This is a genomic window from Streptomyces sp. Z26 (assembly GCF_003665095.1).
Taxonomy (GTDB): domain Bacteria; phylum Actinomycetota; class Actinomycetes; order Streptomycetales; family Streptomycetaceae; genus Streptomyces; species Streptomyces phytohabitans.
Genome location: NZ_RCHV01000002.1, coordinates 990,960 through 1,047,916 on the forward strand (window position 1 = coordinate 990,960; position 56,957 = coordinate 1,047,916).

52 protein-coding genes (2 of these 52 cut by a window edge) are annotated in these 56,957 nt (G+C 73.3%); 14 read left to right on the plus strand and 38 right to left on the minus strand.

Going from position 1 to position 56,957, the window contains the following annotated elements:
- The 4 genes in view from D7M15_RS04325 to D7M15_RS04335 are tightly spaced (at most 8 nt apart) and all read right to left on the minus strand, a layout consistent with a single transcriptional unit that may run on beyond the window.
- A protein-coding gene (locus D7M15_RS04325; RefSeq protein ID WP_165906194.1) for an aminotransferase class I/II-fold pyridoxal phosphate-dependent enzyme crosses the window boundary here: on the minus strand, positions 1-527 show its 5' portion. 469 nt of this gene lie to the left of the window's left edge; the window shows 527 of its 996 coding nt (coding positions 1-527); its start codon is at positions 525-527; its stop codon lies off the left edge, out of view.
- 8 nt (positions 528-535) lie between these two features.
- Complete coding sequence (locus D7M15_RS28360; RefSeq protein WP_165906195.1) at positions 536-1,042, minus strand: hypothetical protein; 507 nt, start codon at positions 1,040-1,042, stop codon at positions 536-538.
- Complete coding sequence (locus D7M15_RS04330) at positions 1,039-2,028, minus strand: hypothetical protein (protein ID WP_121516271.1); 990 nt, start codon at positions 2,026-2,028, stop codon at positions 1,039-1,041. Before D7M15_RS04330 ends, D7M15_RS28360 begins: the two co-directional genes overlap by 4 nt.
- Complete coding sequence (locus tag D7M15_RS04335) at positions 2,025-3,422, minus strand: nucleotidyltransferase family protein (RefSeq protein WP_165906196.1); 1,398 nt, start codon at positions 3,420-3,422, stop codon at positions 2,025-2,027. Before D7M15_RS04335 ends, D7M15_RS04330 begins: the two co-directional genes overlap by 4 nt.
- A gap of 84 nt (positions 3,423-3,506) precedes the next feature.
- Between D7M15_RS04335 and D7M15_RS04340 the strand changes: the two genes are divergently transcribed.
- Entirely contained in the window at positions 3,507-4,838 is a 1,332-nt protein-coding gene (locus D7M15_RS04340) for an amidohydrolase family protein (protein ID WP_121520187.1), read from the plus strand.
- Here the strand turns inward: D7M15_RS04340 and D7M15_RS04345 are convergent.
- From D7M15_RS04345 to D7M15_RS04430, 18 genes are all read right to left on the minus strand, one after another.
- Complete coding sequence (locus D7M15_RS04345; protein ID WP_127201711.1) at positions 4,829-5,554, minus strand: hypothetical protein; 726 nt, start codon at positions 5,552-5,554, stop codon at positions 4,829-4,831. The genes D7M15_RS04340 and D7M15_RS04345 overlap by 10 nt on opposite strands.
- Positions 5,551-6,675, minus strand: coding sequence for an FAD-binding oxidoreductase (locus D7M15_RS04350; protein ID WP_121516274.1), 1,125 nt, complete (start codon positions 6,673-6,675; stop codon positions 5,551-5,553). The genes D7M15_RS04345 and D7M15_RS04350 overlap by 4 nt, the downstream gene beginning before the upstream one ends.
- Positions 6,669-7,493, minus strand: coding sequence for a bifunctional hydroxymethylpyrimidine kinase/phosphomethylpyrimidine kinase (thiD, locus tag D7M15_RS04355; protein WP_165906197.1), 825 nt, complete (start codon positions 7,491-7,493; stop codon positions 6,669-6,671). The genes D7M15_RS04350 and thiD overlap by 7 nt, the downstream gene beginning before the upstream one ends.
- Positions 7,490-7,990, minus strand: a complete 501-nt coding sequence (locus tag D7M15_RS04360) for a nucleoside 2-deoxyribosyltransferase (RefSeq protein ID WP_206337317.1) — start codon at positions 7,988-7,990, stop codon at positions 7,490-7,492. The genes thiD and D7M15_RS04360 overlap by 4 nt, the downstream gene beginning before the upstream one ends.
- Positions 7,977-8,993: a thymidylate synthase gene (locus D7M15_RS04365; RefSeq protein WP_121516276.1), complete on the minus strand. Its 1,017-nt coding sequence runs from the start codon at positions 8,991-8,993 to the stop codon at positions 7,977-7,979. Before D7M15_RS04365 ends, D7M15_RS04360 begins: the two co-directional genes overlap by 14 nt.
- Positions 8,990-9,820 carry a hypothetical protein gene (locus D7M15_RS04370; RefSeq protein ID WP_121516277.1) on the minus strand — a complete coding sequence of 277 codons (831 nt, stop codon included), beginning with the start codon at positions 9,818-9,820 and terminating at the stop codon, positions 8,990-8,992. Before D7M15_RS04370 ends, D7M15_RS04365 begins: the two co-directional genes overlap by 4 nt.
- Positions 9,817-10,869, minus strand: a complete 1,053-nt coding sequence (locus tag D7M15_RS04375) for a hypothetical protein (protein WP_121516278.1) — start codon at positions 10,867-10,869, stop codon at positions 9,817-9,819. The genes D7M15_RS04370 and D7M15_RS04375 overlap by 4 nt, the downstream gene beginning before the upstream one ends.
- Positions 10,866-11,777: a phosphotransferase gene (locus tag D7M15_RS04380; protein ID WP_121516279.1), complete on the minus strand. Its 912-nt coding sequence runs from the start codon at positions 11,775-11,777 to the stop codon at positions 10,866-10,868. Before D7M15_RS04380 ends, D7M15_RS04375 begins: the two co-directional genes overlap by 4 nt.
- On the minus strand, positions 11,774-13,030 hold the full coding sequence (locus tag D7M15_RS04385; protein WP_121520188.1) for a radical SAM protein: 1,257 nt from the start codon (positions 13,028-13,030) through the stop codon (positions 11,774-11,776). The genes D7M15_RS04380 and D7M15_RS04385 overlap by 4 nt, the downstream gene beginning before the upstream one ends.
- A 57-nt stretch (positions 13,031-13,087) precedes the next feature.
- Positions 13,088-14,680, minus strand: a complete 1,593-nt coding sequence (locus D7M15_RS04390) for a radical SAM protein (protein WP_240649125.1) — start codon at positions 14,678-14,680, stop codon at positions 13,088-13,090.
- Positions 14,681-14,878: 198 nt separating this feature from the next.
- Positions 14,879-15,208, minus strand: coding sequence for a metal-sulfur cluster assembly factor (locus D7M15_RS04395; RefSeq protein ID WP_121516280.1), 330 nt, complete (start codon positions 15,206-15,208; stop codon positions 14,879-14,881).
- The gene (gene sufU, locus D7M15_RS04400) at positions 15,205-15,672 is read right to left on the minus strand and encodes a Fe-S cluster assembly sulfur transfer protein SufU (RefSeq protein ID WP_121516281.1); all 468 of its coding nucleotides are present in this window, start codon (positions 15,670-15,672) and stop codon (positions 15,205-15,207) included. The genes D7M15_RS04395 and sufU overlap by 4 nt, the downstream gene beginning before the upstream one ends.
- 48 nt (positions 15,673-15,720) lie before the next feature.
- Positions 15,721-16,989 carry a cysteine desulfurase gene (locus D7M15_RS04405; RefSeq protein ID WP_121516282.1) on the minus strand — a complete coding sequence of 423 codons (1,269 nt, stop codon included), beginning with the start codon at positions 16,987-16,989 and terminating at the stop codon, positions 15,721-15,723.
- Positions 16,986-17,750: a Fe-S cluster assembly ATPase SufC gene (gene sufC / locus D7M15_RS04410; protein WP_121516283.1), complete on the minus strand. Its 765-nt coding sequence runs from the start codon at positions 17,748-17,750 to the stop codon at positions 16,986-16,988. The genes D7M15_RS04405 and sufC overlap by 4 nt, the downstream gene beginning before the upstream one ends.
- Positions 17,751-17,757: 7 nt before the next feature.
- The gene (locus D7M15_RS04415) at positions 17,758-18,099 is read right to left on the minus strand and encodes a non-heme iron oxygenase ferredoxin subunit (protein WP_121516284.1); all 342 of its coding nucleotides are present in this window, start codon (positions 18,097-18,099) and stop codon (positions 17,758-17,760) included.
- Entirely contained in the window at positions 18,096-19,274 is a 1,179-nt protein-coding gene (gene sufD / locus D7M15_RS04420) for a Fe-S cluster assembly protein SufD (RefSeq protein WP_121516285.1), read from the minus strand. Before sufD ends, D7M15_RS04415 begins: the two co-directional genes overlap by 4 nt.
- Positions 19,275-19,339: 65 nt before the next feature.
- Positions 19,340-20,761: a Fe-S cluster assembly protein SufB gene (sufB, locus tag D7M15_RS04425; protein ID WP_121516286.1), complete on the minus strand. Its 1,422-nt coding sequence runs from the start codon at positions 20,759-20,761 to the stop codon at positions 19,340-19,342.
- Positions 20,758-21,669, minus strand: a complete 912-nt coding sequence (locus D7M15_RS04430) for an ArsR family transcriptional regulator (protein ID WP_121516287.1) — start codon at positions 21,667-21,669, stop codon at positions 20,758-20,760. Before D7M15_RS04430 ends, sufB begins: the two co-directional genes overlap by 4 nt.
- A 147-nt stretch (positions 21,670-21,816) precedes the next feature.
- Here D7M15_RS04430 and D7M15_RS04435 point away from each other — a divergent pair, with 147 nt between their 5' ends.
- From D7M15_RS04435 to D7M15_RS04445, 3 genes are all read left to right on the plus strand, one after another.
- Positions 21,817-22,740: an ABC transporter ATP-binding protein gene (locus D7M15_RS04435; RefSeq protein ID WP_121516288.1), complete on the plus strand. Its 924-nt coding sequence runs from the start codon at positions 21,817-21,819 to the stop codon at positions 22,738-22,740.
- Positions 22,741-22,980: 240 nt separating this feature from the next.
- Positions 22,981-23,718 carry an ABC transporter permease gene (locus D7M15_RS04440; protein WP_121520192.1) on the plus strand — a complete coding sequence of 246 codons (738 nt, stop codon included), beginning with the start codon at positions 22,981-22,983 and terminating at the stop codon, positions 23,716-23,718.
- Between the two features lie 137 nt (positions 23,719-23,855).
- The gene (locus D7M15_RS04445) at positions 23,856-24,908 is read left to right on the plus strand and encodes a COX15/CtaA family protein (protein WP_121516289.1); all 1,053 of its coding nucleotides are present in this window, start codon (positions 23,856-23,858) and stop codon (positions 24,906-24,908) included.
- Here D7M15_RS04445 and D7M15_RS04450 read toward each other — a convergent pair.
- Positions 24,881-26,161, minus strand: coding sequence for an amidohydrolase (locus D7M15_RS04450; RefSeq protein ID WP_206337319.1), 1,281 nt, complete (start codon positions 26,159-26,161; stop codon positions 24,881-24,883). The genes D7M15_RS04445 and D7M15_RS04450 overlap by 28 nt on opposite strands.
- Positions 26,162-26,315: 154 nt before the next feature.
- On the opposite strand from D7M15_RS04450, the gene D7M15_RS04455 reads away from it, so the two are divergent.
- Entirely contained in the window at positions 26,316-26,735 is a 420-nt protein-coding gene (locus D7M15_RS04455; RefSeq protein ID WP_240649126.1) for a hypothetical protein, read from the plus strand.
- Between the two features lie 102 nt (positions 26,736-26,837).
- Here the strand turns inward: D7M15_RS04455 and D7M15_RS04460 are convergent, their stop codons facing one another.
- Positions 26,838-27,779, minus strand: a complete 942-nt coding sequence (locus D7M15_RS04460; protein ID WP_121520198.1) for a heme o synthase — start codon at positions 27,777-27,779, stop codon at positions 26,838-26,840.
- Positions 27,780-28,231: 452 nt separating this feature from the next.
- Here D7M15_RS04460 and tkt point away from each other — a divergent pair, with 452 nt between their 5' ends.
- From tkt to pgl, 5 genes are read left to right on the plus strand one after another with little or no spacing between them, the layout of a single operon-like run.
- Complete coding sequence (gene tkt / locus D7M15_RS04465; protein WP_121516290.1) at positions 28,232-30,307, plus strand: transketolase; 2,076 nt, start codon at positions 28,232-28,234, stop codon at positions 30,305-30,307.
- A gap of 33 nt (positions 30,308-30,340) precedes the next feature.
- Positions 30,341-31,459, plus strand: coding sequence for a transaldolase (tal, locus tag D7M15_RS04470; protein ID WP_121516291.1), 1,119 nt, complete (start codon positions 30,341-30,343; stop codon positions 31,457-31,459).
- Between the two features lie 6 nt (positions 31,460-31,465).
- On the plus strand, positions 31,466-32,992 hold the full coding sequence (gene zwf, locus D7M15_RS04475) for a glucose-6-phosphate dehydrogenase (RefSeq protein ID WP_121516292.1): 1,527 nt from the start codon (positions 31,466-31,468) through the stop codon (positions 32,990-32,992).
- Entirely contained in the window at positions 32,989-34,167 is a 1,179-nt protein-coding gene (gene opcA, locus D7M15_RS04480; protein WP_121516293.1) for a glucose-6-phosphate dehydrogenase assembly protein OpcA, read from the plus strand. The genes zwf and opcA overlap by 4 nt, the downstream gene beginning before the upstream one ends.
- Positions 34,164-34,943: a 6-phosphogluconolactonase gene (gene pgl, locus D7M15_RS04485; protein WP_121516294.1), complete on the plus strand. Its 780-nt coding sequence runs from the start codon at positions 34,164-34,166 to the stop codon at positions 34,941-34,943. Before opcA ends, pgl begins: the two co-directional genes overlap by 4 nt.
- Here pgl and D7M15_RS04490 read toward each other — a convergent pair.
- Positions 34,922-35,389: an ATP-binding protein gene (locus tag D7M15_RS04490; RefSeq protein ID WP_165906356.1), complete on the minus strand. Its 468-nt coding sequence runs from the start codon at positions 35,387-35,389 to the stop codon at positions 34,922-34,924. The two genes, pgl and D7M15_RS04490, sit on opposite strands and share 22 nt — an antisense overlap.
- 343 nt (positions 35,390-35,732) lie before the next feature.
- On the opposite strand from D7M15_RS04490, the gene D7M15_RS04495 reads away from it, so the two are divergent.
- Entirely contained in the window at positions 35,733-36,569 is an 837-nt protein-coding gene (locus D7M15_RS04495) for a helix-turn-helix transcriptional regulator (RefSeq protein ID WP_121520200.1), read from the plus strand.
- On the plus strand, positions 36,566-36,775 hold the full coding sequence (locus D7M15_RS04500; RefSeq protein WP_121516296.1) for a DUF397 domain-containing protein: 210 nt from the start codon (positions 36,566-36,568) through the stop codon (positions 36,773-36,775). Before D7M15_RS04495 ends, D7M15_RS04500 begins: the two co-directional genes overlap by 4 nt.
- Before the next feature lie 51 nt (positions 36,776-36,826).
- On the opposite strand, the gene D7M15_RS04505 is transcribed toward D7M15_RS04500, so the two are convergent.
- Entirely contained in the window at positions 36,827-38,278 is a 1,452-nt protein-coding gene (locus D7M15_RS04505) for an NCS2 family permease (protein ID WP_121516297.1), read from the minus strand.
- Positions 38,279-38,613: 335 nt separating this feature from the next.
- On the opposite strand from D7M15_RS04505, the gene D7M15_RS04510 reads away from it, so the two are divergent.
- A complete protein-coding gene (locus D7M15_RS04510; protein WP_240649127.1) occupies positions 38,614-39,291 on the plus strand; it encodes a helix-turn-helix transcriptional regulator in 678 nt (225 codons plus the stop codon).
- Between the two features lie 505 nt (positions 39,292-39,796).
- Here the strand turns inward: D7M15_RS04510 and D7M15_RS28365 are convergent.
- Complete coding sequence (locus D7M15_RS28365) at positions 39,797-40,150, minus strand: hypothetical protein (protein ID WP_165906198.1); 354 nt, start codon at positions 40,148-40,150, stop codon at positions 39,797-39,799.
- A 417-nt stretch (positions 40,151-40,567) separates the two neighbouring features.
- On the opposite strand from D7M15_RS28365, the gene D7M15_RS04520 reads away from it, so the two are divergent.
- On the plus strand, positions 40,568-42,616 hold the full coding sequence (locus D7M15_RS04520) for a hypothetical protein (RefSeq protein ID WP_206337320.1): 2,049 nt from the start codon (positions 40,568-40,570) through the stop codon (positions 42,614-42,616).
- A gap of 78 nt (positions 42,617-42,694) precedes the next feature.
- On the opposite strand, the gene pgi is transcribed toward D7M15_RS04520, so the two are convergent.
- The 11 genes from pgi to D7M15_RS29345 all read right to left on the minus strand — a co-directional run.
- Complete coding sequence (gene pgi, locus D7M15_RS04525) at positions 42,695-44,383, minus strand: glucose-6-phosphate isomerase (protein WP_121520202.1); 1,689 nt, start codon at positions 44,381-44,383, stop codon at positions 42,695-42,697.
- Positions 44,384-44,575: 192 nt separating this feature from the next.
- A complete protein-coding gene (locus D7M15_RS04530; protein WP_121516300.1) occupies positions 44,576-44,911 on the minus strand; it encodes an RNA polymerase-binding protein RbpA in 336 nt (111 codons plus the stop codon).
- A 155-nt stretch (positions 44,912-45,066) separates the two neighbouring features.
- The gene (gene secG, locus D7M15_RS04535) at positions 45,067-45,300 is read right to left on the minus strand and encodes a preprotein translocase subunit SecG (RefSeq protein WP_121516301.1); all 234 of its coding nucleotides are present in this window, start codon (positions 45,298-45,300) and stop codon (positions 45,067-45,069) included.
- 198 nt (positions 45,301-45,498) lie between these two features.
- Positions 45,499-46,275, minus strand: a complete 777-nt coding sequence (gene tpiA, locus D7M15_RS04540; RefSeq protein WP_121516302.1) for a triose-phosphate isomerase — start codon at positions 46,273-46,275, stop codon at positions 45,499-45,501.
- Positions 46,276-46,280: 5 nt separating this feature from the next.
- A complete protein-coding gene (locus tag D7M15_RS04545; protein ID WP_121516303.1) occupies positions 46,281-47,513 on the minus strand; it encodes a phosphoglycerate kinase in 1,233 nt (410 codons plus the stop codon).
- Positions 47,514-47,636: 123 nt separating this feature from the next.
- Positions 47,637-48,641, minus strand: a complete 1,005-nt coding sequence (gap, locus tag D7M15_RS04550; protein WP_121516304.1) for a type I glyceraldehyde-3-phosphate dehydrogenase — start codon at positions 48,639-48,641, stop codon at positions 47,637-47,639.
- A gap of 249 nt (positions 48,642-48,890) precedes the next feature.
- Complete coding sequence (whiA, locus tag D7M15_RS04555) at positions 48,891-49,868, minus strand: DNA-binding protein WhiA (RefSeq protein ID WP_121516305.1); 978 nt, start codon at positions 49,866-49,868, stop codon at positions 48,891-48,893.
- Positions 49,859-50,941: a uridine diphosphate-N-acetylglucosamine-binding protein YvcK gene (gene yvcK / locus D7M15_RS04560; RefSeq protein ID WP_121516306.1), complete on the minus strand. Its 1,083-nt coding sequence runs from the start codon at positions 50,939-50,941 to the stop codon at positions 49,859-49,861. The genes whiA and yvcK overlap by 10 nt, the downstream gene beginning before the upstream one ends.
- A 93-nt stretch (positions 50,942-51,034) precedes the next feature.
- The gene (gene rapZ, locus D7M15_RS04565) at positions 51,035-52,009 is read right to left on the minus strand and encodes an RNase adapter RapZ (RefSeq protein ID WP_121516307.1); all 975 of its coding nucleotides are present in this window, start codon (positions 52,007-52,009) and stop codon (positions 51,035-51,037) included.
- Between the two features lie 33 nt (positions 52,010-52,042).
- Positions 52,043-54,103, minus strand: a complete 2,061-nt coding sequence (gene uvrC / locus D7M15_RS04570) for an excinuclease ABC subunit UvrC (RefSeq protein WP_121516308.1) — start codon at positions 54,101-54,103, stop codon at positions 52,043-52,045.
- 117 nt (positions 54,104-54,220) lie between these two features.
- Positions 54,221-56,957: the 3' portion of a DEAD/DEAH box helicase family protein gene (locus D7M15_RS29345; protein ID WP_206337321.1), read on the minus strand. Its footprint extends 251 nt past the window's final position; only the last 2,737 of its 2,988 coding nucleotides appear in the window; the start codon falls outside the window, past its right edge; it ends in the stop codon at positions 54,221-54,223.

The window sequence follows — 56,957 nt, forward strand, 5'->3', positions numbered from 1 at the left end:
ACGAACGCCCCCGGCACCCGGAGGGCGGCCGCGCTCCGGCCGGTGCCGAAGAACCGGTACGTCTCGTTCTGCACCAAGACGCCGCCGTCGTCGACGAAACGGGTCAGCCGCTCGACGGCCGGACGGTCCAGGCTCCAGCCGTCGGGGTTGCGCCACGGCGAGGTGATCCACAGCAGGTGCTCGCGGGCGGGGCGGGCGATCCGCAACGCCTCGTCGAGCTCCGCCCGGAGCACTTGGGCGCCGCACCGCTCGAAGGACGTGACGACGCCCGCATAGCTCGGCTTCTCCACGACGACCCGGCGCCCCAGGAGGGCGAACGACCCCACCAGGGGACGGATTCCGGAACTGACAAGCGGCCCGCCCTCCCCGGCGGGGAATCCGAGCACGGTGCCCAGCGCGGCCCGCAGTCCGGGGTCGCCCCGCCAGGGCGGCCGGGTGTCCCAGCCCGGCTCGCGGGCCGCCCGCCCGAGGCAGTGCCGCCACAGCTCCGCCAGATCGTCCGGCCACGGGTACGGGGCCCCGGTCACGTCGTGCATCAGAGCCCCGAACGGTCCCAGTCCAGCGCCCCGAGTCCGCGCGCGGCCCGGAAGCGGCCGACCTGCGCGGTGGCCCGTACGGTGGCGGCGTACCGCCCGGCCCGCCGTATCACCGGCAACTCGAACGGCAGCCGCGCGCGGAGCGCGCCGTCGTGCTCTGCGACAGCCGCGTGCGCGTCCTCGGCGTCGGCCGCGGTGGCCCCGTAGGAGAGCGGCAGGGCACGCAGGGCCGCCGCCACGGGGTGGGCGGACGAGGCGACGAGCGCGTGCAGGTGCTCCCGCTCGGGCACTCCCCTCATCCCGTCCAGGCAGCAGTGGCACACGAGGATCGCCTGCAACGCCTTCGCGCACGCCTCGACACACAGGTCCCAGTCGCCCGTGGACCGCGCCGCCTCGATGTCGTCCAGCGTGGGGTCGACCGAACGGGCGTAACGCCAGGCCGCGTTGGCCCCGTGCGTCGCGAGCCACGGGCCGTCGACACCGTCCTGTGGGGAGAGGACCGTCATCCCTGCAACCTCCTGTTCACCGCGTCCGGATCGGCGATCACGTCCAGTTGGGCACGCCGCAAGGCGTCCAGCAGCCGCCCCGGCGAGTGCTCCCGCAGCACTGTCACGAGGGGGCCCTCGGCTTCCAGCCACTCGGTGAACAGGCGGTCGTACCGGTTGGCCAGGAAGCTCCGCCCGGCCAGGTCGGTACGGTGCAGGCCCTCGGCGGGGCGGACGCGGACCGCCGCCAGGGCGTCGGCCGGCGTCCAGCCGAGCCGGGCGAGCAGTGCGGCGCCGCCGTCGGCGGGCGCTCCGGGAGCGGGCAGCGGCAACCCGAGGCGGCGGGCGCGCGCGGGCAGCCACTTCTCCCCCGTGGTCACCTCGCCCGCGGCCCGGCAGTGCACCTCCAGCACACCGCGCGCCGCACGGTTCCACAGGTAGTCGGAGGCCTGCGCGGTCCAGCCGTCCGCCCCGTCGCGCGCGGCACGTTCGGCGAGGAGCGCGACGGCGACCTCCGTCAGGGCCCGGTCGAGGGCTTGCCGGACGACGGCGGGCAGCAGCACCCGGACCTCGTCGTCGGAGAACACCGCCCCGGTCCCGGCCTCCAGCGGCGCGGCGTGCACCCAGCGGCAGAGCCAGCGCCGTTGAGCGCCCCGTACCGCGGGCTCCAGGGCGACCCGGCCGAAGGGCAGGTCCGCGACCGGGACCGCGCTCAGCCGGGCGACCTCGCGGGCGGGCCATCGGGCGGGGTACAGCTCCACGTCCACAGCGGTTTCGCCCGCGTGGAGCAGCCGGGGCCCGACGGGCTCGTCCAGCCCGTCGACCATGATGTGCACGTCCACGTCGCTGCGGGCGTTGCCGAAGCCGGAGGCGAGGGAACCGACGAGGTAGCGCGGTCCGTCCGCCTTCTCGTCGTCGAGGAGTGCGACGATCCGATCGGTGGTCAGTCCGACCGTTGCCAGCGCCTGTGCGGCACGGGGCGGCCGGGGCCGTACGGAGTCGCTCATCGCTCCGCCTTCCCCGCGTCGCGGACCACCGTGCGCGGCAGCACGCCCCACACCGTCGAGACGAAGACGGAGGAGCCGTGGGTCAGCGTGCGACGGCCGGGCGACCAGCGCAGCCCGTCGTCCGGCGCGCCCGATCCGGTGCGGTGCCCGGTCGGGGGCGCGGGCGCGGCGGTGTCCGCGGGAGGCGCGAGCGGGTCGCCGGGCCACAGGTCGCCCGCGTCCGCGCCCTCGCGGCGGAGCGCGCGGGCCAGTTCGAGGGGGACGAGCCGTACACAGCGCCACGGGGCGGGCCGACGCGGCAGCGCGGGCGCCGCGAGCACCCTCGGACGGGTGGGCAGGACGTAGAAGGCGAAGGCACCGAGGACGGCACCGGCGCGGGCCGGGAGCGAGCCGGTGTGCGCCCCGGCCTGCCCGAAGGCCCGGCCGGTGGTGCGCAGCACGCGGACGGGCGCGGTGCGGCGCATCAGTCCGGTGGCGACGACCGGCCGGGCGGCGCGGCCGGGACCGGCCGCCACCAGGTGCTCCAGGACGCCGCGCTGGTCGTCGTCGGTGCGGGTGATCTCCAGGACGACGCGTGCGATGCCCGCCAGGTGCCCGCCCAGCGCGGCGCGCCGGGCGTCGGCCACGAGGGCGGCGGTCTCCTCCGGGCGGAGCGTACGGGCAGCGACCCAGAGGTCGTTGACGTCCTTGACCGTGATGTGGACGTCCCCGCCGCTGTTGCCCAGCATCGGCCGCAGGTTCGCGACCGGCGGCAGCGGGCGCAGGCCCGGTCGGGTCGGCGCGGGCAGCGGCAGCAGTCCGCAGTGGCCGGTGGAGTAACCGGGGCCGAAGTGGAGGTCCACGGCGGCGAATCCGTCCGGTCCCGTGAGCTTGTACTGCCCGTAGGGCGTACCGTCCGAGGTCTGCTTGATCCACGGCAGCTCCCCGTGGTCGGTACGGTAGCCGTGCCGCCGCAGCCGGTCCGCGAGCGCCAGTGCCTCGTTCGCCGTGGTGACGCAGACGTCCGCGTCACGCAGTTCGCGCAGCCTGGGCTCCGGGTAGTCGGCCCGGCTGGAGAGGCCCTTGATGCCCCACACCGGGATGCCGAGTTCCGTCCCGAGGCGGTCGAGCAGCCCGGTCGCGGCGTCCAGCGTGGCGGCGCGCCTGATCCGCTCGGCCACGAAGGGCTCCAGTTCGCGGGTGAGTCCCGTTTCGTCGGGCACGGTGGCGAGGTGGTCGGCGGCGACGAGTACGGCACGGTTACGCCGGATCACGTCGGCGACGCGGTCCAGCGGGCGCACGCCGCTGCGGACCAGTGCGGCGATCCGGTGCAGCGTCTCCGCGACCGGCGAGGCGGGGGCGACGGCTCCCAGTTGCAGTTCCGGGAAGTCGGCCGGGGCAGGGCGGCGGGGCATGGTGGTCTCCTGGCAGGAGTCGACGGTTCGGGAGGGCCTGCTCGCCGGAGCGGGGCGGGAGGACGGAGCGGCGACAATCGGGGAATGACGACACGATCGGCCCGCGGAGCGGGCGAAGCGTCGGAACCGGCGCAACTGGTGGTGCGGAACGCCCGGTTGGCCGGCCGTACGGAGACGGTGGACATCCTGGTGCGGGACGGGAGGTTCGCCCGGATCGGCGCCCCGTCCGACCGTGGCGCGCCGGTCGCCGCCCGGGTCGTCGACGCCGACGGGCGGCTGGTGGTGCCTCCGTTCGTCGACGCCCACATGCATCTGGACTCCGCGCTCACCCTGGACCCGGCCGACCCCAACCGTTCGGGAACGCTGCGTGAGGGCATCGCGGTATGGGGGCGGGGCAAGGCCCGTCTGACGGGCCGGCAGATCCACCGCAACGCGCGTGAGGTGCTGCGCTGGATGGTCGCCGCGGGCACCCTGCACGTGCGCTGCCACGTGGACGTGGGTCCGGGCGCACCCGACGCGTTGAGCGCTCTGGCCGACCTGCGGGACCAGGCACGCGGCGTCTGCGACGTGCAGCTGGTGGCCTTCCCCCAGGACGGGCTGCTGCGGGAGCCGGGCCAGCGCGCGGCGCTGCGCGCCGCCATGTCCCGGGGGTGCGACGTGGTCGGTGGAATCCCGCACTACGAGCGCACGCCCCAGGACGCGGAACGGCACGTCAAAGAGATCTTCGACGTGGCGCAGGAGTTCGACGCCGACCTGGACCCGCACTGCGACGAGACCGACGATCCGGGCTCCCGTCTGGCCGAGGTGGTGGCCCGGGAGGCGCTCGCCCGCGGCTGGCAGGGCCGGGTCGCACTCGGACACTGCACCGCCATGGCCGCCTATCCCCCGGACGTCCTGGCTTCGGCGGCCGGGCTGCTCGCCCGCGCCGACATCGCGGTGGTCGCCAACCCGATGGTCAACGCGGTGCTCCAGGGCCGCGGGGACCCCCCGCCGGTGCGCCGCGGCATGGCGCCCGTGAGGCAGCTGCTGGAGGCAGGCGTCACGGTGGCGTACGGGCAGGACTCGGTCCTCGACGCCTGGTTGCCGCTGGGCACCGGGGACATGCTCGCGGTGGCCCAACTGGGCGCGCTCCTCGGTCACCTCACCGGGTACGAGCAGCTGGCCGGGGCCCTCGACCTGGTGACCCTCGCGGGAGCGCGGGTGATGCGGCTCGGCGAGCGCCACGGCATCGTCGAGGGCCGCCCCGCCGACTTCGTGCTGTTGGACGCCCGCGACCCGGTGGAGGCGCTGCGGCTGCTGCCCGCCCGGCTGCGCGTGGTGCGGCACGGACGCGAGGTCGCCCGGACCAGCAGCCCGCGCGGCGAGCTGATCGGCGGGTTCGCGCCCGGCCCGGTGGACCTCGGCCGTCACCGCTGACCCTCCGCGCCGACCGCGCGGGCGGCCCGGGCCACCGCGCCGCCCGGCCACTCCCCGTCGAGTCCCCACGCCGCGTCGAAGACCCGTACCTGGTGTTCCAAGCTGCGCCGGTAGAGCCGTCGCAGGGCGGCCCGTTCGGCGGGGCCCCCTTCGGCGGCGGCCTCCTCCACCACGCGGGCGTGCGCCGCGCACATCTCGGTACGGGTGCGCCGTGTGTACATGTCCGCCCAGCGGCGGTACGTGGGCGGGCCGGGGATCTCCCGGTCCGCGAACCGCGCGCCGATCACCTCGGTGAAGAGCGAGCACGGATAGACGGCGGCGGCGATCTGGGCGAAGGTGCCCTCGTAGCCCACGCGGACCAGGTGGTTGAGGTAGCCCTCGCGCGCCGGGGAGCAGGTCCACCGGTCGGCGGCGAGTTCGCCGGGATGTCCGAGCTCCTCGACGAGGGAGCGTTTCTCGTCGAGTTCCCCGGTTGTGGACAGGTCGTCCAGGACGTGGGCGGCCGCCTTGGCCCACGGGTGCCCGACGGGGGCCTTGGCGATGCCCAGGGCGAGGGTGCGGTTGAACTCGGCGACGTGCGGTCCGTCGTCGAGCTGGAAGAAGACGAAGCGCTCCGGGCTGAGGGAGCCCGCCGCCATGGCCTCGATCCACGGGTGGTGGCGGTACGCCTCCCAGACGTCGGCGCAGTGCCGTCGGCACTCCTGGAGGAAGTTCACCACTGCTCCTTCCCTCGTGTGAACCGGAACGGGGCGAGCCGGGCCTCCTGCTCCGCCGCGGATGCGGTCCGCCCGTCCTGATCGGCGACGAGCAGGTCGACGAGCAGATCGGCCGAACCGGGACCGGCGATGTAGCCCTCGCCGCCGTGTCCGAAGCAGCCGTAGAGGCCGGATGCCAGGCGGCCGACGACGGGGGCGCGATCCGGCAGGAACGGGCGCAGGCCGCCGCGTCGGGCGGTGATCCGCAGCCGGGCCGTACCGGGGAGCAGGGCGTCGGCGCGGTGCAGGATGCGCGTGGCGAGATCGTCCGGCTCCGCCTCGTCGTGCGGGTACCAGGAACCTCCGAGGACGAGGCCGCCGCCCGGCACCTGGTGGGCCAGCAGCGCCACCGACCGGGGAACGCCGACCACCGACTCGGCCAGGACGCGTCCGAGGACGAACGGCGCGGGTTCGGTGACGACCACGCTTCCGCTCACCGCGGTGAGCGGGACGCGCAGCCCGAGCGGGGCGAGCAGCGACGGCGTGCCGACCCCGGCGGCGACCACGACGCGGGGCGCCGTGAGCCGCTCCCCGTCGGCACGTACGACGGCCCAGCCGGCCGCGCCCGCCTCCTCCAACCGGAGCGGGCCGAGGCCCAGGCGCAGCACCGCCCCGGCGCCGACCGCCTCGGCCAGCAGCGCGCCGACGACCGCCGCCGGTTCGACGCGGCGGCCCTCGGCGAGCAGCAGGCCCCTCTCGACGGCGGGGCCGAGCGCGGGTTCCAGCGCGCGCGCCTCCTCCCCGGTGAGCACCGTGGCGTCCGGGAAGGCGCGCGGCGCTCCGCCGTCGGACGCCGCGCCGGGTGCGGAGAGGACCAGCGTGCCGGGGGGTTCGGCGTCCCAGGGCATCCCGGTGCGTGCCGCGAGTTCCGTGTAGAGGGCCAGGCTGCGCCGCCACAGCGGTCGCAGCACCGGCGCGGGCGGAACCAACTGGCCCTGCGCGCCGAGCGACGCCCCCGACCCGGCCGTCCCGGAGTCGAGCAGGGTGACGGCGGCTCCCCGGCGCGCGAGCAGCCAGGCCGTGGAGAGACCGACGACTCCCGCGCCCAGGACGGCCACGTCGCAGCGGGGCGGGGTCACCACGGCGGGCCTTCGCGGTCCGGCTCGACGGGGTGCAGCTCGACCGGGTGGCGGCCGGACCCGATGTCCGCGGCGCCGCGTTCGATGGCGAGCGAGACGGCGGCGTGCGCGGTGCGCGCGGCACGGGTCAGCGGCATGCCCTGGGCGAGGAAGGCGGTGAGCAGCGCGGAGTGCGCGCAGCCGGCGCCATGGTCGCAACCGGAGGCACGGCGGGGGCCGGTGATCTCGTGGTGTCGTTCGCCGTCGAAGAGCACGTCGCCCGCACCGGTGGAGAAGGCGTCGGTGACGAGGGCGGCGCGGGCGCCGAGTTCGACAATCGCCTCGGCCAGTTTCCTCGGGTCCGTCCCCTCCCCCAGGCCCGTCAGCCGCCGGGCCTCGGCCAGGTTGGGGGTCGCCACCCAGGTCAGCGGCAGCAGTCCCTCGCGTACGGCGGTCACCGCGTCCTCGTCACCGCCGAGTGCGGAGCCGGCCGCGCTCACCATGACCGGGTCGAGGACCACCGGCACGTCGTCCAGCCAGACCAGCCGGTCCACCAGCAGCCAGACCAGTTCGGCGCTCCAGGTGGTGCCGATCTTCACTCCGTCCGTGCCGATGTCCTCCAGTACCGCCTCGATCTGGTGGCCGACCATGTCGGTGGCGACCGACGCCGTGGCGGTCACGCCCCGCGTGTTCTGCGCCGTCACACCGACGACTGCGCTGGTGCCGTGGACACCGGCCCGGGCGAACGCCTTGAGGTCGCCCTGGATGCCCGCTCCGCCGCCGGAGTCGGAGGAACCGATGGTGAGGCAGCGCGTGCGCGGTCGGCCCCGGGCGCCGCTCACGCCGGCGCCCCGGCCGCGGTTGCGGTTGCGGTTGCGGTTGCGGCCACCACGGCCTCGCACACGGCCTCGGTGTCACCGGCGTGCTCCAGGAGCCGTACGGGGGCGATCTCGGGCAGTCCGGCGACGAGCGCCGCGCACTCGGTGCCGGGCTCCACCAAGACGACCGTGGGGCGGCCGAGCGCGGAGGCCCAGCCGAGCTCCACATGGGTCCCCGGGGAGGCGGGCCGACCCGGGAAGGCCACGAACACCGAGCAGTCCCGCATCCACTCCCAGTCGCGGCGGGTGCATTCGCGTTCACTGACCAGGGCGCCGCCCCAGCCCTCGGTCCGGTGGGCGCTGAACACCCGCCAGCCGCGTTCCTCGAACGCGTCGATCAACGTGGTGTAGCGGGTCCGGTCCGCCGCGGAGAGCTCTCCGGTGACCGGGTCGATCAACCCCTTGAAGGGGCCGCCGAGGAACACGGTGAGGCGGGGGAGCCCCCGTTCAGACTGCGGCATCGGTCTCCTCCAGAGCGGACGGGGCCGTCTCCAGCACGGGGAAGCGGCGGTACATCAGGTGGCGGTAGAGCGGGGGCAGCACGTCGGCGAGGTCGGTGGCGGGCTCCGCGGCGCGCGCCCGCCGGTGGAGCTCGAAGAGCGCGACGACGTGCGCCCAGTAGGCGGGCAGGCCGAGGGCGTCGATCCGGTCGGCGTCGAGACGCAGCGCGCCCGTGCGCAGCGCCGCCTCCACGTCGAGCACCTGGGCGACGTGGGGCCGGTTGTCCCCCTCCGGGAGTGGGGGCATCCGGTTCGTCGGCGATTCGCCGCACGCGTCCTCGTCCATCAGGCGGGCGGCTCCCGGCACGTCGGGCCGGTAGAGGTGCAGCGATCCGGCGACGTGCGTGTACGTGCCCACCGGCACGTGGAGCTGCCGTGCCATCACCTCTTGGAGGAAGGTGAAGGAGAACACGTCGCTGACCATGCCGCGGTAGGCGTCGTTGGCGCGCATGTAGGCGACGGCGTGCAGGCTGCCCTCGCGCAGCAGGAACTGCAGGGCGAGCGTGCAGGCGACGTCCGGGTTGTCGGGGACGAGGAGTTCGCGTGGTTCGAAGATCTGGATGACCGCGCGCTTGGTGTCCGGGTCCTCCCGGATGGTCTCCGCGACCGCGGCCCACTGGTCGAGCGCGTCGGGGCCGTGGCGGAAGATCCGCGGCCCGTAGGCGGTGCCGGTCAGCCGTGTGCCGTCGGCGGAGTAACGGGTGACGCTCGGTGCGTAGTGGGACAGGAGGGCGAGGTCGTCGCGCCCGGAGAGGTACCAGAGCGCCTCGGCGAAGTTGAACACGAGGTTGGTGCGCCGGGCCGGGTGCGTGACCAGGCGGCGGAGCGGGTCGTCGAGGGTGAAGGCGGCACCGAGGACTTCCTGACTGCGGTGGCCGCGGGGGGCGTTGCGGAACTGCGGCTGGCGCAGCAGCGCGTCCAGATGGTGCAGGTAGGCGTCCTGGAGCCCCGGGAAGCGGCTCACAGCAGGTCCTCGGGGAACGAGGAGAACATGTCGCGGTGGTTGCCGGTCGCGACGCGGTCGCAGCCGCACTTCTCCGCCGGGTCGTCGCCGCGGGTGGCCAGTCCGGCCTCGATGATGCGCTCGAAGCTCTCCCGGCCGTCGGCGATCGCCTGCCGGGAGCGGGCGCGGAAAACGTCGGGGTCCTCCTCGGTCTCGTGCTTCATGTCGTGGTACGAGTCGATCGCGACGGCGATCGCCGCGTAGTGCCGGTGGCGCAGCCGCGCCAGGGTGAACTCGGGGTCCATGGTCTGCCCGACCAGTCGGATGCCGAGCTTCTCCATGAGGTTCAGCTCGGCGTCCGTCTCGATGCGGGCGAAGCCGTAGAAGTTGAAGTACACGCCGCTCTCGTGCACGGCCGTCCCGGTCTCCCGCGCTCCGCGGAGCAGGAGCGAGCGCAGCACCGGGCAGAAGGCCGGTACGACGTGTGCGTTGCTGAAGCGGCCGTTGCCGAGGGGCATGCTGACGCCGGGGCCCGAGAAACTGACCAGGTCGTGCGGGATGACGAGGTCACCGCCGCGCACCGCCTTGTCGACCCCGCCGACGACGAAGGTGCCGATCTGGTGGTCCACGCCCAACTCGTCGAAGGTGCTCTGGTTGGCCTGGTAGGGGATCTCCCAGCTGGGTGTGCGCCGACCGGGGAAACGCCCGTAGAGGAAGTGGGTCTCCACCCCGTGGAGCGTGCCGCTGAAGACGCGGTCCACCGGGCCGTGGGGGGTGACGACCCGGTTGCGGCGGAACTCCTTCTCCCGGATGAGGTTCTCGGCACGCAGGACGACTCCGAGCTTCATGCGCCGCTCACCGTCCCGGCGGGAGCGGCGGAGGGTGCCGACGCGAGGGTGCGGGCGAAGTCCAGGAAGGCGTCGACCCAGCCGCCGACCGGGTGGGTGTAGCGGAAGAAGAGCAGCGAGCCGACGACGGAGCCGAGGACGTCGGCGGTGAGGGTCGGCGGCGGGGCGCCGAGGGCGTCGAGCAGGTCGAACCGCCGCCGATCGGCGGCGTCCTCCAGGTATGCGCGCAGCACGGCTGCCGCCTCCTCGTCGTCGAGTGGGTGGTGGTGCGCCCGGCCGTGCCGCTCGGGTCGGTCCGGTGCGCAGACCAGCTCGACGAGTACGTGGGCCGGGGCGCGGGTCCGTACCGAGCCGCCGAGCCGCCCGACCGCTCCGGGCGCCAGGAACCGCTTCTCGGGACGGTCGGCCGGGTGGGTGCCGGCCGCCTCGGCGAGCCGGGCCGCCGACAGCTCCGGCCGGTGCTCGCCCAGCGACTCCGTCCGGATGCCCACGGAACGCGGGCCGCCGACCATCCGCCAGCCCTCGGGGTGCTCCACGAGCAGCACGTCGTCGTTGGAGACGAGCGCGCCGCCGCTGCGAACCAGGGACAGCGACGCGGTGGTCTTCCCGGCCATCTTCTCGCCGGTCAGGATGATCCCGGTACCGGCCAGGGTCACCGCCGCGCCGTGCAACGGGACGGCGCCCGCCCCGATCGCCAGCGCCCGGCTGAGGGTGCGGGCGTACCGGAGGCCGAGCACCGGCAGCCAGCCGACCTCGGCGCAGCGCACGGTGATCCGGCGGGCCCCCTTGTCGAACTCCGCGCGGTGGGCCGGAGTGCCGTCCGGTTCGGCCTCCGCCGGACCGCCCAAGGGGCCCGCGACGAGGTCCAGCCGCCAGTGGCTCCCCCGGTCCGGCGGGGCGGACCGCCCGTCCGGGCCGGGGAGCGGCGGGAAGAAGGGGGCGGCCAGCTCCGTCAGGGCGGCCGCGGTGCGGGGCTCCCCCGTGACGGCCAGCGTGATTCCGGCCGCCGGTACGGCCAGCAGGCGGGTCGTCGGGTTCTCGGTCGTCATCGCAGCGCTTCCAGGATCGTGAGGCCCTCGGCCTCGAAGTCGGGGTCGTCGGTGCGCCGTGCCGCGGTCAGCGTGGTGACGGCGCAGGAGAGCCGGGCGAAGTCGAGCAGGACCGGGTCGGGTGGCCCCGGGTCCGTGCCGCGCCCCCGGCGGTACGCGGCGGTGAACGCGGCGCGACCGCCCGGGATCACGGCGAGCTCCCGATCCCACAGCCTCCGCAGGTCGACCTCGTACGGGCCCACAGCTGCCCGCTCGAAGTCGAAGACCAGCTCGCGGCCCCCAGCCCCGCGGGCGACGTTGCGCAGCGAGAAGTCGCCGTGCAGCAGCACCCGCGGAGCGGTCGCCGCACGCCGACCGGCCTCCCTCACCCGTGCGGCCGGGGCGGCTCGGGCCTGCCGGTCGCGGATCGGCCCGTACAGGTCCGGCGCTTCGGCTGCCAGCGCCGACAGCTGCGCGTCGAGCTGCTCCTGACCGGGTGTCAGGTGCCGTATCCCTCCCGGCGGCACCGTCTCGTGCACGGTGGCGAGCAGGTGCCCGGCGACCGCGGCGGATTCCGCGGTCGGCGGCAGCGGGACCAGGTCCTCCCAGCCGAAGACGGCGTACGCGCCCAGCTCCGGATCCGTCCCGGTGTCCAGCAGACGCGTGCTGCGCGACGGGCCGACCGCCGGGGCGACGAGTCGTTCGGTGGCGGCCCGGTCCCGGCGCGCGTAGAGCTTGACGAAGACCTCGCGTCCGGCGGCCGTGCCGCGGAACCAGGCGTTCGCCGACCGCTCCTTGCGGACGGGGGCCCGCACCTGGGTCAGGTGTCCGGCTCCGATCCGGGCCGCGAGACGGTCGGCGACCCGCTGCGGCACCAGGTCGACCGGTCCCCCGTGGAGGACGCCGCCGCTCCCGGGGTGCGCGGTCACTTCGGCTTCCCGATCCAGGTGCAGAGGTAGTCCATGTGCACCAGGCGCTTGTCCGTCGGCACCGTGGGCTGCTGGGGGAACTCCTGCTTGGGCGCGACGTCTTTCGGGCAGTACGGGTCCCGCACGAACAGCGACCGCTGGCCCGTCTCGTGCGCGTGGTGCAGGTACGAGCGCCCGGCGCACCCGCCGCGGCAGGACTGGAGCAACTCGCAGCCGGCGCAGCCCTCCAGCAGGTGCGGGTTGGCGTTACGGCGGCGGAAGGAGGCGAACTGCGGGGAGCGGATGATGTCGTGAAGGTCGTCGACCCGCAGGTCCCCCACCTTGTAGTCGTGCAGGTACACGCACGGGGACACCGGGATGCGTCCGTCCGGGGTGATCGAGTGGATGCGGAACGAGGTGCGGCCGCAGGGACAGCCCTTCGCGTTCCGGTAGTCCGTCACCGCCGCGATCGGGGGCTCGCCGAGGTCGACCGGTGAGCAGTGCTTCATCAGGAAGGAGAAGCCCTCGTAGTACTGCTCGGCGGGCAGGAGCGAGTCCATGTGCTTGGACTCCACGGGCTTGATGGGGTTGATCCGGATGTGCGCGTCGTACTCGACGGCCAGCTCCAGCAGGCCCTCCAGGTGGGCCTGGGTGAAGTTCCAGTTCATCGCGCACATGATGATCGAGTGGTCGAGGCCGTACTCCTTGGCCAGTTCGAGGGTGCGGATCGCCTGCTTGTAGATCTTCGCGCCGCGGTTGGCGTTGTGTTCGTCCTCGAACGGGGAGTCGAAGCTGATGTCGAGGTCGTTGAGTCGGCGCCAGCTCGCGTTGTGGTCGCGTTCCAGGTGCAGGGCCGTGATGCCGGAGGTCGTGAGCCCGACGATGATGCCCGCGTCGGTCAGTCCGTCGATGATCCGCGGCAGCATGGTGTTCTTCGGGTTCGGACCGTTGGTGAAAAGCGGTTCGTTGCCGCCCAGGTTCACCGTCTCGACGTTGTTCGCCGCCAGTTGCTCGACGATGCGGTCGACGATCTCCGGGCTGAAGTCCATGCCCTTCTCACGGGCGGACATCGAGTAGCAGTGGGTGCAGCGGTAGGGGCAGTCGTTGCCGAGCGTCCAGCCGATGTTCTTGATGTCGATCGGGCACTCGTCCGCCTCCTCGTACTCGATCGGGCCCACCGGCCGGGTGAAGTGCTCCTTCGCGTCGACCACCTCCAGCGGCAACGACGTGCGCTTCCAGGGGAGCTCCACCGGGCGGTTCTGCTCTGCGGACACGGTGACCACGGCCTTTCCGTAGGGGGGGAACGGGAGAACGGGGGCAGTCGGGGAGGGTCAGCACAGGAAGGGGTTGTCGTCCGCGTCGTAGACGAGGCCGACCTTGCGGTACGCCTCCTTCACCCGGGTGTCGAACTCCCGGTAGCGGGGGGCGGTGCGGACGAACTCCGTCTCGACCAGCTCGCGGACCTCCTCCTCGAGGTGCTCGGTGGCCGTGGGGCCGGCGGCGGCGTCGAGTACGAGGCGGAAGAACTCCAGGTCCGTCCCGCGCAGTTCGACGGAGATCCCGTGCATCAGGGCGAGTTCGGTGTCGTCCAGGGCCTTGGGGGCGGAGAGCGGGTCGATGGCCTTGTCGTAGACGGCCGCGTGCTCCTTCTGCCAGCGCTTGAGCGCGCCGTAGACGCAGCGCACGCGGGGGTCCAGCACCTCGTAACGGGTGTTGCCGAGCGCGTCCTGGTCGACCTGCAGGTCGCCGCGCCTGGTCAGCGTCCTGGTGAAGTTGGTGCCGGCGGCGGCGTACATCTCGGTGAAGATGCCCTTGGAGATCGTCCACGCGTAGCGGAGCATCGCGGCGTAGTTGTCCTCCAGCTCCGCCAGCGTGGTGCGGTCGTCGAAGAGGATGTGACCGGCCTGGACGTAGATGCCGTGCGCGCGGAAACGGTCCAGGGCGGCGTAGTTCTCCTCCACGGTGGCTCGTTTGGCCATCCGGCGCAGGGCGGACTGCGAGAAGTTCTCGATGCCGCAGGAGAAGGAGAAGAACCCGGCGCGGGCGAGTTCCCGGACCACGTTCTCCTCCGCGCGGTCGGCGCGTATCGAACCGCGCAGCCGGGGGCTCACTCCGCGGGCCTCGAACTCGTCGGCGAGCTCCGCGCACCAGGCGGCGTCGCGCGGCGGTTCGACCAGGGAGTCATCGATGACCTTGAAGTAGCGGGCGCCGAGTTCCCACAGCTGCTCGATCTCGTCGGCGACGTCCCGGATGCTGCGCTGGCGCCAGTTCGATCCGCCGCCGACCCGCTCGAAGGCGATGATGGAGCAGAAGGTGCAGGTGGCCTGGCAGCCGCGGGCGGTCTGCAGATGGACGAGGCTGCGCCGCGCGATCGTCAGATCGAGGGTGTCGCGATGCGGGTGCGGCAGCTGCGAGAAGGGCAGCTTGGGCGCGGGCTCGAAGTTGTGGTGCAGGGCGCCGTCCGCGTCACGGAAGCTCAGGCCAGGGATGCTCGCCAGCTCCGGGCTGCCCGTGCGCGCGTGCTCCGCGAGCATGCGCATCGGCAGCTCGCCCTCTCCGCGTACCACGGCGTCGAAACCGGCCTCGAGGAACTCGGTGGCGTGGAACGTCGGACCGTAGCCCCCGGCCACCGTCAACGGCCGGACCCCGGCCCGGCGCACCAGCCGCATGGCCTCGATGGCGCGCGTCATGTTGCTGCGGTAGCAGGCGAAGCCGACCAGCGCGGGGCGGGCCTCGACGATGCGCCGGGCCAGCGTCTCCACGTCGATACCCTGCAACCATCCGTCGACGAGGTCGACCTGGTGCCCTTCCTGGCGCAGGTAGGCGGCAAGGTAGCCGAGACCGAGGTTCTCCTCCGCGGTCCGGTGCGTGACCGGCGAGGGCGTGGCCAGCACGATGCGGTCCTGGCCGTTCCGTCTGCTCATGGCGTTCAGGATCGCCGTGGGCGATCTCTGCCCGATCGGCGTCGGATCACGGCGGGCGGATCACGGGCCCGCCGGGGCGGCGCTCGGGCCGTGCGAACGGCGCCGCCCGCCGGGCCGTGGAGCCCGGCGGGCGGCGCCGTGGTGGTGCGGGTGGTGCTCGTACGGCGTCCCGGGCGGGGGCGCCGTACGCGGGTGGGCTCAGACGTTGAAGCCGAGCGCGCGCAGCTGCTCGCGCCCGTCGTCGGTGATCTTGTCGGGGCCCCACGGCGGCATCCAGACCCAGTTGATCTTCAGGTCGTTGACGATGCCCTCGGTCGCGGCCCGCGCCTGGTCCTCGATGACGTCGGTCAGCGGGCAGGCCGCGGAGGTCAGCGTCATGTCCAGCGTCGCGACGTTCGCGTCGTCGACGTGCACGCCGTAGATCAGACCCAGGTTGACGACGTCGATCCCCAGCTCGGGGTCGACCACGTCGTACAGCGCCTCGCGGACCTCTTCCTCGCTCGCGGGCTTGGTGGTGGTCTCGCTCATGCGGTCCTCTCCTTCGCAGCGCCCTCGCCCAACGCCTGGGCGGTGGCGTCCTTCCATGCCATCCAGCTCAGCAGAGCACACTTCACACGTGCCGGGTACTTCGAGACGCCGGCGAACGCGACCGCGTCCTCCAGCACCTCCTCCATCGCGTCGTCCGGCTCCAACTGGCCCTTGGACTGCATCAGTTCCAGGAACGCGTCCTGGATCCTGCGCGCCTCGTCCAGTTCCTTGCCGACCAGCAGCTCGTTCAGCACGGACGCGCTGGCCTGGCTGATGGAGCAGCCCTGGCCCTCGTACGACACGTCCGCGACCGTCTCGCCCTCGTACCGCACCCGCAGGGTGATCTCGTCACCGCACGTCGGGTTCACGTGGTGCACCTCGGCGTCGCCGTCGCGCAGTCCGCGCCCGTGCGGGTGCTTGTAGTGGTCCAGGATCACGTCCTGGTACATGGAGTCGAGCTTCACGAATCCGTCCGTCCCTGGCCTGTGCTTGCGCGGGCCCGTCGCCTGTCGCTAACCGAAGAAGTTCCGTACCTGCTCCAGGCCGTCCACGAGGGCGTCGACCTCCGCCGGCGAGGAGTACAGGTAGAACGACGCTCGCGTGGTCGCGGGAATTCCGTAGCGCAGACACACCGGCCGTGCGCAGTGGTGACCCACCCGGACCGCGATCCCCTGCTCGTCGAGCACCTGACCCACGTCGTGCGGGTGGATGTCGCCGAGCGTGAACGAGATCGTGGCGCCCCGGTTCTCCCCCGTGACCGGACCGATGATCCGCAGGTCCGGGACCTCGCGCAGCCTGCCCACCGCGTACTCGGTGAGCGCGTGCTCGTGCGCCTGGACGCGGTCCATGCCGATCGCGGACAGGTAGTCCACCGCCGCGCCCAGCCCGACGGCCTGCGCGATCGGCGGCGTGCCCGCCTCGAACTTGTGCGGCGCCGGGGCGTACGTCGACGAGTGCATCGACACCGTCTCGATCATCTCCCCGCCGCCCAGGAACGGCGGCAGGTCGTCCAGCAGGCCCTTGCGGCCCCACAGCACGCCGATGCCCGTCGGGCCGCACATCTTGTGCCCGGTGAAGGCGACGAAGTCGGCCTGGAGCGCCTGCACGTCCAGCGCCATGTGCGGCGCGGCCTGCGAGGCGTCCACGACGACCAGGGCGCCGACGTCCTGGGCGCGGCGGACGATCTCCTCGACCGGGTTGACCGTGCCCAGGATGTTGGAGACCTGCACGAAGGAGACGACCTTCGTCTTCTCGGTGATGACCTCGTCGATGTTCGACAGGTCCAGCCGACCGTCGTCGGTCAGCCCGAACCACTTCAGCTTCGCGCCCGTACGCTGCGCCAGCAGCTGCCACGGCACGATGTTGGAGTGGTGCTCCATCTCCGTGATGACGATCTCGGTGTCCCGCTCCACGCGGTACGGCTCGTCCGCCCAACCCAGCATGTTCGCGACCAGGTTGAGGGACTCCGAGGCGTTCTTCGTGAAGACGACCTCGTCGCGGCTCGGCGCGTTGATGAACGCGGCGACCTTGTCGCGCGCGCCCTCGTACAGCGCCGTGGCCTCCTCCGCCAGCACGTGCACCCCGCGGTGCACGTTGGCGTTGTGCCGCTCGTAGTAGCCGCTCAGGGCGTCGAGGACCTGTCGCGGCTTCTGCGAGGTCGCGGCGTTGTCCAGGTACACGAGCTTGGCGCCGTCGTGGACCGCGCGGTCCAGGATCGGGAAGTCCTTGCGGATCGCCTCCGTGTCGAGCAGGCCGGGAAGTCCGCGACCGGAATCCGTCACGCGGGTGCGCCCCCCTTCACGTACGCCTCGTAGCCCTCCGCCTCCAGCTTGTCCGCCAGCTCCGGACCGCCGGACTCGGCGATGCGGCCCTGTGCGAACACGTGGACGTGGTCGGGCTGGATGTAGCGCAGGATGCGCGTGTAGTGGGTGATCAGCAGGGTGCCGACCTCGCCCGTCTCGCGGACGCGGTTCACGCCCTCGGACACGATGCGCAGGGCGTCGACGTCCAGGCCGGAGTCGGTCTCGTCGAGGATCGCGACGCTCGGCCGGAGCAGCTCCAGCTGGAGGATCTCGTGGCGCTTCTTCTCACCGCCGGAGAAGCCCTCGTTCACGTTCCGCTCCGCGAAGGCCGGGTCGATCTTCAGCCGCTCCATGGCCTCCCGGACCTCCTTGACCCACAGCCGCAGCTTCGGGGCCTCGCCGCGGATGGCGGTGGCGGCGGTGCGCAGGAAGTTGGAGACGGAGACGCCGGGGACCTCGACCGGGTACTGCATGGCGAGGAAGACACCGGCGCGGGCGCGCTCGTCGACGGACATCTCCAGGACGTCCTCGCCGTCGAGCCGCACCGAACCGCCGGTGACGGTGTACTTGGGGTGTCCGGCCAGCGAGTACGCCAGCGTGGACTTGCCGGAGCCGTTCGGACCCATGATCGCGTGCGTCTCGCCCTGCTTCACGGTCAGGTCGACGCCGCGCAGGATCTCGCTCGGACCGCTCTCGGTCTCGACGGACACGTGCAGGTCATTGATCTCAAGCGTTGCCATGGGGAACTCAGGACTCCTGGTTGACGGAGACGAGCACGGCCGCGTCGGGGCCGTCTCCTTCGATCATTACGGGGTATACGGGCACGGGCCGGGTCGCGGGCAGGCCCGAGGGCTTGCCCGTACGCAGGTCGAAACTCGAACCGTGCAGCCAGCACTCGATCTGGCAGTCCTCCACGTCGCCCTCGGAGAGGGAGACGTGGGCGTGCGAGCAGATGTCGTGGATCGCGAACACCTCGCCCTCCGTGCGTACGAGGGACACGGGCGTGCTGTCGACCTCCACCCGCTTCGGGGTGTCCTCCGCCAACTCGCCCAGCCTGGCGACACGTACGTAACCGGCGGCGCTGGTCATACGGACGCTTCCAGCTCGGACTCGATCTTCGCCAGCAGGCGCTCCTCCACGTCCGGCAGGCCCACCTGCTGCACCAGCTCCGCGAAGAAGCCGCGCACGACCAGGCGCCGCGCCTCGCGCTCCGAGACGCCGCGGGCCATCAGGTAGAACAGCTGCTCGTCGTCGAAGCGGCCGGTGGCGGAGGCGTGCCCGGCGCCGACGATCTCTCCGGTCTCGATCTCCAGGTTCGGCACCGAGTCGACGCGGGAACCGTCGGTCAGCACCAGGTTCCGGTTGACCTCGTACGTGTCGGTGCCCTCCGCCGCCTTGCGGATCAGCACGTCACCGATCCACACCGCGTGCGCGTCGGCGCCCTGCAACGCGCCCTTGTACGCCACGTCGCTGCGGCAGTTGGGGCTGTCGTGGTCGACGAACAGGCGGTGCTCCTGGTGCTGGCCGCTGTCGGTGAAGTACAGCCCGTACAGCTCGGCCTCGCCGCCCGGAGCCGCGTAGTTGATCCGCGGGTGCAGCCGGACCACGTCGCCGCCGAAGGTGACGACGACCGACTTGAAGCGGGCGTCGCGGCCGACCAGCGCGTTGTGCTGGGAGCAGTGCACGGCGGTGTCGTCCCAGTCCTGCACGGAGACGACGGTGAGCCGGGCGCCGTCGCCGAGCACGTACTCGACGTTGGCGGCGCGCACCGTGTCCCCGGTGTGGTCGATGACGACGACCGCCTCGGCGAAGGCGCCCAGCTCGAACACGGTGTGCCCGTAGCTGACGCCGCCCTCGCCGTGCACGCCGAGCCGGATCGGCTCGGTCAGCACGGCGTCCTTCGGCACCGTCACGACGGTGGCCTTCTCGAACGCGCTGAACGCCTGCGCCGCGACCCGGTCCACGGGCGTGCCCGCGCGGCCGAGGCGCGCGTCGTCGCGCGCGACGGTCTCGACGGTCACGCCGTCCGGCGCGGTCAGCTCGACCTTCACCGAGCCGGACGCCTCCGCGGTGCCGTCGTGCAGCCCCCGCAGCCGCTCCAGCGGGGTGAAGCGCCACTCCTCCTCGCGGCCGTGCGGCACGGGGAAGTCGGCCACGTCGAAGGACGGCTCCGCGCTCATCCTCGTGGCGACGGTGGACTCGGCGGCCACCGCGATCGATCCGGTGGTGTTCGAACCGACCGGGATGTTCTGAGCCTCAGCCATGTCTCTCTAGTCTCTGAAGTGTTCGTTCGTCTGCGGGTCGGACGGCCTGGTGCGGGCGGGGCCCGTCAGCCGACCGAGCCCTCCATCTGGAGCTCGATCAGCCGGTTCAGCTCCAGCGCGTACTCCATCGGCAGCTCCTTGGCGATCGGCTCGACGAAGCCGCGGACGATCATCGCCATGGCCTCGTCCTCCGACAGCCCGCGGGCCATCAGGTAGAACAGCTGGTCGTCGCTGACCTTGGAGACGGTCGCCTCGTGGCCCATGGTCACGTCGTCCTCGCGGACGTCCACGTACGGGTACGTGTCGGAGCGGGAGATCGTGTCCACGAGCAGCGCGTCGCACAGCACGTTCGACTTGGAGCCCTCGGCGCCCTCACCGATCTCGATCAGACCGCGGTAGGACGTACGGCCGCCGCCGCGCGCCACGGACTTGGAGACGATGTTGGACGACGTGCGCGGCGCCATGTGCACCATCTTCGCGCCCGCGTCCTGGTGCTGGCCCTCGCCCGCGAAGGCGACCGACAGGGTCTCGCCCTTGGCGTGCTCGCCCATCAGGTAGACGGCCGGGTACTTCATGGTGACCTTGGAGCCGAGGTTGCCGTCGACCCACTCCATGGTCGCGCCCTCGTAGGCCACGGCGCGCTTGGTGACCAGGTTGTAGACGTTGTTCGACCAGTTCTGGATCGTCGTGTAGCGGCAGCGGCCGCCCTTCTTGACGATGATCTCGACGACGGCGGAGTGCAGCGAGTCCGAGTTGTAGATCGGCGCGGTGCAGCCCTCGACGTAGTGCACGTAGGCGTTCTCGTCGACGATGATCAGGGTCCGCTCGAACTGGCCCATGTTCTCGGTGTTGATCCGGAAGTACGCCTGGAGCGGGATGTCGACGTGCACGCCCGGCGGCACGTAGATGAAGGAACCGCCGGACCACACGGCCGTGTTCAGCGCGGCGAACTTGTTGTCGCCGGTCGGGATGACCGTGCCGAAGTGCTCCTGGAAGATCTCCGGGTGCTCGCGCAGCGCGGTGTCGGTGTCCAGGAAGAGGACGCCCTGCTGCTCCAGGTCCTCGCGGATCTGGTGGTAGACGACCTCGGACTCGTACTGCGCGGCGACACCGGCGACGAGACGCTGCTTCTCGGCCTCCGGGATGCCGAGGCGGTCGTACGTGTTCTTGATGTCCTCGGGCAGGTCCTCCCAGGTCTGGGCCTGCTTCTCGGTGGACCGCACGAAGTACTTGATGTTGTCGAAGTCGATGCCGCTGAGGTCCGAACCCCAGTTGGGCATGGGCTTCTTGCCGAAGAGCTTCAGCCCCTTGAGGCGGAGCTTCAGCATCCATTCCGGCTCGCCCTTCTTGCCGGAGATGTCGCGGACGACGTCCTCGGAGAGGCCGCGCTTGGCCGCGGCTCCGGCCGCGTCCGAGTCGGCCCAGCCGTACTCGTAGTTGCCCAGTCCGTCCAGTTCGGGGTGGGCAGTCTCCGTGGGGAGCGTCATGCGGGGTTCCTCCCGGCTGCTTTGGCTGTGGTGGCGTTGCTGGTCCTGCTGGTCCTGCTGGTGCTCCCGGCCGCACCGCCGCCGTGGGCGTCGCCGCCACGGGCTTCGGTACGGGTGCGGGGGACGTAGGTGGTGCACACGCCGTCGCCGTGGGCGATCGTCGCGAGGCGCTGCACATGGGTGCCGAGCAGGCGGGAGAAGACCTCGGTCTCCGCCTCGCACAGCTGCGGGAACTGTTCGGCGGTGTGCGCCACCGGGCAGTGGTGCTGGCAGAGCTGCTCCCCCCCGGAGCCCTGCTCGGAGGCGCCCCCGGCGGAAGCGGGCGCGGGCGCGCCGCGCGCGGTGGCAGCGTACCCGTCCTCGGTCAGCGCCTCCGCCAGCGCCTTCGTCCGCTCCTCGGGCGGCACCCGGTCGAGCGCCGCGCGGTACCGCTCGGCCTGCGCCTCGACCCGTGCGCGCGCGAACTCCGCGACCGCGGCGTCACCCGCCGCGCCGCCGCCCGCCGCGCGGGCGATCCAGCGGAGGGCGTCCGCGGCCAGCTCGTCGTACGCCTGGTCGAAGGCGTCGCGGCCGCAGTCGGTGAGCGCGAAGACCTTCGCGGGGCGGCCGCGGCCACGCGCGCCGTAGACGCGCTGGGCGCTGGCCTCGACGACGCCCTCGGCGGCCAGGGCGTCCAGGTGGCGGCGGACCGCGGCCTGGGTCAGCTCCAGCCGGAGCGCCAGCTCGGCGGCGGTGGAGGGGCCGTGGTCGAGGATGGAACGGGCGACCCTGCTCCGGGTGCCCCGCTGCTCCTCGGGCGTCCCGCCCGCGCCGACGGGGACCGGCCTGGCGCCGGGCGCGCCGGAGTCCGCGGCGGCGGCCGCTTCGGCCTCCGCGCGCGTCTCGTGAGCGTCGCCCTCGTTTTTCACAACGCCATTGTTGCGTAATTCACGGAAGGGCGGCAAGCCAGGCTCTGACCTGCCCGAATGGAGTACGTCACGTTAGGCAAGCCTTACCGAACCAGGGTCGCGAACCCCCCGAACCGGGCCCTCCGCGCCGCTCCCTAGACTCGCCCCATGCACAGTGCACCGGCTGTCGAGATCGCGGGACTGGTGAAGCGGTACGGCAGCGAGGCCGCGGTGGACGGACTCGACCTGTCCGTCGCCACCGGCACCGTCACCGCCGTACTGGGACCCAACGGCGCGGGCAAGACCACCACCATCGAGACCTGCGAGGGCTTCCGCCGCCCGGACGCGGGCCGCGTCCGCGTGCTCGGCCTCGACCCGTACGCCGACGCCCCCGCGCTGCGCCCGCGCGTCGGCGTGATGCTCCAGAACGGCGGGGTCTACCCGGGCGTACGCGCCGGGGAGATGCTCCGCCACATGGCGTCCCTGCACGCCCACCCCCTCGACGTGACCGCCCTCGGCGAACGGCTCGGGCTGGGCGGCTGCGGCCGTACGCCCTACCGGCGGCTGTCCGGCGGCCAACAGCAGCGGCTCGCGCTGGCGATGGCCGTGGTCGGCCGCCCGGAGCTGGTCTTCCTGGACGAACCGACCGCCGGACTCGACCCGCAGGCCCGGCGCGCCACCTGGGACCTGGTACGGGAGCTGCGCGCGGACGGCGTGACCGTCGTGCTCAGCACCCACCACATGGACGAGGCGGAGCAGCTGTCGGACCACGTCGCGATCGTGGACGGCGGCCGGGTGATCGCGGAGGGCACGCCGGAGGAGCTGTGCCGCGGCGGCGCGGAGAACAGCCTCCGCTTCGGCGGGCGCCCCGCACTCGACCTGGCCGCGCTGCTCAAGGCCCTGCCGGACGGCACCTCGGCGGCGGAACTGACCCCCGGCTCGTACCGGCTGACGGGCACCGTCGACCCGCAGCTGCTGGCCACGGTCACCTCCTGGTGCGCGCAGAACGGCGTGCTGCCGGACCGGATCTCGGTCGAACGGCGGACCCTGGAGGACGTTTTCCTCGAGCTGACGGGGAGGGAGCTGCGGTGACCGACACGGGAACGCCCACCGGGCGGGGGTACGGGGGTCGCCCCCCGGGAGACCGCAGCCTCGAGCTGACGGGGAGGGAGCTGCGGTGACGGACACGGGCCACACCACCGGGCGGGGGTACGGGGGTCGCCCCCCGGGAGACCGCGGCCTCGAGCTGACGGGGAGGGAACCGCGGTGACCGACACGGGAACGCCCACCGGCACGTTCACGCCGGAGCCGGGGGCCGCGCCCCTGCCGCGCATGATCGCCGCGCAGGCCGCGCTGGAGACGCGGATGCTGCTGCGGCACGGCGAGCAGCTGCTGCTGACCGTCGTGATCCCGACCCTGCTGCTGGTCCTCTTCAGCGGGGTCGACGTCGTCGACCTGCCGGACGTGCCCGCGGGCGCGGGCGCCGACCGGCGCGTGGACTACCTGGCGCCGGGCATCCTGGCGCTCGCGGTGCTGTCCACGGCCTTCACCGGGCAGGCGATCGCCACGGGCTTCGAGCGGCGGTACGGCGTGCTGAAGCGGCTCGCCGCGTCCCCGCTGCCCCGCTGGGGGCTGATGGCGGCGAAGACCTGCGCGGTGCTGGTCGTCGAGGTGCTCCAGGTGCTGCTGCTGACGGCGGTCGCGTACGCGCTCGGCTGGTCGCCGCACGGCGGTCCGGCGGCCGTGCTCCTGCTGCTCGTCGCGGGCACCGCCGCGTTCTCCGGGCTCGGGCTGCTGATGGCCGGGACGCTGCGGGCGGAGGCGACGCTGGCCGCCGCGAACCTGGTGTTCGTGCTGCTGCTGGTCGGGGGCGGGGTCGTGGTGCCGCTGGAGAAGTTCCCCGGGGCCGTACGGGGCGTGCTGGAGCTGCTGCCGATCGCCGCGCTCTCGGACGGCCTGCGGGACGTGCTGCGCGACGGCGCGGGCATGCCGTGGGGCGCGTTGGGGGTGCTCGGCGTGTGGGCGGTGCTGGGGCTGGCCGCGGCGGCCCGGTTCTTCCGCTGGGAGTGACGGGTGCGGGCGGCGTGACGGGCAGGGCGTGACGGCCGGGCGGCGTACGGGGGTCGGCGCACGTGGGACGGGTTCCGGCGGGTGTCCCCCGCCCCGTACGGGCCCCTTGTGAAGGCGCGCACAAGAGGCGTCCTAGCATGGGTCCCGTGCCGAATCTCCTCGAAATCGCGCGGAACCCGATCGCGTACACCGCCGCCCGTTGGACGCCGACACAACGCACGCTGGAGCGCGCCACGTTGTCGTCCGTGGTGATGAGCGTGGTGATCGTGGCGACCGGCGGCGCGGTGCGCCTCACCGGCTCCGGGCTCGGCTGCGAGACCTGGCCGAAGTGCGGCGACGACAGCCTGACCGCCACCCCCGAGATGGGCGTGCACGGCGCGATCGAGTTCGGCAACCGGATGCTGACGTACGTGCTGTGCGCCGCCGTCGGCTGGGCCATCGTCGCCGCGCGCTCCGCGCGGCCCGAACGGCGCGGGCTCAGCCGACTGGCCTGGGCGCAGTTCTGGCTCGTGGCGGCGAACGGCGTCATCGGCGGCATCACGGTGCTGACCGAGCTGAACCCGTACACCGTCGCCGGGCACTTCCTGCTCGCCATGACGCTGCTCACGGTCTGCACCGTGACCTGGCTCCGCGCGCGCGAGGGCGACGCGGAGCCGCGGCCGCTCGTCGACACGACGGCGAGGCGGCTGACGGCCGCGCTCACCGTGTCGTCGGCGGTGCTGGTCGCCCTGGGCACGGTGGTCACGGGCTCCGGGCCGCACGCGGGCGACAGCAGCGACGTGCCGCGGATGCCCGTCGACGAGGCGCTGGCGGCGCGCGTGCACTCCGTGGCCGCGTGGCTGGTGATCGCGCTGACCGTGGCACTGTGGCTGGCGCTGCGCCCGTCCGGGACGGCGCACGGGCCGAGGGCGCGTACGCGGGAACTGTTCCTGGTGCTGCTCGCGCAAGGCGTGATCGGCTACGTGCAGTACTTCACGGACCTGCCCGAGATCCTCGTCGGGCTGCACCTGTTCGGCTCGACGCTGGTGTGGATCGCCGTGCTGCGGGTGGTGCTGTCGCTGCGGGAGCGCGGGCTGCCGGGGGCGGCGCCCGTACCCGAGCGGGACGCGGGCGCGGACGACGGGGCGGACGGGAGCGGGAGCGGCGACGCCGCCGCGGCCGCTCAGCCGGTGGCCACCTCCGGCACGTAGTCGATCCGCGGGGCGCGCGCCGGGGGCGCGGGGCGCGACGCGGGCTCCAGGCCGTAGACGTGCCGGGCGTTGCCGTGGGCGAGCTGCCGCGCGACCCGTACGGCCTCCGCGTGCGCGCAGGCGCCGCTCTCCGTCCAGCGCGCGAGCACCCGTTCGGTGCGGGCGGTGAAGCGCCGCGCGGCGACCACGTACAGCTCCGGCAGCGCCCACGCGCCGCTGGAGAACAGCAGCTTCCCCGACGGCGCCTCCGTCAGCGTCTCCTCCGGCGACGGCCCGACGTCCGCGTACACGTGCGGGAACGCGGCCGCGAGCTGCGCCCCCGCGCGGTGGTACGGCGCGCGGGGCACCAGCACCAGGCGCGCGCCGAGCCCACCGGTGGCGTGCAGGAACGGGCGCAGCGGCGCCGGGTCCGCGCAGTGCAGCTGCACCGGCCTGCCGGTGGTGAGGGCGGCCCACAGCAGGTGCCGTACGAGCGCGGGCTCGTCCGCCCGGGGCACGGCCGGGCGCGGTACGGCGGGGTGCCACGGGGCCGCCTCGGGGTGCGCGTCCGTCGTACGGGCGGCGCGGGCGCGCAGCCAGCGCCCGGCGGCGCGGCGGACCTCGTACGGGGTGGGGGCGGGGCCCTCACGGAAGGTGCCCGTGGAGACGAACGCCACGGCGTGGGCGGCGGCGTGCAGGGACTCGGCGAGGTTGCCGAGGAAGGCGTCGACGGTGCCGGAGGTGTCGGCGACCTGCGCGGCCAGTTCGCGCAGGGAGACGGCCTCGCGGGCGCGGCCGAGGGCGGCGGCCCCGAGTTCGGCGGGGCTCGTGGTGGTGTCGGCGGCGGGGATCGCGACCGTGTCCGGTGCGCTGGTGTCCGTCACGAACGCGCCGACGCCGCTGCCGCGCAGCAGCGCGCGGGTGGCGGTGAAGGCGCCCAGCTCACGGCGGCGCGCGAGGTAGCGCACGGGCGGGCAGTGCGCCGGTAGGCCGAGCAGCGGCGGGCACCAGCGGCGCAGGTCGCGGCCGAGCCCGCTGTCGAAGTGGCTGCTGCCGCGCGGTGACGTACCGCCGCGCGCCCCGGAGACGGCCGCGAGGTACGCCTCGAACGCGCCGAGGCCCAGCTCGCCGTGGAGGACGCCTCTGCCGTACTGGTCGGTGAGCGGCGTACGGCGCAGGTACGTGCCCCGGCCGGGGTCCGGCGGGTCCGCCCCGTCCCCCGAGGCCGTCCCGTCCCTCTCGTCCGTCGGAGCCGCCGCGTCCCACGCGCCCATCCCGCACCTCCGCACCGGTCGCCCCGCCGGACCCTGGCGGGCCCCGCTGGGACTAACGGCGGCGGGACGGGTTGGGTGTCGCGCGTGTGGGATCGGTCTCGCCTGCCGCCGTCCACGTCGCCACCGTGCGATACCCGCCGGTAGCATCCCGCGCATGGCAGACACACAGCAGGCCGACGACGAGCCCACCACCCCGTCCACCGCGTCCGGCGCCCCCGCCACGGGCGGGAACACCGGGTCCGGCGGGGGCGGGCCGCTCGGCGGCCGTGAGGCGCGGCGCACGGCGCGCGTCGCCAAACGGATCTCCGCGTTCGCGGCGGCGCACGGCGGCGGCGCGGAGGGTCAGATCGCGTACCTGGGCCAGCGGGGCGTACGGCTCGTGCTCGTCGCCGCCGACGGCACCTGGGGCGACGTCGTGGCACCGTCCCGCGCGCTGGCCGAGCGGGCGGCGGAACGGGCGGGGATCACCCTGCACGACGCGTTCGACGGGGAGTTGGCGGAGAAGGTGCACACCGGACCGTACGAGTGGTCCCGCATGGCGGGCATCCAGCTCGGCGGCGCGGGCGCTTCCTGACGCACCGCCTCCCCCGCACCCGAACGGTTTCCGGGCACCGCGCGCGCGGTGCCCGGAACGACGGTGACGGCGGGGAGTCGACGCGCGGCGCGCGGGTGGGCCTCAGCGCAGGAACGGGTCGATCGCCACGGCGACGAACAGCACCGACACGTACGTGATCGACCAGTGGAAGAGGCGCATCTCCTTCAGCGCCGCCCCCGTCGCCCCGGCCCGCGCGCGCGACTGGAGACCGTGCGCCTCCTTCAGCCACCAGGCGCCCGCGAGACCGGCGACCAGCGGGTAGAACCAGCCGACGTACCCGAGGGGCCAGAGCGCCAGGGAGACGGCGACCATCACCCAGCTGTAGAGGACGATCTGCCGGGACACCGTCGCGTTCGAGGCGACGACCGGGAGCATCGGGACTCCGACGCGGGCGTAGTCCTCCTTGACCTTCATGGACAGCGGCCAGTAGTGCGGCGGCGTCCAGAAGAACATCACCAGGAAGAGGACGACGGCGGCCCAGCTCACGTCGTTCGTGACCGAGGACCAGCCGATGAGCACGGGCATGCAGCCCGCGATGCCGCCCCAGACGATGTTCTGGGAGGTGCGCCGCTTGAGGATCATCGTGTAGACGACCACGTAGAACAGCAGCGCGCCGAGGGCGAGCCAGGCGGACAGCCAGTTGACCAGGAGGCCCAGCCAGAGGGTGGAGCCGACGGCCAGCGTGAGGCCGAACACCAGCCCCTCGCGCGGGCTGACCATGCCGGTGACCAGCGGGCGCTGCGACGTGCGGTGCATCAGCGCGTCGATGTCGCGGTCGAGGTACATGTTCAGGGCGTTGGCGCCGCCCGCCGAGAGGTAGCCGCCGACGCAGGTGGCGAGCACCAGCCACAGGTCGGGCACGCCCTGCGCGGCCAGGAACATCACCGGGATGGTGGTGATCAGCAGGAGTTCGATGATGCGCGGCTTGGTGAGCGCGACGAACGCCCTGACCCTCGCGGCGAACGGGCGTGGAACGGTGCTGTGGTCGAGCACCCCCGCGGGACGGGATTCGACGGCCGTCACGAACACCCCTGATCACGTCATAAACAAGCGAGTCCCGGGCGTGAAGGTCCGGTGAAGGCTCGCGCTTACCACGCCACTTTAGTCGTTGGCCATGATCGCTCCGTCCAGGGGGGTCCTCGTCGCCGCCCCCGGAACGCCACCGCGACGCCCCCGCGGACCACCGCCGCCACCCCCCGGCGGAGCCCGGACCGTACGGCGGCCCGCGCCCCGCCGGGGAACCGCGCCGGAGCACCGTACGGCGACCCCCGCGCGGAGGACCGCCACCGCGCGCGGACGTCCCGTACGGCCGGACGGGAATGCCGTACGCCGCACGGGGGTTGGCCCGGAAGCCGGGTGACCACAGCGTGAACACCTCCGAGGCGGCTGCACCGGGCACAGGTAGGCTCGGCACCGCCGGTGGGCCGTCCGTCCGACACCGGCATCCGACATGTGGAGAGGAGCCCTGACCCAGGGTGAGCACCAAGCCGACCACCACAGAGCTGGACTGGACCGAACTGGACCAGCGTGCCGTGGACACCGTCCGAGTCCTGGCCATGGATTCCGTGCAGAAGGTCGGCAACGGCCACCCCGGCACGGCGATGAGTCTGGCCCCCGCCGCCTATCTGGTGTTCCAGAAGCTGATGCGGCACGACCCGACCGACCCCGACTGGGCCGGTCGCGACCGGTTCGTCCTCTCCGTCGGCCACTCCAGCCTGACGCTCTACATCCAGCTGTACCTGGCGGGTTACGGGCTGGAGCTGGACGACCTCAAGGCCTTCCGCACCTGGGGCAGCCGCACCCCCGGCCACCCCGAGCACGGCCACACGGCGGGCGTCGAGACCACCACCGGGCCGCTCGGCCAGGGCGTGGCCAACGCCGTCGGCATGGCCATGTCCGCCCGGTACGAGCGCGGCCTGTTCGACCCGGACGCGGCCCCCGGCACCTCCCCGTTCGACCACACCATCTGGACCTTCGCGGGCGACGGCGACCTCCAGGAGGGCATCTCCTCCGAGGCGTCCTCGCTCGCCGGGCACCAGAAGCTGGGCAACCTGGTGCTGCTGTGGGACGACAACCACATCTCCATCGAGGGCGACACCGACGTCGCGATCTCCGAGGACACGGTGGCGCGGTACGAGGCGTACGGCTGGCACGTGCAGCGCGTCGAGCCGAAGCCTGACGGCGACCTGGACCCCGAGGCGCTGTTCGCCGCGCTGAAGGCGGCGCAGGAGGAGACGGAGCGGCCGTCGTTCGTCGCCGTCCGCTCGATCATCGCCTGGCCCGCGCCCAACGCGCAGAACACCGCCGCGTCCCACGGCTCCGCGCTCGGTGCCGACGAGGTCGCCGCGACGAAGCGCGTCCTCGGCCTCGACCCGGACAAGACGTTCCAGGTCGACGACGACGTGCTCGCCCACGCGCGTGGCGCCGTCGACCGCGGTCGCGCCGCGCGCGCCGCGTGGGACGAGGGCTTCGCGGACTGGCGCGCCCGTACGCCCGAGCGCGCCGCCGAGCACGACCGCATCCGGGGCGGCGAGCTGCCGCAGGGCTGGGAGGAGAAGCTCCCGACGTTCGAGCCGGGCAAGGGCGTCGCCACCCGCAAGGCGTCCGGCGCGACGCTGAAGGCGCTGGGCGAGGTCGTGCCCGAGCTGTGGGGCGGCTCCGCCGACCTCGCCGGTTCGAACAACACGACCTTCGCGGACACCTCGTTCCTGCCCGCGGGCAACAGCGCGCCCGGCGCCGACCCGTACGGCCGTACGGTGCACTTCGGCATCCGCGAGCACGCCATGGCCGCCGCCATGAACGGCATCGCGCTGCACGGCAACACCCGCGTCTACGGCGGCACCTTCCTCACCTTCTCCGACTACATGCGGAACGCGGTGCGGCTGGCCGCGCTGATGAAGGCGCCCGTCACCCACGTGTGGACGCACGACTCCATCGGCCTCGGCGAGGACGGCCCGACGCACCAGCCGGTCGAGCACCTGGCGTCGCTGCGCGCCATCCCCGGTCTGAACGTGGTCCGTCCCGCGGACGCGAACGAGACCGTGCTCGCCTGGGCCGAGATCCTCAAGCGGCACTCCCGCGTCCCGGCCCCGCACGGCCTGGCGCTGACCCGGCAGAACGTACCGACGTACGCGGCGAACGAGCTGACCGCGCGCGGCGGTTACGTGCTGGCCGAGGCCGAGGGCGGCAAGCCCGAGGTCATCCTCATCGGCACCGGCTCCGAGGTGCAGCTCGCCGTCGAGGCGCAGGCGCAGCTCCAGGCGGAGGGCGTGCCCACGCGGGTCGTCTCGATGCCGTGCGTGGAGTGGTTCGAGGAGCAGGACCAGGGGTACCGCGACAGTGTGCTGCTGCCGCGGGTCAAGGCGCGCGTGGCCGTCGAGGCCGGGATCGGCCTGACCTGGCACCGGTACGTCGGGGACGCGGGACGCGTCGTCTCCCTGGAGCACTTCGGCGCCTCCGCCGACTACGAGACCCTCTACCGCGAGTACGGCATCACCTCCGAGGCGGTCGCCCAGGCCGCCAGGGAGTCCGTGGAAGCCGCCGCACGCTGACGTCCGTACACCACCTGTAGGAGATGCACACCCATGACAGACGCACTCAAGCGCCTCTCCGACGAAGGCGTCGCGATCTGGCTGGACGACCTCTCGCGCAAGCGGATCACTTCCGGCGCGCTCGGCGAACTGCTCGACGAGCAGCACGTCGTGGGGGTCACGACCAACCCGACCATCTTCCAGAAGGCCATCTCGGAGGGTGACGGCTACGACGACCAGCTGAGCGACCTGGCCGCCCGTGGCGTCTCCGTCGACGAGGCCGTCCGCATGATCACGACCGCCGACGTACGGGACGCCTGCGACATCCTGCGCCCCCTCTACGACGCCACGAACGGCCGGGACGGGCGCGTGTCGATCGAGGTCGACCCGCGGCTGGCGCACCGTACGCGGCCGACCGTCGCCGAGGCGAAGCAGCTCGCGTGGCTGGTCGACCGGCCCAACGCGTACATCAAGATCCCCGCCACCGAGGCGGGCCTCCCGGCCATCACCGAGGTGATCGCCACCGGGATCAGCGTCAACGTCACGCTGATCTTCTCCCTGGAGCGCTACCGCGCGGTGATGGACGCCTACCAGGCGGGTCTGGAGCAGGCCGACGCCAAGGGCCTGGACATCAGCACGATCCACTCCGTGGCGTCGTTCTTCGTCTCCCGCGTCGACAGCGAGATCGACAAGCGGCTGGACGCGCTCGGCACGGACGCCGCGAAGGCCCTCAAGGGCAAGGCGGCCGTGGCCAACGCGCGGCTGGCGTACGAGGCGTACGAGGAGGTCGTCGGCGCCGACCGCTGGAAGGCGCTGGCGGGTCGCGGCGCCAACGCGCAGCGCCCGCTGTGGGCCTCGACCGGCGTGAAGGACCCGGCGTACCCGGACACCCTCTACGTCACCGAGCTGGTCGCCCCCGACACCGTGAACACCATGCCGGAGGCCACCCTGGAGGCCACCGACGACCACGGTGAGATCACCGGCGACACCATCCGCGGCACGTACGCGCAGGCGCGGGCCGACCTCGACGCCCTGGAGAAGGTCGGCGTCAGCTACGACGACGTCGTACGGCTCCTGGAGGTGGAGGGCGTCGAGAAGTTCGAGGCGTCCTGGGCCGACCTGCTCGGCTCGACCCAGGCGGAACTGGCCCGCCGTACGCCGAAGGAGGCGTAACCCACAGTGAGCAGCGCGGCGAACCCGCTGCGTGACGCCCAGGACCGTCGGCTCCCGCGTATCGCGGGGCCGTCGGGCCTGGTGATCTTCGGCGTCACGGGCGACCTGTCACGTAAGAAGCTGATGCCCGCGGTCTACGACCTCGCGAACCGCGGTCTCCTCCCCCCGGGCTTCTCCCTCGTGGGCTTCGCCCGCCGGGACTGGGAGCACGAGGACTTCGCGCAGGTCGTGCACGACGCGGTGAAGGAGCACGCGCGTACGCCGTTCCGCGAGGAGGTCTGGCAGCAGCTGGCCGAGGGCATGCGCTTCGTGCCCGGCGTCTTCGACGACGACGACGCGTTCCGGCGGCTGAAGGCGACCATCGAGGAGCTGGACAAGTCCCGCGGCACGGGCGGGAACTTCGCGTTCTACCTGTCGGTGCCGCCGAAGTTCTTCCCCAGCGTCGTCGAGCAGCTCAAGAAGCACGGGCTGTCGGACGCGGAGCCCGGCTCGTGGCGACGGGCGGTCATCGAGAAGCCCTTCGGGCACGACCTGGCCAGCGCCCGCGAGCTGAACGCGGTCGTGCACCAGGTGTTCCGGCCCAGCGAGGTCTTCCGCATCGACCACTACCTGGGCAAGGAGACCGTCCAGAACATCCTGGCGCTGCGCTTCGCGAACACCCTCTTCGAGCCGCTGTGGAACCGCAGTTACGTGGACCACGTGCAGATCACCATGGCCGAGGACATCGGCATCGGCGGCCGCGCGGGCTACTACGACGGCATCGGCTCCGCCCGCGACGTCATCCAGAACCACCTGCTCCAGCTGCTCGCGCTGACCGCGATGGAGGAGCCCACGTCGTTCGACGCGAAGGCGCTGGTCACGGAGAAGATGAAGGTGCTCGACTCGGTCCGCCTCCCGGCCGACCTGAGCAACCACACCGTGCGCGGTCAGTACGCGGCGGGGTGGCAGGGCGGCGTCAAGGTGCCCGGGTACCTGGACGAGGACGGCATCGACGCGAAGTCGAAGACCGACACGTACGCCGCCGTGAAGCTGGAGATCGACAACCGGCGCTGGGCGGGCGTGCCCTTCTACCTGCGCACCGGCAAGCGGCTCGGCCGCCGCGTCACCGAGATCGCGGTGGTCTTCCAGCGGGCGCCGCACTCGCCGTTCGGCGCCACGGACACCCAGGAGCTGGGGCAGAACGCCCTGGTCATCCGGGTGCAGCCGGACGAGGGCGTGACGATCCGCTTCGGCTCCAAGGTGCCCGGCACCCAGATGGAGATCCGGGACGTGACGATGGACTTCGCGTACGGGGAGTCGTTCACGGAGTCCAGCCCCGAGGCGTACGAGCGGCTGATCCTGGACGTGCTGCTCGGCGACGCGAACCTCTTCCCCCGGCACCAGGAGGTCGAACGCTCCTGGGAGATCCTCGACCCGATCGAGGAGCACTGGGACACGCACGGAAAGCCCGAGCAGTACGCGGCCGGCACCTGGGGTCCCGCCGCCGCGGACGAGATGCTCGCGCGCGACGGACGGAGCTGGCGGCGGCCATGAACATCGACCTCACGGACACCACGTCCGGCCAGATCAACTCCGCGCTGGTGAAGGCCCGTCGGGCGAGCGGTTCGCCCGCCGTCGGGATGGTGCTGACGCTCGTCATCGTCACCGACGAGGGCAACCACTACGACGCGCTGAAGGCGGCGGGCGAGGCGTCGAAGGAGCACCCGTCGCGCATCCTCGTGGTCGTACGCCGTCCGGGCCGTTCCCCGCGCGACCGCGCGAAGGCGCGGCTCGACGCGGAGGTACGGGCGGGCGACGGCTCCGCCGCGGGCGAGACGGTGCTGCTGCGGCTGCACGGCGAGCTGGCGGCACACGCGTACAGCGTGGTGCTGCCGCTGCTGCTGCCGGACGCGCCGGTGGTCGTCTGGTGGCCGGAGGACGCGCCGGAGCACCCGTCGGAGGACCTGCTGGGCACGCTCGCGCAGCGGCGCATCACGGACGCCGCCGCCACGGAGGACCCGGAGGGGTCGCTGAGGGTACGGGCGGAGACGTACGCGCCCGGCGACACCGACCTGGCCTGGACGCGCATCACGCCGTGGCGGAGCGTGCTGGCCGCGGCGCTGGACCAGAAGCACACGGAGATCAGCGGCGCGACGGTCGAGGGCGAGGAGTACAACCCGTCGTCCGCGCTGCTGGCGCTCTGGCTCGCGGAACGGCTCGACGTGCCGGTCACGCGGGTGATCACGGACGGGCCGGGCATCACGGCCGTACGGCTGGACGCGGCGGACGGCGAGATCTGCCTCGACCGCGCGGACGGTTCGCTGGCGGAGCTGGCCGTGCCGGGGCAGCCGGACCGGCACGTGGCGCTCCAGCGGCGTACGACGGCCGAGCTGGTCGCGGAGGAGCTGCGGCGGCTGGACCCGGACGAGGCGTACGAGCGGGCCGTACGGTTCCACGGCGGCGCGGCGGACACGCTGGCCGGGGACGTACGGCCGGGCGACGGCGCGAAGCCGGACGGCGGTGCGGGAGCGGGCGGCGCGGCCTCGGACGCGGCGGCGGACTGTGACGCGGCGGGCAACGCGAAGCCGGACGACGCGGCTTCGGACGCGGGCGGGGCCTCCGGAGCGGCGGCGACCTCCGGTGGGAAGGGCGCGGGCGCGAAGAAGACGGCGGCGAAGGCCGGTGGCCGCAAGGCCGCCGCCGGGACCGACGGGGCGGCCGGCTCGTGACGCCCACGCCGCAGGTCGTGGTCCACCGCGACAAGGACGAGCTGGCGCAGGCGGTCGCCGCCCGCCTGCTCACGAAGATCGTCGAGGCGCAGGCGGCGCGCGGCTCCGCGTCGGTCGTCCTGACCGGGGGCCGCAACGGCAACGCCCTGCTCGCCGCCCTCGCCGCCTCCCCCGCCCGTTCCTCCGTCGACTGGTCGCGGCTGGACGTGTGGTGGGGCGACGAGCGCTACCTCCCGGACGGCGACCCGGAGCGGAACGTCACGCAGGCGACGGAGGCGCTCCTCGCCGCCGTCCCCCTGGACCCGGCGCGCGTCCACCCGATGCCCGCCTCCGACGGGCCGCACGCCGGTGACGTGGACGCGGCGGCCGAGGCGTACGCGGCGGAGCTGGCGGCGCACCCCGAAGCCCACGGCCGCGTACCGGCGTTTGACGTACTGCTGCTCGGCGTCGGGCCCGACACGCACGTCGCGTCGCTGTTCCCGGAGCACCCGGGCGTACGGGAGACGGAACGCGCCGTCGTCGGCGTCCACGGCGCCCCCAAGCCCCCGCCGACCCGCGTCTCCCTCACGCTGCCCGCGATCCGCGCGGCCCGAGAGGTGTGGCTGCTGGCGGCGGGTGCCGACAAGGCGCGGGCGGCGGCGATCGCCCTGTCCGGCGCGGGCGAGATCCAGGCGCCGGCGGCGGGCGCGTACGGCACGGCCCGTACCCTCTGGCTGCTGGACGGCCCCGCCGCGGCGGAACTCCCCCGCGGCCTCTACCCCCCGTCGTCGGCCTGACGCCCTCCCCCGGGCCCAGCGCACAGCTCCGCCCAGGCGTCCTTACCCGGGGCGCCGGGGCGGGGTGCGATGCCCCAGCGGTCCGCGAGCCGGGCGACCAGGAGCAGCCCACGGCCCGACTCGGCGTCGGACGAGGGCGGTCGGGGCGCCCGGCAGGGATCGGGGAGCACGCCGTCGCGACGGCTGTCGGTGACCTCGACGCGTAGGGTCGTGCGGGTTGTCACCGACTCCGCGCCGGTCGGGGCGTCGGTGACGGCGCTGAGGCGGACGTGGAAGTCCCGGCCGGGTACGTGGCCGTGGCGTACGGCGTTCGCGCACAGCTCGGCGGTGATGAGCGTCAGCGTCTCGTTGGCGTCCGAGCCGTAGGGGTGCCCCCACTCGTCGAGCCGGTGCGACACGAGCTGGCGGGCGAGCCGCGCGCCGCGCGGGGTGGACGTGAACCGCATCGCGAACTCCCGTACGGGCGGCGGCGGTTGCGGGACGGCGCCGGTGGCGTCGGGGGCGACGGGGCGGTGAGGTGGTCGCTTCATGGGAGCAACGGTCGCCGCGCCGAACCGCTCGCGACCAGAGGCGACCCACGGACGACCGGTGGCTGTACGCACACGCGGCGCGCGCTGTACGCGATGCGCCGCCCCAGCGACCCCGCGGGCGTGAACAACCCGGTTCTCCAGGCGCGTTGTACGCGCGCGAGCGATGCTTGTACGCGGCGTGGGGCGTAACCCTCCGTACGGACAACGGCGTTGGCCCGCGTACGGGACGCCGGAGCGTACGGACGGAGAGGTGCGGGGCATGGAGGACGGGGCGCGGGAAGCGGACGAGGGTGTCGAGCCGGGGACGGGCATCCTCTACGTCTTCGGGCAGCAGTTGAAGCTCTACCGGCTGCGGGCGGGCCTGGAGCGGCCGGAGTTGGGCGCGCTGACGGGCTACTCGGCGTCCACGATCGCCTCGTTCGAGCAGGGCAGACGTATCCCGTCGCCGCGGTTCATCGACAAGGCGGACGAGGTGCTCGACGCGGGAGGCGTCCTGTGCGCGAGCAAGGGCGAGGTGGCCCGCGCCCAGTACCCGGCGTTCTTCCGCGACGCGGCACGGCTGGAGGCGCAGGCGGTCGAACTCCACGTCTACGCCACGCAGGCCGTCCCGGGCCTGTTGCAGACGGAGGAGTACGCGCGGGCGGTCTTCGAGATGCGGCGTCCGCTCCTGGACGAGGAGACCATCGAGCAACGCGTGTCCGCGCGCATGACCCGGCAGGAGATCTTCGTCAGGTCGCCTCTGCCTACCATCAGCTTCGTCATCGAGGAGAGCATGCTGCACCGGCCACTGGGTGGGCGGGCGGTGATGCGCGGACAGTTGGAGAACCTGCTTCTCCGCGGCCGGTTGCGGAACGTCGAGATCCAGGTGATGCCGACGGCCCGCGAGGAACACGCTGCCCTGGCTGGCCCGTTCACCTTGATCGAGACGAAGGATGGGCAGAGGATCGCGTACGTTGAGGCGCACAAGGACAGCCGTCTCTACACGGAGCGCAGGACCGTCCGCGAGTTCGAGGAAGAGTACGGAATTCTGCGGGCGCAGGCGCTGACTCCGCGCGAATCGCTGGCCTTCATCGAGGAGTTGTTGGGAGAGGGATGAACGTCGAAGCGTCTGTGCAGGCCGCGTCCGGGGCCGTCTGGTTCAAGAGCAGCCACAGCAGTGGCGAGGGCGGCGAGTGCGTGGAGGTGGCAGCGGGGGGCGGGGGCGTACTGGTGCGGGACTCCAAGAACAGCGCCGGACCCGTACTCTCCGTACACCCCGACGGCTGGACCGCCTTCCTCACCCACGCCGCCGCCGCGCGCTGACACACACGTCCGCCCGCTCCCCCCGTGGGAGCGGGCGGACGGCGGAGGCGGCTACTTGACGCCGAGCACCTGCTCCAGCGGGTCGATGGCGAAGTAGACGGCGAAGAGGGCCGCCGTGCCCCACAGCAGCCAGTGCACCTCACGCGCCTTGCCGAGGGACGCCTTGATGACGACGTAGGCGATGAAGCCCGCGCCGATGCCGTTGGTGATGGAGTACGTGAACGGCATGACGACGATGGTCAGGAACGCGGGGACGGCCAACTCGTAGCGGTCCCAGTCGATGTGCTTGACCTGCGTCATCATCAGGAAGCCGACGGCGATGAGCGCCGGGGAGGCGGCCTGGAGCGGTACGAGCGTCAGCACCGGCGTGAAGAACAGGGCGAGACCGAAGAGGCCGCCGGTGACGAGGCTGGCGAGGCCCGTACGGGCGCCCTCGCCGACGCCCGCGGCGGACTCGATGTACGTGGTGGCGGACGACGAGGAGGAGGCGCCGCCCGCGACGGCCGCCGCGCCGTCGATGAGGAGGACGCGGCCGAGGCCGGGGACCTTGCCGCGTTCGTCGAGGAGTCCGGCCTCGGCGGTGACGCCGACGATGGTGCCCATCGTGTCGAAGAAGTCCGACAGGATGAGCGTGAACAGCAGCAGGACGACGGTCAGTACGCCGACCTCCCCGAACGCGCCCAGCAGGTCGAAGTGTCCGAGCAGCCCGAAGTCGGGCGAGGCGACGGCGTTGTCGGGCAGGGCGGGCGAGGTGAGACCCCAGGACTTGACGTCCGCGACCTCGTTGATGACGACGGAGACGACGGTCATCAGCACGATGCTGATGAGGATGGCGCCCTTCACCTGGCGGGCGAGGAGTACGAGCGTCAGCAGCACGCCGAGGCAGAAGACGAACATCGGCCAGCCCGTGAGGGTGCCGGTGCCGAGCTGTACGGGGACGGTGGTGCTCGCGGCGTCCGGGATGCGGGTGACGAAGCCCGCGTCCACGAAGCCGATGAAGGCGATGAAGAGGCCGATGCCGACGCTGATGGCCTGCTTGAGGGTCTGCGGGATGGCGTACATGATCGCCTCGCGCAGGCCGGTCATCACCAGCACGGTGATCAGCAGGCCCTCCAGCACCACGAGGCCCATGGCGTCGTCCCAGCTCATCTGGGGGGCGACCTGGAAGGCGACGACGGCGTTGATGCCGAGACCGGCGGCGAGGGCGAGCGGCAGGTTGCCGCCGACGCCCATGATGACGGTCATGACGGCCGCCACCAGGGCCGTGGCGGTGGCGAGTTGGGTGGCGTCGAGCTGCTCGCCGAACTTGTCCTCGGCGCCGCCGAGGATGATCGGGTTCAGCACCAGGATGTAGGCCATGGTGAAGAACGTGGCGAGCCCGCCGCGTACTTCACGAGCGGGCGTGGAGCCGCGCTCCCCGATGCGGAAGAACCGGTCGAGTGGGCCACCGGCCCCCGCGGGCGAGGGTTTGCGCGCCGCGCGTCGTGCCGTGCTGTTCTTCATGTCCGTGTCTCTCCTGCGCCTGCCGGTGCCGGTGGACCGCGGTCGTCTCCGCGCGGGGCGGTGCGACCGGCGGCGCTCCCGGCGGTGTGGGGGAATTGCGGAGGACGCCGCGGGTAGCACCTGTGGGGACCGAGCGGACAGGTGTACGGCACCTCGCGAGCGCGATCATACGTGCCGGGAAGCGTCCCGCAATTGTGCTGAGGTATCCGATGGTTAACGGATTCGCTTCGCCCTCTGTCGCTTTCTACGAAATCCACGACGACCTATCCCGCAAAACGGGATGCAGGCGACAGGGCCCCATGGAGTCGCCGCGCGGAACTCCATACTCTCGGCGCGTGTCCCCACCGATCCCCTTCAACGCGCGCGCCGCTCGCACCCTGCGCGAGAGACTCGGGATGGCGCCGGGTCATGTCGCGTACGGCATGCGCGCCTCGTACGGCCTGACGCACGTCTCCCCCGAACACATCACCGCGTGGGAGCGCGGCTCCGCCCTCCCCACGGCGAGTGAACTGACCGCGCTGGCGGGCGCGTTGTGGTGCGCGCCGGGTGAACTGATGGGCCGTCCGCGTACGTTGGTCGAGCACCGGATGGCGCGCGGTATCGCCGCCGAGGACGTGGCGCGGGCGACCGGGGTGCCGCTCGACCGGTACCTCGCGATGGAGGAGGCCGGGCGCTGGACCGGCGACGAGCAGCAGTCCGAGAAGCTCGGCGCCCTGCTGGAGCTGCCCGCGCGGGACTTCATCACCGTCACGGGCATCGAGGAGGAGCTGGCGCGGCTGCTCACCGAGGCCGTGACCACGCGCTGGCAGGCCCACGCGCGCGCCATCGGGCGGCTGGTGGGCATGGACCGGCGGGAGCTGCGGGAGCCGTTGCGGGCGATGCAGAGCGAGTACCAGATCCTGATGACCGCCACCCTCACCAGAGCGGGTGGCGACACGGCGGCCGGGGAGGCCGGGCGGCGCTACCTGACGGAGATCGTCGATCACTTCTGGTCCCAACTGCCCGAGTCCTAGGGCCTGTCCGGCGCCTTCCGCCTCGGTCGCGGCGCCCGGCACGCACGTTCGCCGCGACCGCGACCGCGACCGCGAGCGATAAACGGACTCCACAATTCCGGGAATGTGCGCGATGGATATGCGCGCCGGGCGCGACGGGAATCACGCCACTACGGGTCCGGAATTCCGCGGTGATCCACTACGACGGCAACGGCGCGCGCCCGTATCGGATATTCCCGCGCGGTACGGGACTTCCCACCCCACTCGCGGAACACGGCATTCCTGCGAACACGGCCACGAACATTCAGGAACATCCAAGAGCGAACAGAAGTGAACACCGTGCGGAACTGACCGCGCCTCAATTCGGTGGCGCTTTCCACCACTTCACCGTCCGCCGAGCCACGCGTACCCCCCTCGCCTCGCAGCCAGGCCCGTACGGTGTCCTCCCGGAACAGCCCCCACTCCCGCTGGGGAAGGTACAACCACTGCCGCAGCGGCACCCGCATCCCGCTCTTCGGGCGGTCCACTACGGTCGCGGCGCGGGCGCCTGGCGCGGGTCCCGCTCCCCAGCCCTGCGGCTGAGCCGGGTCATGCCGATGACGAGCGCCGTCACGAGCGTGCCACCGACCGGCACGGCGAGCAGGATCGCCGCCCGCGTCGTGCCCACGACCCCGCCGAACACGGCGCTGAGGACCACCACGAGGAGCGCGGGCACGACGCAGGCGTCGAAGCGCGCGCCGGGGCCGGGGACGCGGTTGCGCGCCGCCGCATACCACAACTGGGCGTGCGCGTAACGCAGTTCGCGTCCGTCGCCGGGCTCGCACCGGCTGCCCGAACGGTCCGTGCGCTGAAGGCTCTTGTCGCAGTGCGGACAGAACACCCGTCCCCTCCCCCGAGACCACTCCCCCGTACGCGCCTCGACGACGCGACCACGTCCCCGTACACGCGGTCGATCCCGACCGTGGAGGAGCCCACTGACAGCCGGGCGAAGTCCCACCGCCGTCCCACCCGACCCCCGCTGTCACCCGGGGTCTCCGGCCCCACCCCCGGTGGCCGCCCGGCCTTCCGTGGCCGATGCCGGGGGCACCCGCGGCCGGTGTCCGAACGGCGCGCCGAAGCCCCGCCCGTGCCACAGGCCGCCCGCCTCCCCCGGCACCCGTACCGACCAGGGCGGACGCGGACGCGGAGGCGGACCACGCGCGGGTCCGCCCGTCCGTGGCTGGTGACCATCGGACTGTTCACTCGTTTGGCTCGACAAGGCAGGTCCCGACAGCATCAGCCTTTGGAGGGCGGTTCCATGCCCGCGTCTCAGCGCGACTCAGCCAGGACCGGCAGACGACTCGCCCCCGACCAGGCCGAGTCGGCCCTCGTCGGGCACTACGGCCGGTGGGTGCGGCTGGCCTATCTCACGCTCCCCGCCGACCTCGGCAGGCACCGGCGGGTCCTCGCCGCCCACGGTCTCGTGCAGCGCGCGCTGCCCCGGGTCCGTTCCCCGAAGCCCGCGTCCCGGGTGCCGGGGCAGAGCCGGGGCACCCCGGCCGTGGCCCCGACCGGGGACGGTGCCCCCGACGACGGCTCCACCGTGCTGCGCGAACGGGTCGTACGCGTCCTGCTCGCCTACGACACCGCCCCGTCCCGGTGGCCGTTCGGCCGCCGTGCGGCGCGCGGCCCCCGGACGGCGCTGCCCGTCGTCTGGGGTCTCCGCCTCTTCCCGCGCCCCGGCGGGCCGGAGGCGGCGGCGCTGGACCAGGCGCTCGCCCGGGTGCCCACCGCCGCGCGCGCCGCGTTCGTACTGCGGCACCTGGAGGGGCTGGACGACGGGGCGGTCCGCGCGGTGCTCGTCGCCGCGGGCGCGGCGGAGCCGGAGGCCGCGCTGCGCGTGTCGTACGGCCTCGACCGTACGCTCGGCGCGTCCGAGGACCTCGGTGAACTGCTGCGGGGCGCCGAGGAGTTCGACGCCTGCTCGCTCCGCGCCCGCCCCACCGACCTGCGTCGGCGGCGCCGCCGCTTCCGCCTCGCCCTGGCCGCCGCCGCGTGCGCCACCGCCGGGGCGGTGGCGGTGGGCACCGCCGTGGTCGGGCGCTCCGAGCCGCCCGCGCCGCGCGAGGCCCGCGTGCCGGGGCCGGAGCAGCTGGTGCACGCGTCGAACGACACGTGGGCGGACACCGCGAAGGTCGACTTCAGCGCGTGGCCCGCGCGCGGCTCCCGTACGTCCGACCGGGACCTGCTGGGCCGCGCCCTCGACACGTGGGCGGACCCGCCGTCGGACACGCGCGTCACGACGTCGGCGGGCGCCCGTACGGAACCGGTCGCCGCGGGCGTGCGCCTGCTGTACGCGGGCGAGGTCGACGGCCGCGCCGTGGTGCTGCTGCACGCCCCCGAACGCCTCGTGCGCTACACCGAACCGACCTCCTCCGACGGCCGCCCCACCCTCGACTTCACCGAGGCCGACGGCGCCGACGTGACCACCGCCGCCGCCGTGGCCGTCAGCCGCGAGGACGGCCGCGCGCGCTACCTCACCGCGCCCTGGGTCGCGGAGGCGCAGACCCGCGACCTGCTGCGCCCGGACTCCCCCGGCGAGCCCCTGGACCGTACGTCCGACGGCGTCACCTCGCCCGTACCGCTGCCCCCGACGGCCGCCGGCACCGGCGGCGGCGGGTGCGACACGTGGCCGGTGCTGCAACTGCGGTCGTCCGTACGCATCGTGGAGAAGCACTCGTTCCTGCTGACCGACCTCGGCGGCGTCTCACCCGCCCACCTCACGTACACCCCGCTGCCCGACGGGGAGGTGCCGTCGCGGCAGCCGCGCGAGGCCACCGGCCCGGCGGCGCTGGGCGCGTGGGCGCGTACGGCCTGCGGGCTGGCGGAGCTGGACGCGCGGGACGTACGGGCGGTGAACGTCTGGGACTTCGCCGAGCAGGACCTGCCCGAGGACGGCGGCCGCGCGGTGTGGGCGTGCACGCGGGCCACGACGTGGCGCGGGCCGGGCGAGATCCAGGTGCGGCTGCGTACACCCGCCGAGTCCCCGACGGAGCCCGCGCGGCTGGTGGCCGGGGACCGGGACACGGCCGCGTGCGGCCGGTTCGGGCAGCACCTGGTCGCGGGCACCGTGTGGGAGGGCGAGTCGGGGCGCCGCTACGCCCTGGCGGCGGGCAGCCGCGACGTCACGCGCGTCGCGCTGAGCGGGGCGGCGGAGGCGTCGGAGGACGGGCGCACCCTCCAGGAGCGGCTGCCCGCGGGCGACCCGCGGCCCCGCCTCTCCGCCGACCTGCGGGACGAGGAGGCACGGCCGGTGGTGTGCGCGTCCTGGACCGCCGGGTGCGACGGGGCGGACGGGCCCGGCTGAGCCCCGGACGCACCGGGACCCGACCCGGGCCCGCCCGCCGCGCGTGACGCACGGCGGGCGGGCCCGGTGGCCGTCACCTCAGTCCGTACGGCCCCGCAGCTGCCGGTAGCGCGCCACCAGCGCCGCCGTCGACGCGTCCAGCCCGGCCACCTCGGCGCCCTCGGTGAGCGCGGGTTCGACGCGCTTGGCCAGCACCTTGCCCAGCTCGACTCCCCACTGGTCGAAGCTGTCGATGTCCCAGACCGCGCCCTGGACGAACACCTTGTGCTCGTACAGCGCGATCAACTGCCCCAGCACGGACGGCGACAGCTCGGTGGCGAGCACCGTCGTCGTCGGGTGGTCGCCGTGGAAGGTGCGGTGCGGCACCTGCTCCTCGGGAACGCCCTCCGCGCGCACCTCGTCGGCGGTCTTCCCGAACGCGAGGGCCTGGCCCTGCGCGAAGAGGTTGGCCATCAACAGGTCGTGCTGCGCGGCCAGTTCCGGGCCCAGCTCGTCGACGGGGCGGGCGAAGCCGATCAGGTCGGCGGGGATCATCCGGGTGCCCTGGTGCAGCAACTGGTAGTACGCGTGCTGCCCGTTGGTGCCCGGCGTGCCCCAGACGACGGGCCCGGTGTCCCAGTCGACGGGGCGCCCCTCGCGGTCCACGGACTTGCCGTTGGACTCCATGTCGAGCTGCTGGAGGTACGCGGTGAAGCGCGACAGGTAGTGCGAGTACGGCAGCACGGCGTGCGACTGCGCGTCGAAGAACCCGCCGTACCAGACGCCCAACAGGCCCAGCAGCAGCGGGGCGTTGGCCTCCGGCGGGGCCGTACGGAAGTGGTCGTCGACCAGGCGGAAACCGTCGAGGAGTTCACGGAAACGGTCGGGACCGATCGCGATCATCAGGGAGAGGCCGATCGCGGAGTCGAACGAGTAGCGCCCGCCGACCCAGTCCCAGAACTCGAACATGTTGGCCGTGTCGATGCCGAAGCGCTCGACCTCCGGCCCGTTCGTCGACAGCGCCACGAAGTGCTTCGCCACGGCCGAGGCGTCGGCCCCGCCCAAGGACTCCAGCAGCCAGTTCTTCGCGGACGTCGCGTTGGTGATCGTCTCGATCGTCGTGAACGTCTTGGAGGCGACGATGAACAGCGTCTCCGCCGCGTCCAGCCCGTGCAGCGCCTCGTGCAGGTCGGCGCCGTCCACGTTGGACACGAAACGGACGTCCAGGTCCCGCAGCGTGTACGGGAGCAGCGCCTCGTACGCCATCGCCGGTCCGAGGTCGGAGCCGCCGATACCGATGTTGACGACCGTACGGATGCGGGCGCCGGTGTGCCCGGTCCAGTCGCCGTCCCGGACCCGCGCGGCGAAACCGGCCATCCGGTCGAGTACGGCGTGGACGCCCGGGACGACGTTCTCCCCGTCGACCTCGACCACCGCGTCGCGCGGCGCGCGCAGCGCGGTGTGCAGCACGGCGCGGCCCTCGGTGACGTTGATCCGGTCGCCGCGGAACATGGCGTCCCGCAGCCCGGCCACGTCGGTCGCCGCCGCCAACTCCCGCAGCAGCGCCAGGGTCTCGTCGGTGACCAGGTGCTTGGAGTAGTCGAGGTACAGGTCACCGACCCGCACGGAGTACCGTTCGGCGCGCGCCGCGTCGCCGTCGAACAGCGCGCGCAGCCGCACCTCCCCCAGCTCCGCCCGGTGCCGGGCGAGCGCCTGCCACTCGGGCATCCGGTCGAGCGGGGTACGGCCCGCGGTCCCGCCTGCTGCGTCCGCTCCGTCAGCGTTCATCTGCACCCTCAAGCCGTTCTTCTCGTACGTGACACCAGCGCCGTCCAACCTAACGCGCGACGGCCCGGCCGTACGTCACCGCGGTGGCGTACGGCCGGGCCGTCGTCGGATGTTCAACCGGGGGTCCCCCGCCCGTGGGGCGGCGGCACGCGGCCGGAGCGGGCCGGGCCGGGCCGGGTCGTGGCCCGCGGGTCAGATCTCGCCGCGGAGCTTGGCGAGCGCCTCCGCGAGGATCGCCTCCCCGTCGGCGTCGCTGCGCCGCTCGCGGACGTACGCGAGGTGCGTCTTGTACGGTTCCGTACGCGGCGGGTCCGGCGGGTTCTCCCGGTCCGTCCCGGCCGGGAAGCCGCAGCGGGGGCAGTCCCACGTGTCGGGGACCTGCGCGTCGCCGGCGAAGCTCGGCTGGGTCTCGTGCCCGTTCGAGCACCAGAAGGAGATGCGCAGCCGCGGGGCTGACTCGCCCCGCTCGGCCTCCCCCATCGGCCCCGCTCCGACCCGGCTTCCCCGGATCGCGTTGCCACTTGCCACGGTCGTAACTCCCTGCCTCACGGTGCTGCGGAGCATCCACGAGCGGCCCCGCTGCGGGCGCCCTGGTGTACGTAGGACCCAACGCACGTCCAGTGACCGGAGTTACTGCGTCGGCCGTGAACGCGAGGCCATGATAGGCCGCGTACGGGGCCCGGTCAGTCGAACTTCATCAGCAGCCCGAGCACCACGATCACGGCGAACCAGGCGAGCGCGACGACGATCGTGATCCGGTCGAGGTTGCGCTCAGCGACCGAGGAACCACCGACCGACGACTGCATGCCGCCGCCGAACATGTCGGACAGGCCGCCGCCCTTCCCCTTGTGCATCAGCACCAGCATCATCAGCAGGGCGCTGAGCACGATGAGGGCGATGGAGAACCCCAATTCCACGGCTGGACCAACTCTCTCGGACTGTCGTCGGACACGTACGGTCCGCACTTGCGGTGTGCGGGGGCCGGACACGGCGTCCGGCCCCCGACAGGGTACGACGAGTGGTCACCCGTCGTCACTCGCTCGCACGGGGGCTGTGTCCCCCGTCGCTCCTCGTTCCCTCCCGCCCCGGCGACGGGACGGGGTGCGGCCGGTCGGTTACTGGTCGCGGAAGCGGACGATCTTCACGAACTCGTCCGCGTCCAGCGCCGCGCCGCCCACCAGGGCGCCGTCCACGTCGGGCTGCGCCATGATCGCGGCGACGTTCGACGCCTTCACCGAACCGCCGTACTGGATGCGCACGGCGTCGGCCAGCTCCTGGTCGTACAGCTCCGCGAGGCGGCCCCGGATCGCGGCGCAGACCTCCTGCGCGTCCTCGGGGGTGGCGACCTCGCCGGTGCCGATGGCCCACACCGGCTCGTACGCGATCACGATCGTCGCGGCCTGCTCCCGGGTGACGTCCTGGAGCGCGCCGTCGAGCTGAGCGAGCGTGTGCGCGACGTGGGTGCCCGCCTTGCGCACGTCCAGGCCCTCACCGACGCAGAGGATCGGCGTCAGCTCGTGCCGGAAGGCGGCCTTCACCTTGGCGTTGCACACGGCCTCGTCCTCGCCGTGGTACTGCCGCCGCTCGGAGTGGCCGACGGTGACGTAGGTGCACTTCAGCTTCGCCAGCATCGGCCCGGAGATCTCGCCGGTGTACGCGCCGGAGTCGTGCGCGGAGAGGTCCTGCGCGCCGTAGCGGATCTTCAGCTTGTCGCCGTCGACCAGGGTCTGTACGGAACGCAGGTCGGTGAACGGCGCCAGCACGGCCACCTCCACCGCGTCGTGGTCCTTGTCGGCCAGCGCGAACGCCAGCTTCTGCACGTGGGCGATGGCCTCGAGGTGGTTGAGGTTCATCTTCCAGTTGCCCGCCATCAGGGGCGTGCGGCTGCTCATGGGGGTCAGTCCTCCAGTGCGGCGAGGCCGGGGAGCGTCTTGCCCTCGAGGTATTCGAGGCTGGCGCCGCCACCGGTCGAGATGTGGCCGAAAGCGTTCTCGTCGAAGCCCAGCAGCCGTACGGCCGCCGCGCTGTCACCGCCGCCGACGACGGTGAACGACGCGTCGCCCTCGGGCGTACGGGCGTCCAGCAGGCCCTGGGCGACGGCGCGGGTCCCGGCGGCGAAGTCGGGGTGCTCGAAGACGCCCATGGGGCCGTTCCAGAAGACCGTCACGGCGTCCGCGAGCTTCGACGCGTACAGCTTGCCGCTCTCCGGGCCGATGTCCAGGCCCATGAGGCCCTCCGGCATGGCGTCGGCGGCGACCGTACGGGCGTCGGCGGGCGCCTTCGTCTTCAGGTCGGGGAACTCGGGGGCGACGACCACGTCGACCGGGAGCACGAACTCCACGCCGTTCGCCTCGGCCCGCTCCAGATAGCCGCGGACGGCCGGGAGCTGGTCCTCCTGGAGGAGGGACGAACCCACCTCGTGGCCCTGCGCCTTGAGGAAGGTGAAGACCATGCCGCCGCCGATGAGGATGCGGTCGGCCTTCTCCAGCAGGTGGTCGATGACGCCGAGCTTGTCGGAGACCTTCGCGCCGCCGAGGACCACCGCGTAGGGGCGGGACACGTCCTCGGTCAGCCGCTTCAGCACGCCGACCTCGGTGGCGATGAGACCGCCCGCGGCGTGCGGGAGCCGTGCCGGGAGGTCGTAGACCGAGGCGTGCTTGCGGTGGACCGCGCCGAAGCCGTCGCCGACGTACAGGTCCGCGAGGGCGGCCAACTCGTCGGCGAACGCGCCGCGTTCGGCGTCGTCCTTGCTGGTCTCGCCGGGGTTGAAGCGGAGGTTCTCCAACAGCGCGACCTGGCCGTCCGCCAGGGCGCCGACGGCGGCCTTCGCGCTGTCGCCGACGGTGTCGGCGGCGAAGGCGACGTCGCCCCGGGCGGAACCGGCGAGCAGCTCGCCCAGTCGGCGGGCGACCGGCGCGAGCGAGAACCGCGGGTCGGGCGCGCCCTTCGGGCGGCCCAGGTGCGAGGCGACGACCACGCGGGCGCCTGCCTCGACGAGCTTGCGGAGAGTGGGGACGACGGCGCGGATACGGCCGTCGTCGGTGATGGTGTCGCCGTCGAGCGGGACGTTCAGGTCGGCGCGGACGAACACCCGCCGCCCGGCGACGTCTAGCTCGTCAATCGTCTTCATGCTGGATGGGCTCCTCGCGTCTGGCTGTGGCTCTGCACGGGCCAGGGCTCGCGAAGCGCGTCGTTGCGCTCCACGAGCCCTGGCCCGGTCGCGTGTCGTGCGGCGATCGCGGAGCGATCGGTGTCAGAGCCGACCGCCGACGTAGACGGTGAGGTCCACGAGGCGGTGGGAGTAGCCCCACTCGTTGTCGTACCAGCCGACGACCTTGATCTGGTTGCCCTGAGCCATCGTCAGCGACGAGTCGAAGGTGCACGACGCGGGCCAGTTGACGATGTCCGAGGAGACGATCGGGTCCTCGGTGTACTCCAGGAAGCCCTTGAGCTGGCCCTCGGCGGCCTTCTGGAACGCGGCGTTGACCTCGTCGCGGGAGACCTCGCGGTCCACCTCGATCACCAGGTCGGTCACCGAGCCGGTGGGCACCGGCACGCGCATCGCGATGCCGTCGAGCTTGCCCTTGAGCTGCGGGAGCACCAGGGCGGTGGCCTTCGCGGCGCCGGTCGACGTCGGGATGATGTTCTCGGCGGCGGCACGGGCGCGGCGCAGGTCCTTGTGCGGGAAGTCCAGGATGCGCTGGTCGTTCGTGTACGCGTGGACCGTCGTCATCATGCCCTTGACGATGCCGAAGTTCTCGTCCACGACCTTCGCCATCGGCGCCACGCAGTTGGTGGTGCAGGAGGCGTTGGAGATGACGTGGTGCTTGTCGGCGTCGTACTGCTCGTGGTTGACGCCCATGACCACGGTGACGTCCTCGTCCTTGGCCGGGGCCGAGATGAGGACCTTCTTCGCGCCCGCGGCGAGGTGCTTGGCCGCGTCCTCGCGCTTGGTGAAGATGCCGGTGGACTCGATGACGACGTCGGCGCCCAGCTCGCCCCAGGGGAGCTGCGCCGGGTCCCGCTCCGCCATCGTCTTGAAGGTCTGGCCGCCCACCGTGATGGTGTCCTCGGTGTGGCTGACCGGCTGCTTGAGGCGGCCGAGGATGCTGTCGTACTTCAGCAGGTGGACCAGGGTCGCGTTGTCCGTCAGGTCGTTGACACCGACGATCTCGATGTCCGCTCCCTGCTCCAGGAGCGCGCGGAAGTAATTCCGACCGATGCGGCCAAAGCCATTGATGCCTACGCGGATCGTCACGAACCGATCTCCTCGTTGGTGCGCCGGTACGGACACCGGCGATGCTGTATGGGATGTCCCCGACCGATGCCGACCCTACCGCGCCGCCCCGCGTCGGCCGAACGCGGCGGTGCCGTCGGTCCGCCCGGCCCGGTCCGGGGGACGCGGGCGTACGGGTGCGGGAGCGGGCGGGCACGGGTCGGCGCGGGAGCGTACGGGGTGTGGCGGCGGTCGTACGGGGTGGGGCGGGCGTACGCCGGACCGGCCGCGTCAGCCGACCATCTCCTCGGTGAGCGTCGCGTCCGTCCCCGGCATGCCCATGTCCTGCGCGCGCTTGTCGGCCATCGCCAGCAGCCGCCGGATGCGCCCGGCCACCGCGTCCTTCGTCAGCGGCGGGTCCGCGAGGGCGCCCAACTCCTCCAACGACGCCTGCTTGTGGTCCATCCGCAGCCGCCCCGCAGCCGCCAGGTGCTCGGGCACCTCGTCACCCAGGATCTCCAGCGCGCGCTGCACGCGGGCACCGGCGGCGACCGCCGCGCGGGCCGAACGGCGCAGGTTGGCGTCGTCGAAGTTCGCCAGCCGGTTCGCCGTGGCCCGCACCTCGCGCCGCATCCGGCGCTCCTCCCAGGCCAGCACGGCCTCGTGCGCGCCGAGCCGGGTGAGGAGCGCGCCGATGGCGTCCCCGTCCCGTACGACGACCCGGTCCACACCCCGTACCTCACGGGCCTTCGACGGGATCTGGAGCCGACGGGCCGCGCCCACCAGCGCCAACGCGGCCTCCGGGCCGGGGCAGGTGACCTCCAACGAGGACGAGCGGCCCGGCTCCGTCAGCGAGCCGTGCGCGAGGAACGCGCCGCGCCACGCGGCCTCCGCGTCGCAGGTGGCCCCCGAGACCACCTGCGGCGGCAGGCCGCGGATCGGCCGCCCCCGCGTGTCGACCAGCCCCGTCTGCCGCGCGAGCTGGTCGCCGCCCGCGACCACCCGTACGACGTAACGCGAGCCGCGCCGCAGGCCGCCGGGGGCCATCACCACCAGGTCGGAGGCGTGGCCGAAGATCTCCAGGATGTCCTTGCGGAGCCTGCGGGCCGCGATGCCCGTGTCCAGCTCCGCCTCGATCACGATGCGCCCGCTCACCAGGTGGAGGCCGCCCGCGAACCGCAGGACCGACGAGACCTCCGACTTCCGGCAGCAGGTCCGGGTGACGGGGAGCCGGGAGATTTCATCCTTCACCGCTGCCGTCATCGCCATGGGCCGATCCTTCCGTGCATACGAAAAATACGGTCGTACGCGGCTGCCAGCAGCACCGGGTCGTGCCGGGTGCCACCTCCCCCGGGGGCGGCGGAGCCGCTGTCGGCTCCGCCGTCACCGCGGGAGACGGCGTCCCCGGGCTCCGCCACGGGGGCCAGTTCGACCGTCGCCCCGAGCCGCTCGGCGGCCTCACGGAGACTGTCCTGGTCGGGCACGGCGGCCTGGTCGGCCAACACCACGTCGAAGGCGAGTTTAGGGGCGTGTCGGGCCAAAACCTCCAAATGACGCTGCGGAGAAAATCCGTCCGTCTCACCCGGCTGCGGCACGAGGTTGAGCGAGAGCACCCGGCGGGCGCGAGTCTCCTGGAGCGCGTCGAGCAGCCGCGGAACGAGCAGATGGGGGATCACGGACGAGAACCACGAGCCGGGGCCGACCACCACCCAGTCCGCGTCGAGCACGGCGTCCACGGCCTCCGGCACGGCGGGCGGGTCGTTCGGCACCAGCTGCACGCGCTGGACCTCGCCGGGGGTGAGGGCGACGGTGGCCTGCCCCCGTACGGTCGACAGCGCGTCCGGCTCGGCCGGGTCGTGGCCGCGCACGCGGGCCTGGAGCTCCAGGGGTACGGCGGACATGGGGAGGACGCGGCCGTGCGCGCCGAGCAGCTTGCCCACCAGGTCGAGGGCCTGGACGTGGTCGCCCAGCTGCTCCCAGAGCGCCACGATCAGCAGGTTGCCGACGGCGTGGTCGTGCAGCTCGCCCTGGCTGACGAAGCGGTGCTGGACGACCTCCGCCCAGGTGCGGCCCCAGTCGTCGTCGCCGCAGAGTGCCGCCAGCGCCTTGCGCAGGTCCCCCGGCGGCAGCACGCCCAGCTCGTCGCGGAGCCGGCCGCTGGAACCGCCGTCGTCGGCGACGGTGACGACGGCCGTCAGGTCGCCGGTGATGCGGCGCAGCGCCGTCAGCGAGGCGGACAGGCCCATGCCGCCGCCGAGGGCGACGACCTTGGGCTGCGCGCCACGGCGCCGGGCCGGTCCGCTGCCGAGCGGTCGGCGCAGCCGTATGGTCCTACGGGGCATTCCTCACGTCCCATCGGGCGTCGTCGTCGGTCGTCGGCACCCCGTCCGCCACGGGGTGCCGCCACTGCCACGGGCTCACTCGTGTGCCGCGGGCTACTCGCGGCCCATGTCGCGGTGCACCACGACGGTCTCCACGCCCTCGTCGGACAGCCGCCTGGCCAGCCGTTCGGACATGGCGACCGAACGGTGCTTGCCGCCGGTGCAGCCGACGGCGACGGTGACGTAGCGCTTGCCCTCGCGGCGGTATCCGGTGGCGATGAGCTGGAGCAGCTCGGCGTAGCGGTCGAGGAACTCCTTGGCGCCGGGCTGGTTGAAGACGTAGCCCGACACCTCCTCGTTGAGGCCGGTGAAGGGGCGCAGCTCGGGCACCCAGTGCGGGTTCGGCAGGAAGCGGCAGTCGACCACCAGGTCGGCGTCGACCGGCAGCCCGTACTTGAACCCGAACGACATCACCGTCGCCCGCAGCTCCGGCTCCTCCTCGCCCGCGAACTGGGCGTCGAGCTTGGCGCGCAGCTCGTGCACGTTGAGGCTGGAGGTGTCGATCACCAGGTCGGCGTCGCCGCGCAGCTCGCGCAGCAGGTCCCGTTCGGCCTCGATGCCGTTGACGATGCGGCCGTCGCCCTGGAGGGGGTGCGGGCGGCGTACCGACTCGAAGCGGCGCACCAGGGCGTCGTCGGACGCCTCCAGGAAGACGGTGCGCCGGGTGACCTCCTTGGCGTCCAGCTCCGCGAGGGACTGCTTCAGGTTGTCGAAGAAGCGGCGTCCGCGGACGTCGACGACGGCGGCGATACGGGCGACGTTGCCCTGGGAACGGGCGCCGAGGTCGACCATGGTGGGGATCAGGGCGGGCGGCAGGTTGTCCACGACGAACCAGCCGAGGTCCTCCAGGCACTTGGCCGCGGTGCTGCGTCCGGCGCCGGACATGCCCGAGATGATCACCAGCTCGGGCGTCTTCGCCTCATCGGCTTCCGCGGGCTTGGCGGTGCTCACCTGTGCTCCGTCTCTGCGTTCCGCTGCGCTGCGTTCTGCGTGCTCGGTGTCTCTGCGTTCTGCGTGCTCTGCGCTCATGCTGCTCGTCCCCCGTCGTCGCCGTCGCGGATCTCATGTGGTGCCGTCCTCCACGATCTCACCCGTGGCGGTGTTCACGGCGGGGGCGGGCGCCGCCGTGCCCGCCAGTGCCGCGACGACCGACTCGGCGGTCTTCCGACCCACTCCGGGGACCTCGCAGATCTGCTCGACGGTGGCCGAACGGAGCCGCTTCAACGAGCCGAAGTGCTTGATCAGCGCCTGCTTACGGGTCTCCCCGAGGCCCGGCACCGCGTCCAGCGGACTCGCCCGCAGCGACTTGCCCCGCTTGCCCCGCTGGTAGGCGATCGCGAACCGGTGCGCCTCGTCGCGGGCGCGCTGGAGGAGGTAGAGACCTTCACTCGTACGAGGCAGGACCACCGGGTCGGTCTCGTGCGGGAGCCAGACCTCCTCCAGGCGCTTGGCGAGGCCGCACACCGCCACGTCGTCCACGCCCAGCTCGTCCAGCGCGCGCTGGGCGGCGGCGACCTGCGGCTGCCCGCCGTCCACGACGAGGAGCTGCGGCGGGTACGCGAACCTGCGCGGGCGGCCGTCCTCGTCGCGCGGGCCGACGGGCGGCGACGTTTCGCCGTCCGTGCCGCCGCCGTCCGTGCCGCGGGCGTCCCCGGCGGCGGCGCCCGGCGCGTCCTCCCCGTACGCGGGTCCGCCCTCGCCCTCGGCCCACTCGCCGGTCTGCTGCTTCTCCTTGAGGTACCGCCGGAAGCGGCGGCTGATCACCTCGTGCATGGCCCGTACGTCGTCCTGGCCCGCGAACGACTTGATCTGGAAGCGGCGGTACTCGCTCTTGCGCGCCAGCCCGTCCTCCAGCACCACCATCGACGCCACCACGTCGTCGCCCTGGAGGTGCGAGATGTCGAAGCACTCGATGCGCAGCGGCGCCGAGTCCAGCTCCAGCGCCTCCGCGATCTCCTCCAGCGCCCGCGAGCGCGTCGTCAGGTCGGAGGCCCGCTTGGTCTTGTGCAGGACGAGCGACTGCTGCGCGTTGCGCTGGACCGTCTCCATCAGGGCCCGCTTGTCGCCGCGCTGCGGGACGCGCAGGCTGACGCCCGCGCCGCGCCGTTCGGTGAGCCAGCGCTCCACCGGCTCCACCGGCTCGGGCAGCGCCGGGACCAGCACCTCCCGGGGCACGGCGTCGCCCTGCTCCAGCCCGTAGAGCTGCTGGAGGGCGTGCTCGACGAGGCCCGGCGTGCTGATCTCCTCGACCTTGTCGGTGACCCAGCCGCGCTGGCCGCGCACCCGCCCGCCGCGCACGTGGAAGATCTGGACGGCGGCCTCCAGCTCGTCCTCCGCGACGGCCATCAGGTCGGCGTCGGTGGCGTCGGCCAGGACGACCGCGTTCTTCTCCATGGCGCGGGTGAGGGCCTCGATGTCGTCGCGCAGCCGGGCGGCGCGCTCGTACTCCATCTCGTCGGCGGCCTCCTGCATGGAGCGTTCGAGCCGACGGAGGTACGTGCCGGTGCGTCCGGCCATGAAGTCGCAGAACTCGTCGGCCAGTTCGCGGTGCTCCTCGGGGCTGACGCGGCCGACGCAGGGCGCGGAGCACTTCCCGATGTACCCCAGCAGGCAGGGGCGGCCGATCTGCGCCGAGCGCTTGAACACGCCCGCGGAGCAGGTGCGTACGGGGAAGGCGCGGAGCATCAGGTCGACGGTCTCGCGGATGGCCCAGGCGTGCGCGTACGGCCCGAAGTAGCGCACGCCCTTCCGCTTGGGGCCGCGCATGACCTGGACGCGCGGGAACTCCTCGTTCATCGTCACGGCGAGGGACGGATAGCTCTTGTCGTCGCGGTACTTGACGTTGAACCGGGGGTCGAACTCCTTGATCCAGGAGTACTCCAGCTGGAGCGCCTCGACCTCGGTGCCCACCACCGTCCAGTCCACGGAGCAGGCGGTGGTGACCATGGTGCGGGTGCGCGGGTGCAGGCCCGCCAGGTCCTGGAAGTAGTTGGCGAGGCGCGCGCGCAGGCTCTTCGCCTTCCCGACGTAGATCACGCGGTGGTGCTCGTCGCGGAAGCGGTAGACCCCCGGGGAGTCGGGGATCTGTCCCGGCTTGGGTCGGTAGCTGGAGGGGTCGGCCATGCGTCACACCCTACGTCCGGGCGGTGACAACGGGTCCGGGCCGGTGGCCGTGACGGGCGCCCGCACGAGGGGAGTTGCGGTCAGGCGGTCAGGCGGTCAGGCGGGTGAGCGGGGCGGTCAGGCCCACGCGACGCGCATCGCCGTCGTCGCGTCCAGCGGCGGCAGCCCCGCCTGCGCGGCCAACACCCCGGCGCCCTCCGGGGAACGGGTGTAGAGCGGCGCGGCCTCGCTGACGTGACGGCACCAGGCGGCGGCGTACGCGTCGACGCGGCGCCGGTTCTCCCCGAGGGCGGCGGGTACGGCGTGGTGGACGACGGTGTTCCGCAACCCGCCGCGGATCGCGCGGTGCCCGGCGAGCAGCCCGTACCGGGTGAGCGCGTAGCGCGGCAGCAGGTAGCGCGGGTCGCCGACCGGTGAGACGGCCTCGTCGAACGCCGTCGCGAAGCGTTCCGAGGCGGCCGCGGGCACGCCGTGCAGCCCGACCCGGTACGCGCCCGTCTCGTCCGGCTCCACCGACACCGCCTCCGCGCCGCGCGGCACCAGCCCGGCGGCGTGCAGCCCGTCCGCGACCGCCCGCGCGACCGCCGCGAGCACCGGCTCACCGGCCGCCGCGCGCAACCGGCGCGCGTACGCCGCCGCCCGCGCCGTGGCGTACGCCGCCCAGCCCCCGAGCGCCGCCGCGCCCGCGGCGAGCGGCGGCACGCCCGCCGCCGCGGGCGGCAGCGCGCACAGCAGCGCCCCGGCGGCGCCCGCCCAGGGGGCGGCGCCGACGGGCACGGCGGGCGCGACGCCGTGCCGGGACGGCACCGCGAGGGGCGGCGCGCCGGCGCCCTGGGCGCCCGCCGGGCGGCCGGGCGGGCGGCGCGTACGCGGGGCGGTGACGCGCACGGTGTGCACCAGCCGGTCCTCGTACGGGCTGCCGACGCGCCACAGCTCCCGGGCCGCGGCGCGGTCCTCCGCGCGGCGCAGCATCAGCGCGTTGAAGCGGTCGAACCCGTCCCCGGGCGGCGGCCCGTACGGCGACAGCCCCGCGTGCACGTGCGTCACGCCGGAGAGGATCTCGCCCGCGTCGGTGCAGCCGAGGTGGCCCTCGTGCTTCCGTACGAAGCGGTCCCAGTCGCCGCCACCGCGCGGGTGGCCCTCGGCCACGCACACCACCGACCAGGTGTGCGCGGTCTTCTCCGGCCAGTCCGGGTCCAGCCGGAGCGCGCGCCCGCGGATCTGTACGACGGCGGTGGCCGTGGTGGCCTCCGTGAGGTCGACGAGGGTGTTGACGCGGCGCGCGTCCCAGCCCTCGCCGAGCATGCCGCGGGTGCCGACGAGGGCGCGGGTGCCGCCCGCCTCGAAGAAGCGGGTGGCGAGGGCGACCCAGCGGCGGCTGGTCCACCGCCCGGTGATCTCCACGACGCCGCCGTTCCCGTACGCCGAGCCGTTCCCGTACGCGCCCCCGTCCGCCCAGCCGTACGCGCCCCCGTCCGCGCCCCCGTCCGGCAGCGGGTCCAGCCGCAGGCCGGGCTCGGCCTCCGCCACGAACGCGGCGAAGCGCCGCGCCGTCGCGGGCGCCGCGGCCACCGTACGGCCGGTGACGAGCAGCGGTTCCAGCACGGCCGTACGCGGGTCGGCGGCCAGCTCCGCCAGCACGAGCCGCGCGGAACCCGCCTCCTGGTCGAGTACGCCGTCGAGGTCGGCCGGGAGCGTCGCGGCGGCCCGCTCGTGGTCGCAGACGACGACGGCGCGCAACCGGTCGGCCAGCGTGGCGTGTTCGGCGGCGAGGATCTCCCGTACGGCCGCCGTCTTCGCCGCGCTGCGGGCCAGCACCCGGTCGACCGGCGCGCGCCCGCCCCGTACGCCCCGGCTCGTGAGCCGGTAGCCGACGGCGGGCAGCGCGGCGCGTACGGCCTCCAGGGCCGCCGCGTCGGCGGGTGCGGCGCTGGGGCGGAGGCAGTGCCGCACCCAGTCGTCGAGCAGGCACACCCAGTCCTCGGCGGCGGGCGGCCGCCGGTGCTCCTCAGCGAGCCGGGCGCCGTCCGGGAGGTCGAGCAGCCCGTGGTGGTGGAAGCGGAGCGCGGCGCGGGCGAGCCGGGGGTGGTCGCGGCTGAAGCGGCGCCAGGGGACGGCGGGCCCGGTGTCGGCGTCGCCGGGCCCGTCCGCGGCCGTACGGCGGCGGACGACGCGCTCGTCCAGCCAGCCCAGGAACGGGCTGGCGGCGAAGCCGGGGTCGAGCAGGCCGGTGGTGAGGGCGGCGAAGCGTTCGGTCTCGGCGGCGAGCCAGCCGGTCTCCGCCGCGGTGGGCGGGGTGAGCCAGGCCAGCTCCGCGTACGGGGCGAGCTGGCCCTCCCGTACGGCCGCGGGGATCGACGGCCCCCGCACCACCGGCCCGAACAGCTCCTCCACGAGCGCGGCCTGCGCGGGCGTGAGCCGGTCGGGCGGGGTGGCGGTGAGGCCGAGCACGGTGGCGTCGGGGAGTTCGCGCAGCAGCTCGGCCAGCAGCTCGCCCCAGGTGTCCAGCAGGTGGTGGCACTCGTCGAGGAGCAGCGTGACGCGACCGGCGGCGCGCAGCGCGGCGACCAGTTCGCGCCCCTGGGGGCGCAGCCGGTCGAGCTGGCGGCGGGGTCGCGCGCCCGCGCCGGCCCGCGTACGCCCGCTCCCCGTACGCCCGTCCGCGCCCCCGTCCGCCCCGTACGGGAGCGTGCCGCCGCCCTCCTCGTCGACCTCCGCGTCGGGGTCGAAGGAGGCGAGCGCCTGGTACGTGAGAACCGTGAGCCGGTGGCTCAGCGCGCGGTCCGTACCGGCGGGCGGCGGTGCGGGCCGGAAGGCGGACCACTCGCGGAGCCACTGACCCTGGATCGCGGTG

Bases quoted from the DNA above. Each gene is read 5' to 3' on its own strand.
- D7M15_RS04335 (WP_165906196.1), bottom strand. From the start codon at position 3,422: ATGCCCCGCCGCCCTGCCCCGGCCGACTTCCCGGAACTGCAACTGGGA.
- D7M15_RS04370 (WP_121516277.1), bottom strand. From the start codon at position 9,820: ATGAAGCTCGGAGTCGTCCTGCGTGCCGAGAACCTCATCCGGGAGAAG.
- whiA (WP_121516305.1), bottom strand. From the start codon at position 49,868: ATGGCGATGACGGCAGCGGTGAAGGATGAAATCTCCCGGCTCCCCGTC.
- sufC (WP_121516283.1), bottom strand. From the start codon at position 17,750: ATGGCAACGCTTGAGATCAATGACCTGCACGTGTCCGTCGAGACCGAG.
- sufD (WP_121516285.1), bottom strand. From the start codon at position 19,274: ATGGCTGAGGCTCAGAACATCCCGGTCGGTTCGAACACCACCGGATCG.
- D7M15_RS04435 (WP_121516288.1), top strand. From the start codon at position 21,817: ATGCACAGTGCACCGGCTGTCGAGATCGCGGGACTGGTGAAGCGGTAC.
- D7M15_RS04440 (WP_121520192.1), top strand. From the start codon at position 22,981: ATGATCGCCGCGCAGGCCGCGCTGGAGACGCGGATGCTGCTGCGGCAC.
- D7M15_RS04520 (WP_206337320.1), top strand. From the start codon at position 40,568: ATGCCCGCGTCTCAGCGCGACTCAGCCAGGACCGGCAGACGACTCGCC.
- D7M15_RS04500 (WP_121516296.1), top strand. From the start codon at position 36,566: ATGAACGTCGAAGCGTCTGTGCAGGCCGCGTCCGGGGCCGTCTGGTTC.
- D7M15_RS04450 (WP_206337319.1), bottom strand. From the start codon at position 26,161: ATGGGCGCGTGGGACGCGGCGGCTCCGACGGACGAGAGGGACGGGACG.
- D7M15_RS04495 (WP_121520200.1), top strand. From the start codon at position 35,733: ATGGAGGACGGGGCGCGGGAAGCGGACGAGGGTGTCGAGCCGGGGACG.
- D7M15_RS04505 (WP_121516297.1), bottom strand. From the start codon at position 38,278: ATGAAGAACAGCACGGCACGACGCGCGGCGCGCAAACCCTCGCCCGCG.
- D7M15_RS04330 (WP_121516271.1), bottom strand. From the start codon at position 2,028: ATGAGCGACTCCGTACGGCCCCGGCCGCCCCGTGCCGCACAGGCGCTG.
- D7M15_RS04445 (WP_121516289.1), top strand. From the start codon at position 23,856: ATGGGTCCCGTGCCGAATCTCCTCGAAATCGCGCGGAACCCGATCGCG.
- tal (WP_121516291.1), top strand. From the start codon at position 30,341: ATGACAGACGCACTCAAGCGCCTCTCCGACGAAGGCGTCGCGATCTGG.
- D7M15_RS04390 (WP_240649125.1), bottom strand. From the start codon at position 14,680: ATGAGCAGACGGAACGGCCAGGACCGCATCGTGCTGGCCACGCCCTCG.
- sufB (WP_121516286.1), bottom strand. From the start codon at position 20,761: ATGACGCTCCCCACGGAGACTGCCCACCCCGAACTGGACGGACTGGGC.
- pgi (WP_121520202.1), bottom strand. From the start codon at position 44,383: ATGAACGCTGACGGAGCGGACGCAGCAGGCGGGACCGCGGGCCGTACC.
- D7M15_RS04545 (WP_121516303.1), bottom strand. From the start codon at position 47,513: ATGAAGACGATTGACGAGCTAGACGTCGCCGGGCGGCGGGTGTTCGTC.
- D7M15_RS04395 (WP_121516280.1), bottom strand. From the start codon at position 15,208: ATGAGCGAGACCACCACCAAGCCCGCGAGCGAGGAAGAGGTCCGCGAG.
- D7M15_RS04360 (WP_206337317.1), bottom strand. From the start codon at position 7,990: ATGCCGCAGTCTGAACGGGGGCTCCCCCGCCTCACCGTGTTCCTCGGC.
- D7M15_RS04490 (WP_165906356.1), bottom strand. From the start codon at position 35,389: ATGCGGTTCACGTCCACCCCGCGCGGCGCGCGGCTCGCCCGCCAGCTC.
- D7M15_RS04340 (WP_121520187.1), top strand. From the start codon at position 3,507: ATGACGACACGATCGGCCCGCGGAGCGGGCGAAGCGTCGGAACCGGCG.
- yvcK (WP_121516306.1), bottom strand. From the start codon at position 50,941: ATGCCCCGTAGGACCATACGGCTGCGCCGACCGCTCGGCAGCGGACCG.
- opcA (WP_121516293.1), top strand. From the start codon at position 32,989: ATGAACATCGACCTCACGGACACCACGTCCGGCCAGATCAACTCCGCG.
- D7M15_RS04415 (WP_121516284.1), bottom strand. From the start codon at position 18,099: ATGACCAGCGCCGCCGGTTACGTACGTGTCGCCAGGCTGGGCGAGTTG.
- tpiA (WP_121516302.1), bottom strand. From the start codon at position 46,275: ATGAGCAGCCGCACGCCCCTGATGGCGGGCAACTGGAAGATGAACCTC.
- uvrC (WP_121516308.1), bottom strand. From the start codon at position 54,103: ATGGCCGACCCCTCCAGCTACCGACCCAAGCCGGGACAGATCCCCGAC.
- D7M15_RS04375 (WP_121516278.1), bottom strand. From the start codon at position 10,869: ATGACGACCGAGAACCCGACGACCCGCCTGCTGGCCGTACCGGCGGCC.
- D7M15_RS28360 (WP_165906195.1), bottom strand. From the start codon at position 1,042: ATGACGGTCCTCTCCCCACAGGACGGTGTCGACGGCCCGTGGCTCGCG.
- D7M15_RS04455 (WP_240649126.1), top strand. From the start codon at position 26,316: ATGGCAGACACACAGCAGGCCGACGACGAGCCCACCACCCCGTCCACC.
- rapZ (WP_121516307.1), bottom strand. From the start codon at position 52,009: ATGAGCGCAGAGCACGCAGAACGCAGAGACACCGAGCACGCAGAACGC.